The organism is Candidatus Polarisedimenticolia bacterium (assembly GCA_036004685.1).
Lineage (GTDB): Bacteria > Acidobacteriota > Polarisedimenticolia > Gp22-AA2 > AA152 > DASYRE01.
Genome location: DASYRE010000019.1, coordinates 1 through 56861, shown reverse-complemented (window position 1 = coordinate 56861; position 56861 = coordinate 1). Strand labels below are relative to the sequence as shown.

General features: G+C 66.6%; 54 protein-coding genes (1 of these 54 running past the window's edge). 33 read left to right on the top strand and 21 right to left on the bottom strand.

The genetic code is table 11. The annotated features are described in order from the left end of the window. The 7 genes from VGR67_04695 to VGR67_04665 form a co-directional block, all read right to left on the bottom strand. A protein-coding gene (locus VGR67_04695; GenBank protein HEV8335697.1) for a TolC family protein crosses the window boundary here: on the bottom strand, positions 1–241 show its 5' end (the start). The gene continues 890 nt to the left of window position 1, outside the view; 241 of the gene's 1131 nt are visible here — the first part of the coding sequence; it begins with the start codon at positions 239–241; the stop codon falls past the left edge of the window. Between the two features lie 694 nt (positions 242–935). Continuing rightward, positions 936–2039 (bottom strand): ATP-binding cassette domain-containing protein, encoded by a 1104-nt coding sequence (locus VGR67_04690; GenBank protein HEV8335696.1) that lies wholly within the window; start codon positions 2037–2039, stop codon positions 936–938. A 1-nt stretch (position 2040) separates the two neighbouring features. Next, positions 2041–3258, bottom strand: a complete 1218-nt coding sequence (locus VGR67_04685) for an ABC transporter permease (GenBank protein HEV8335695.1) — start codon at positions 3256–3258, stop codon at positions 2041–2043. A 123-nt stretch (positions 3259–3381) separates the two neighbouring features. Then, complete coding sequence (locus VGR67_04680; protein HEV8335694.1) at positions 3382–4686, bottom strand: FtsX-like permease family protein; 1305 nt, start codon at positions 4684–4686, stop codon at positions 3382–3384. A gap of 14 nt (positions 4687–4700) precedes the next feature. Then, positions 4701–5999, bottom strand: a complete 1299-nt coding sequence (locus VGR67_04675; protein ID HEV8335693.1) for a Fe-S-containing protein — start codon at positions 5997–5999, stop codon at positions 4701–4703. Between the two features lie 12 nt (positions 6000–6011). Beyond that, entirely contained in the window at positions 6012–6470 is a 459-nt protein-coding gene (locus tag VGR67_04670) for a transcriptional repressor (GenBank protein ID HEV8335692.1), read from the bottom strand. Positions 6471–6542: 72 nt separating this feature from the next. Then, positions 6543–6830 (bottom strand): lipid-A-disaccharide synthase N-terminal domain-containing protein, encoded by a 288-nt coding sequence (locus VGR67_04665; protein HEV8335691.1) that lies wholly within the window; start codon positions 6828–6830, stop codon positions 6543–6545. Positions 6831–6979: 149 nt separating this feature from the next. Between VGR67_04665 and VGR67_04660 the strand changes: the two genes are divergently transcribed. The 5 genes from VGR67_04660 (at position 6980) to VGR67_04640 (ending at position 11337) form a co-directional block, all read left to right on the top strand. Further along, a complete protein-coding gene (locus tag VGR67_04660; protein HEV8335690.1) occupies positions 6980–8221 on the top strand; it encodes a TonB family protein in 1242 nt (413 codons plus the stop codon). Positions 8222–8449: 228 nt separating this feature from the next. After that, positions 8450–9187 (top strand): class I SAM-dependent methyltransferase, encoded by a 738-nt coding sequence (locus VGR67_04655; protein HEV8335689.1) that lies wholly within the window; start codon positions 8450–8452, stop codon positions 9185–9187. Next, positions 9184–9990: a carbon-nitrogen hydrolase family protein gene (locus VGR67_04650; GenBank protein HEV8335688.1), complete on the top strand. Its 807-nt coding sequence runs from the start codon at positions 9184–9186 to the stop codon at positions 9988–9990. The genes VGR67_04655 and VGR67_04650 overlap by 4 nt, the downstream gene beginning before the upstream one ends. A 78-nt stretch (positions 9991–10068) precedes the next feature. Beyond that, positions 10069–10563, top strand: a complete 495-nt coding sequence (locus tag VGR67_04645) for a DinB family protein (GenBank protein HEV8335687.1) — start codon at positions 10069–10071, stop codon at positions 10561–10563. A gap of 33 nt (positions 10564–10596) precedes the next feature. Continuing rightward, positions 10597–11337, top strand: coding sequence for a hypothetical protein (locus VGR67_04640; protein ID HEV8335686.1), 741 nt, complete (start codon positions 10597–10599; stop codon positions 11335–11337). A gap of 261 nt (positions 11338–11598) precedes the next feature. On the opposite strand, the gene VGR67_04635 is transcribed toward VGR67_04640, so the two are convergent. Both VGR67_04635 and VGR67_04630 read right to left on the bottom strand, forming a co-directional pair. Beyond that, positions 11599–12876, bottom strand: coding sequence for a hypothetical protein (locus tag VGR67_04635; GenBank protein HEV8335685.1), 1278 nt, complete (start codon positions 12874–12876; stop codon positions 11599–11601). Beyond that, a complete protein-coding gene (locus tag VGR67_04630) occupies positions 12873–14525 on the bottom strand; it encodes a SpoIIE family protein phosphatase (GenBank protein ID HEV8335684.1) in 1653 nt (550 codons plus the stop codon). Before VGR67_04630 ends, VGR67_04635 begins: the two co-directional genes overlap by 4 nt. 171 nt (positions 14526–14696) lie before the next feature. Here VGR67_04630 and VGR67_04625 point away from each other — a divergent pair, with 171 nt between their 5' ends. Beyond that, on the top strand, positions 14697–15296 hold the full coding sequence (locus VGR67_04625) for a hypothetical protein (protein ID HEV8335683.1): 600 nt from the start codon (positions 14697–14699) through the stop codon (positions 15294–15296). Beyond that, positions 15293–17845 carry a carboxypeptidase regulatory-like domain-containing protein gene (locus VGR67_04620; protein HEV8335682.1) on the top strand — a complete coding sequence of 851 codons (2553 nt, stop codon included), beginning with the start codon at positions 15293–15295 and terminating at the stop codon, positions 17843–17845. Before VGR67_04625 ends, VGR67_04620 begins: the two co-directional genes overlap by 4 nt. A gap of 84 nt (positions 17846–17929) precedes the next feature. Here VGR67_04620 and VGR67_04615 read toward each other — a convergent pair whose 3' ends face one another. The 9 genes from VGR67_04615 to VGR67_04575 form a co-directional block, all read right to left on the bottom strand. Continuing rightward, a complete protein-coding gene (locus tag VGR67_04615; protein HEV8335681.1) occupies positions 17930–18706 on the bottom strand; it encodes a TatD family hydrolase in 777 nt (258 codons plus the stop codon). A 7-nt stretch (positions 18707–18713) separates the two neighbouring features. Next, the gene (metG, locus tag VGR67_04610; GenBank protein HEV8335680.1) at positions 18714–20675 is read right to left on the bottom strand and encodes a methionine--tRNA ligase; all 1962 of its coding nucleotides are present in this window, start codon (positions 20673–20675) and stop codon (positions 18714–18716) included. Continuing rightward, positions 20672–21988 (bottom strand): nickel pincer cofactor biosynthesis protein LarC, encoded by a 1317-nt coding sequence (gene larC, locus VGR67_04605; protein ID HEV8335679.1) that lies wholly within the window; start codon positions 21986–21988, stop codon positions 20672–20674. The genes metG and larC overlap by 4 nt, the downstream gene beginning before the upstream one ends. A 106-nt stretch (positions 21989–22094) precedes the next feature. Further along, positions 22095–23051, bottom strand: coding sequence for a phosphatase PAP2 family protein (locus VGR67_04600; GenBank protein ID HEV8335678.1), 957 nt, complete (start codon positions 23049–23051; stop codon positions 22095–22097). Positions 23052–23061: 10 nt separating this feature from the next. Next, positions 23062–23376, bottom strand: coding sequence for an antibiotic biosynthesis monooxygenase (locus VGR67_04595; protein ID HEV8335677.1), 315 nt, complete (start codon positions 23374–23376; stop codon positions 23062–23064). 27 nt (positions 23377–23403) lie between these two features. Then, positions 23404–23913, bottom strand: a complete 510-nt coding sequence (locus VGR67_04590) for a tetratricopeptide repeat protein (protein ID HEV8335676.1) — start codon at positions 23911–23913, stop codon at positions 23404–23406. 28 nt (positions 23914–23941) lie between these two features. Next, positions 23942–24148 carry a hypothetical protein gene (locus VGR67_04585; protein HEV8335675.1) on the bottom strand — a complete coding sequence of 69 codons (207 nt, stop codon included), beginning with the start codon at positions 24146–24148 and terminating at the stop codon, positions 23942–23944. A gap of 165 nt (positions 24149–24313) precedes the next feature. Next, positions 24314–26059: an amino acid permease gene (locus VGR67_04580; GenBank protein ID HEV8335674.1), complete on the bottom strand. Its 1746-nt coding sequence runs from the start codon at positions 26057–26059 to the stop codon at positions 24314–24316. Between the two features lie 94 nt (positions 26060–26153). Beyond that, on the bottom strand, positions 26154–27464 hold the full coding sequence (locus tag VGR67_04575) for an MFS transporter (GenBank protein HEV8335673.1): 1311 nt from the start codon (positions 27462–27464) through the stop codon (positions 26154–26156). 114 nt (positions 27465–27578) lie between these two features. Here VGR67_04575 and VGR67_04570 point away from each other — a divergent pair, with 114 nt between their 5' ends. The 8 genes from VGR67_04570 (at position 27579) to VGR67_04535 (ending at position 34498) form a co-directional block, all read left to right on the top strand. Further along, a complete protein-coding gene (locus VGR67_04570) occupies positions 27579–28610 on the top strand; it encodes an asparaginase (protein HEV8335672.1) in 1032 nt (343 codons plus the stop codon). A 317-nt stretch (positions 28611–28927) separates the two neighbouring features. Beyond that, positions 28928–29254, top strand: coding sequence for a thioredoxin (gene trxA / locus VGR67_04565; protein HEV8335671.1), 327 nt, complete (start codon positions 28928–28930; stop codon positions 29252–29254). A 12-nt stretch (positions 29255–29266) separates the two neighbouring features. Then, entirely contained in the window at positions 29267–30001 is a 735-nt protein-coding gene (locus tag VGR67_04560) for a cytochrome c biogenesis protein CcdA (protein HEV8335670.1), read from the top strand. Next, the gene (locus tag VGR67_04555) at positions 29998–30522 is read left to right on the top strand and encodes a TlpA disulfide reductase family protein (GenBank protein ID HEV8335669.1); all 525 of its coding nucleotides are present in this window, start codon (positions 29998–30000) and stop codon (positions 30520–30522) included. Before VGR67_04560 ends, VGR67_04555 begins: the two co-directional genes overlap by 4 nt. Beyond that, on the top strand, positions 30509–31918 hold the full coding sequence (gene hflX / locus VGR67_04550; protein HEV8335668.1) for a GTPase HflX: 1410 nt from the start codon (positions 30509–30511) through the stop codon (positions 31916–31918). Before VGR67_04555 ends, hflX begins: the two co-directional genes overlap by 14 nt. Then, positions 31918–33045 (top strand): D-alanine--D-alanine ligase family protein, encoded by a 1128-nt coding sequence (locus VGR67_04545; protein HEV8335667.1) that lies wholly within the window; start codon positions 31918–31920, stop codon positions 33043–33045. Before hflX ends, VGR67_04545 begins: the two co-directional genes overlap by 1 nt. Before the next feature lie 63 nt (positions 33046–33108). Next, entirely contained in the window at positions 33109–33696 is a 588-nt protein-coding gene (locus VGR67_04540) for an HNH endonuclease (protein HEV8335666.1), read from the top strand. Between the two features lie 73 nt (positions 33697–33769). Further along, on the top strand, positions 33770–34498 hold the full coding sequence (locus VGR67_04535) for a rhomboid family intramembrane serine protease (GenBank protein ID HEV8335665.1): 729 nt from the start codon (positions 33770–33772) through the stop codon (positions 34496–34498). Between the two features lie 40 nt (positions 34499–34538). Here VGR67_04535 and VGR67_04530 read toward each other — a convergent pair whose 3' ends face one another. Genes VGR67_04530 through VGR67_04520 form a run of 3 tightly spaced genes read right to left on the bottom strand, consistent with a single transcriptional unit; the run spans position 34539 to position 36753 of the window. Further along, positions 34539–35420 carry a hypothetical protein gene (locus VGR67_04530; protein HEV8335664.1) on the bottom strand — a complete coding sequence of 294 codons (882 nt, stop codon included), beginning with the start codon at positions 35418–35420 and terminating at the stop codon, positions 34539–34541. Between the two features lie 9 nt (positions 35421–35429). Further along, positions 35430–36338 carry a tetratricopeptide repeat protein gene (locus VGR67_04525; protein ID HEV8335663.1) on the bottom strand — a complete coding sequence of 303 codons (909 nt, stop codon included), beginning with the start codon at positions 36336–36338 and terminating at the stop codon, positions 35430–35432. A 7-nt stretch (positions 36339–36345) separates the two neighbouring features. Beyond that, positions 36346–36753, bottom strand: coding sequence for a helix-turn-helix transcriptional regulator (locus VGR67_04520; GenBank protein ID HEV8335662.1), 408 nt, complete (start codon positions 36751–36753; stop codon positions 36346–36348). 462 nt (positions 36754–37215) lie between these two features. On the opposite strand from VGR67_04520, the gene VGR67_04515 reads away from it, so the two are divergent. From VGR67_04515 to VGR67_04430, 18 genes are all read left to right on the top strand, one after another. Next, the gene (locus VGR67_04515; GenBank protein HEV8335661.1) at positions 37216–38127 is read left to right on the top strand and encodes an RNA polymerase sigma factor RpoD/SigA; all 912 of its coding nucleotides are present in this window, start codon (positions 37216–37218) and stop codon (positions 38125–38127) included. Between the two features lie 148 nt (positions 38128–38275). Next, entirely contained in the window at positions 38276–38554 is a 279-nt protein-coding gene (locus tag VGR67_04510) for a DUF507 family protein (GenBank protein HEV8335660.1), read from the top strand. Positions 38555–38562: 8 nt separating this feature from the next. Continuing rightward, a complete protein-coding gene (locus VGR67_04505) occupies positions 38563–38847 on the top strand; it encodes a DUF507 family protein (protein HEV8335659.1) in 285 nt (94 codons plus the stop codon). 7 nt (positions 38848–38854) lie between these two features. Then, positions 38855–40777, top strand: a complete 1923-nt coding sequence (selB, locus tag VGR67_04500) for a selenocysteine-specific translation elongation factor (protein ID HEV8335658.1) — start codon at positions 38855–38857, stop codon at positions 40775–40777. A gap of 269 nt (positions 40778–41046) precedes the next feature. Continuing rightward, positions 41047–41217 carry a twin-arginine translocase TatA/TatE family subunit gene (locus tag VGR67_04495; GenBank protein ID HEV8335657.1) on the top strand — a complete coding sequence of 57 codons (171 nt, stop codon included), beginning with the start codon at positions 41047–41049 and terminating at the stop codon, positions 41215–41217. A gap of 29 nt (positions 41218–41246) precedes the next feature. Next, entirely contained in the window at positions 41247–42902 is a 1656-nt protein-coding gene (locus tag VGR67_04490) for a ChaN family lipoprotein (GenBank protein HEV8335656.1), read from the top strand. Positions 42903–43023: 121 nt separating this feature from the next. Further along, positions 43024–43254: an Lrp/AsnC ligand binding domain-containing protein gene (locus VGR67_04485; GenBank protein HEV8335655.1), complete on the top strand. Its 231-nt coding sequence runs from the start codon at positions 43024–43026 to the stop codon at positions 43252–43254. A 48-nt stretch (positions 43255–43302) separates the two neighbouring features. Then, complete coding sequence (locus VGR67_04480; GenBank protein ID HEV8335654.1) at positions 43303–43602, top strand: hypothetical protein; 300 nt, start codon at positions 43303–43305, stop codon at positions 43600–43602. Positions 43603–43740: 138 nt separating this feature from the next. Next, positions 43741–47346: a S8 family serine peptidase gene (locus VGR67_04475; GenBank protein HEV8335653.1), complete on the top strand. Its 3606-nt coding sequence runs from the start codon at positions 43741–43743 to the stop codon at positions 47344–47346. A 191-nt stretch (positions 47347–47537) separates the two neighbouring features. Then, complete coding sequence (locus tag VGR67_04470; protein HEV8335652.1) at positions 47538–48302, top strand: VOC family protein; 765 nt, start codon at positions 47538–47540, stop codon at positions 48300–48302. Positions 48303–48424: 122 nt separating this feature from the next. Beyond that, positions 48425–48910, top strand: a complete 486-nt coding sequence (locus VGR67_04465; GenBank protein ID HEV8335651.1) for a hypothetical protein — start codon at positions 48425–48427, stop codon at positions 48908–48910. Further along, on the top strand, positions 48907–49524 hold the full coding sequence (locus tag VGR67_04460; protein HEV8335650.1) for a carboxypeptidase-like regulatory domain-containing protein: 618 nt from the start codon (positions 48907–48909) through the stop codon (positions 49522–49524). Before VGR67_04465 ends, VGR67_04460 begins: the two co-directional genes overlap by 4 nt. A 9-nt stretch (positions 49525–49533) precedes the next feature. Then, positions 49534–50496: a DUF5996 family protein gene (locus VGR67_04455; GenBank protein ID HEV8335649.1), complete on the top strand. Its 963-nt coding sequence runs from the start codon at positions 49534–49536 to the stop codon at positions 50494–50496. Next, entirely contained in the window at positions 50493–51338 is an 846-nt protein-coding gene (locus tag VGR67_04450; GenBank protein HEV8335648.1) for an isocitrate lyase/phosphoenolpyruvate mutase family protein, read from the top strand. Before VGR67_04455 ends, VGR67_04450 begins: the two co-directional genes overlap by 4 nt. Before the next feature lie 207 nt (positions 51339–51545). Beyond that, on the top strand, positions 51546–51962 hold the full coding sequence (locus VGR67_04445; protein ID HEV8335647.1) for a DUF1801 domain-containing protein: 417 nt from the start codon (positions 51546–51548) through the stop codon (positions 51960–51962). Between the two features lie 97 nt (positions 51963–52059). Continuing rightward, entirely contained in the window at positions 52060–52407 is a 348-nt protein-coding gene (locus VGR67_04440) for a hypothetical protein (protein ID HEV8335646.1), read from the top strand. A 30-nt stretch (positions 52408–52437) separates the two neighbouring features. Beyond that, positions 52438–53277, top strand: coding sequence for an SRPBCC domain-containing protein (locus tag VGR67_04435; protein HEV8335645.1), 840 nt, complete (start codon positions 52438–52440; stop codon positions 53275–53277). 222 nt (positions 53278–53499) lie between these two features. Then, positions 53500–56724, top strand: a complete 3225-nt coding sequence (locus VGR67_04430) for a DUF3857 domain-containing protein (protein HEV8335644.1) — start codon at positions 53500–53502, stop codon at positions 56722–56724. Positions 56725–56861: the final 137 nt, after the last annotated feature.

Below are 56861 nucleotides of genomic sequence, written 5' to 3'. Positions count from 1 at the left end.
CCGTCGCCTTGAGGGCGCTTCTGGCCGCGGACCTTTCCAGGGAGAGTCTTCCAGTCAACGGGAGCGGCAGCGCCAGTGTTGCAAATCGATCTACGGTCCCAAGAGCTTCCTCGCGCGAAACGAAAACCTCGGGGTTCGGCCATAACCCGCTGGCGCGAACCTCGGCCTGGGCACGGTCGACCTCCAGACCGAGCGAGGCCGCCACGGGGGACTTGTCCGAGAGCCGAAGCGCCTCTTCCAACGTGATCGGCCGAGGCTCCGATGCATGAAAGGTAGCTGGGAAACCAAGCAACAGGACCATCAGTGTTGTTTTCTTCAAGATCGTCCTCTGGTTGTCGGAGTTGCCCGGCAAAAATGCGGCTGGGCGAATTGCACTCTAGGCATTGACCACACCGGGGATGGAGTGTGAATCGAATCGGACTCCATTCCATTCGGGAGCGGCAGTCGCTAGGTAAGGAAGAGAATCGCTAGAGCGCGGCGATCGGTATGTGATCGAGGGTGGGGGAGATGCCGGTCGCTAGGTAATACACGGGAGGAACAGGTGCCTCGGCGATGCTCTCGGTCGTCACAAAGGAGAAAACCAGAAGGGCTGGTCCGAGGGTAGAACAGCAGAAGCAGTCAGGAACACAGACGGTTCCACAGGGATCCGCTGCGCCGGCCTGTGACGAGGAGGTAATGAGGCTCCCAGTCGAGAATTCGGAGGGGTCGCACGAGGCATGCGCCAGGTCCGCGACGATCATGACCAGCAATAGGGTTGCGGCGCTCTTGATGAGCATTCGCCAGATGTCGCTTGGCAGCGTGCGAGAGGCTGAACGCATCGAAGTCTCCAGACAGCAATATTAGGCGGAGGACGCCCTCTGGTCAATCCCAGGACGATTTGTCGCAATTCCGTGAGCCGAACCTCTCGAAGGCGGCTCCGCGAGCCGCCGCGCTTCCTACTCCGAGGCGGGATGGCGGGCGGCCTGCTCGCGCCGGGCGGCGGCGCAGCAGGCCCCCCGGGGAATCGGCCTGCCGTGCGGGCAGGTTGCGGGATGACCGAGGAAGGAGCAGATCGAATCGGTCATCACGGGCGACAGGACGTGCTCGAAGTAGCAGGCCTCCTTCTCGACCACCTCCTCGCGCATCTGGAACGTCTGGGAGAACAGGATCTCGGCCAGGCGCTGCCGCCGGATGAGGTTCTCGGCGCGGCGATAGCCGGCCGGGGAGAAGACGTCTCCCGGTCCCGGCTCCAGGATCCCCATGGCGCGCATCCGGTCGAGCAGCTCCGGCTGGGCGAGGTGGAATCCCTTTCCGCACACCACGTGCGCCGACTCGTGCCCCTCGTGTTTCATCCACAGGTATTCCAGGACGTGCTCGATCGTCTCCTCACCCGGATGGTGGGTCAGCGACTCTCCCGCCAGGCGGCCGTGCGCCAGCTGGATCTGCCGGTCCGCGAGCTGTCCGACGAGGATGTCGTGGGTCACCATCACGATCGTCTGCCCGTCGCCGTGCATCTTCCGGAAGAGATCCATCACGCCCCGCTGGTTCTCTTCGTCCAGCGACCCGGTCGGCTCGTCGGCCAGGACGAGCTTCGGGCGGTTCGTCAGGGCGCGCGCGATGCACACCCGCTGCTTCTCGCCTCCCGAGAGCGCCGAGGGGAGGTGGTGCAGCCGGCCGCCCAGGCCGACCGCCTCCAGCGCCTTGGCCGCCTCGCTCTCGTCCGCCAGGCTGTGCAGGTATTGGGCGAGCATCACGTTCTCCACCGCGGTGAGGTAGGGAATGAGGTGGTACTGCTGGAAGATCAGGCCGACGCATTCCCTCCGGTAGCGGATCAGCTCGGGACCCGTGAGCCGGGTGAGATCCAGCCCGTCGACGATCACCCGGCCCTCATTCGGCACGTCCAGGCCGCCGAGCATGTTGAGCAAGGTGGTCTTGCCGGATCCCGACGGTCCCATCACGGCGATCCATTCCCCGGCGCGGATCTCCAGACTCACCCGATCCAGGGCGATGACCTCGTGGTTGTAGTGGCGGGTGACGTCTTCGATCCGGACGAAGGACATCTCACTCCCCCCGCAACGCCGCGGCCGGCTGGATGGCGAGGGCGCGGCGCAGCGGCACGATGACCGCGCTCCAGCACAGGAGCAGAGAGACGGCCAGGACGAGGGGGATGACGACGGCCCGCGGCTCGATGGCCGCCCCGAAGAGACGGTATCCCACCAGCCGGGCGGCGCCCGCTCCGAGCGCCAGGCCCGCGGCGGACCCGAGAATCGCCAGAAGGCTGACCTCCGCCAGGAACATCGTCAGGATCTCTCCATCTCCCGCGCCGAGCGAGCGCATCAGCCCGATTTCCTCCTGGCGCTCCAGGACGATGGACAGGAGCGTCGTCATCACCGACAGGCCGCAAAGAACCAGGACGACGACGGTGAGGAAGAGCATCAGCGTGTCGAGCGTCCCGAGCAAGGCCCCCTGCGGCGCGGCGACCTGCCAGAGCGGCCGGGCGGAGACGCCGGGAATCGCGTCCTGGATCCGGGTCGCCGCGCGGGCGACCGAAGCCGCCCCGCCATCCACCGAAAGGACCGCGACCGAGACGCGTCCCGGGAGCCCGAGCCGCTCCTGGAGCAGCGGCAGGGGGACGAGGATCTCGTCGTCTTCCGATTCGCCCGTGGAGAGGATTCCCGCGACCCGCAGGTGCTCACGCGCCGCGCCGATCGTGACGATCGCGTCGTCGCCCGCGTGGAGCGCGAGGACCTGCGCGAGCGACGAGCCGACCAGGCAGGCGTCCTCGGAGGATCGAGGCCAGGATCCCTCGAGCCGCCACGACGGATTCAAGCGGGCGAGGGTCTCGAAGTCGACGCCCGCCACCCCCGTCTCGGCCGCGGCAGCCCGCGCCGATCCGGCTGCCATGCCGCCCGAGAGCAGGATAGGGGAGACGATCACGTCCGGCACTTGCGAGGCAAGAAGGGCCGGTATGCGCCGGGCCTTCCCCTCGTCCAGAGTGCGGGAGTCGGAGCCGGGCGAAGCCGTCACCAGGAGATTCGGGCCGTAGCGCCGCAGCTCGCGCGACATCTTCTCACGGAGATCGGCCTTGAGGTCGAGCATCGTGGCGCTCACCGTCGCCCCCACGGTCACGGCGAGCAGCGCCAGGAGGAACGAGGAGCTTCTCAGACGCAGCGAGCGCAGGAGCAGCCGCGACGACATCGCCACGTGGCCGGGCCTTCCGAAGCGCCACCGGCGAGTGCCGCGTCTCGGGAATCCCGTCACCTGCGCCCCTCGATCCATCCCGCCTCGCTGTGTCGCGCCCCGCTTGCGTACCGCCACGGCTGGGCGGCCCCTCGTCGCGCCTTGCGATCCGGGCGCCTCGAAGGCCTCGACGTCGACGTCACTTCAAGGACGCAACAGGTGTTAAAGGCCACGGAGCAGCTCGAAGGGGCGAAGTCGCATGATCCGGCGGGCCGGCAGGACGCAGCCGGAGAAGGTGATGACCAGGGCGGCCGCGATGGCGAGCGGGATGGAAAGGGGCCGGATGCCGACCGGAATCCCGAAGACCGAAAGCGACAGCCAACGCGCCAGGAGCGCCCCGCCGCCCGCGCCGATCAACCCGCCGACCAATCCCAGTAGGCCCGCTTCCGCCAGGAGAAGGCCGACCACCCTGGCGTTCCCGGCGCCCATCGCCTTCAGGAGCCCGAGCTCCGATCGCCGCTCCAACACGCTCGTCGTCAGCGCGCTCGTGACCGTGAGCGCGGCCCCCAGCGCCGCGAGCAGCGTGACCAGGATCATCAGCCCCGAGATCCGCTCCAGGATCCTCCCTTCCGACTCGGCCACCCGGCGAATCACCCGCGCGTCGGAGCCTGGAAGCGCGCGCTCGATCTCATAGGCGATCGACGACACGAACGGGGTGCAGGACCACTTCTCGAACTCGGCGGGAGGCAGGTCTTTCGGGTTCTTCCCCATTCTCTCGTAAACGGCGTTCTCGGGGGTGGTCAGGGCGCTGACCAGGATGCGGGAGACGCGGCCGGCGTCCCCCGTCATGCGCCACACTGCTTCCAGGGGGGCGAGCAGGGCTTCGTCCTCCTGGTCGCTGCCGGTGAGGATTCCTGCGATGCGGAATGTCGTCCGGCCGCTTTCCGTCTCCACGTCCAGCCGATCCCCCGGCCGCAGCGAGAGCGTCTCGGCGAGCCGCGATCCGGCCAGAGCCTGGGCAGGCGCGGCATTCCGGCCCTCGTCCGTCCCGTCGTCCGGCCAATCCCCCTGCACTCTCCAGTAGGGATTCAGGGTCCGGATCCCGGTGAGGAACTCCCCGCTGCCCTTCCGGTCCAGCGCGATCCGCCTCTCGAACCAGGTTCCCCGGATGGTGATCGCTCTGCCCGCCGCCCGGGCGCGGACGTCGAGAACCGGGGTGATGGCCAGGATGTTGTTCTTCCAGAAATTGTCCTTCGCCTTGAGCACCTGATCCGCCGCGAAATAGGACGGGACGCGCAGCGCGGAGACGTCCTCGCCGCCGATGCGGACCGGGCGGACCGTTTCTTTCGGCACCACGGAGAGATTGGCCCCGAACGCTTTCAGCTCCCGGCTCATCTTGTCTCCCACGTCCAGCGCCATGTTCCCCAGCGCCGCGGCGGCCGCGGTGCCGAGGGCCACCGAGAAGAGGATCACGGCCTTGCGGCGCTTCTGCCGGAAGAGGGAATCGCGAAGGATCTGAAGGAACAAGGAGATGTCCGCCTTCAGTAGGTGGGGGGGGCGGCCTCGGTTTTCTCCGCCGCCCGGAACGATGGGATTTCTTTGGCCAGCGCGTCGATCGGGATCACGATCGCGTCGTCTTCCTCGCGGTACGCGAGCGGCAGCGGGTTGCACCCTCCGCCCGCGCCGAGGGTGCCCACGTTGATGTCGGCGGCACACGCCAGGCAGACGAGCCGTCCGCGGATCTCCACGTAGCCGTACGCCCCGCAGACCTCGCAGGCGTCGAACGAGGCCACCAGCTTGGCTCCCGACTTCATCACGAAGAACCGGACGACCGTCCCCTCGAGGCGGACGCCGAAGCGGTGGAGATGGCCGTCGTCGAGCCCCGCCTTCGGCACGCGCACTTCGCCGCCCGAGCCGGCCGTCAGCAGCGCCGGAGGATCGATGCCGCGCGGCAGCCGCGAGAAGGCGTACGAGACGGCGAGCGAGGCGATCACCAGCGTCCCGGCGGTCGCCAGCAGGCGCCGCCAGAGGGTCTCCCGGCGGATCCGGGCCAGGGCGAGCCGGCGCTCGGGCCCCTCAAGGGAGCCGGCGCTCTGGGCCCGCGCCCGGTCGCCGCGCCCCGGAACCAGAAGAATGATCAAGGGAAGGGCCAGCAAGGACACCGTGACCAGGACCTCGTTCTTCACGATCGGCCCGATCAGGCGCATCTCCCGTTCGCCGACCGGAATCGTCCCCTTCTCCCCCAGCTCGTGCAGGCCGCCGATGAGGAGCTGCGCGGCCAGGAGGGCCAGGACGATCTCGGTCACCTTGAAGAAACGCCCGAGATCGACGCGCACCGTTCCCCGGACGAAGGCGATTCCGAAGAGCGTCGCCAGAGAGAGCCCGACCGCGGCGCCGAAGAAGGAAAGCAGCGCGTCGCTCGTGAGATTGGCGGCTCCGAGAAAGAGGATCGTCTCCACTCCCTCCCTCAGGACCAACAGGAACGTGAGGAGGAACAGCCCCGCGGCGACCGCGCCGCCGCTGCGGTGGGAGATCCTATCCACCCTCGTCTCGATCTCCTTCTTGAGCCCCTTGGCGGTCTTCCACATCCAGATGACCATCGTGATCACGAAGAACGATCCGGCGATCATCAGGTAGCCTTCGTAGGCCTCCTCGGAGACTTTCAGGGCGGAAAAGAGGGCGGCGCAGACGACGCTCGCGATCAGCCCCGTCGTCAGGCCGAGAAAGACCGATCGGCCGAGCGATTCCCGCCCCGACTTGCGCAAGGAGCCGAGGATGATGCCCACCACCAGAGCGGCCTCGATCCCCTCGCGCAGCGTGATGACCAGCGACTCGAACATGGCGCTCCCGCCTCAGCCCTGCGTCTCGGGCGGGCGCGACCGGTCGCCGCGCGCGCAATCGCGGCAATGGCCCCGGAGCTGGTGCGTGCGCTCCAGGAGCCTGAATTTCTTGCGCCGGCAGACCTCGTCCTGGATGCGCTCGATCTTGCGGCTCTGAAACTCGATGATCTTGCCGCAGGCGACACAGAACATGTGGTCGTGATGCGAGCGGCCCAGCATCGGCTCGTACCGCGCCTGCCCGCGGTTCATGGGGATCCGGTGGACGAGCCCCGCCTCGACGAGGCGGGCCAGCGTGCGGTAGAGCGTCGCCGGGGCGACGAGCCTTCCCTTGCTCCGGAAATGCGCCAGCATGTCGTCGGCCGTGAAGTGGCCCGGCATGGAGAGGACTTCCTCGAGGATCGCGCGGCGGGCGCGGGTCATCTTCAGATCGTGCAGGGCGAGGTAGCGCGCGAAGCGGCCCGCGGCGTCCATGAGGACCTCCTTATGAATTGCGAATCATTCTCAAATTATGGGCGGGCGGCGGGAAGTCTGTCAAACGCCGGCTCAGGGGCCGAGCCGGCCGGGATCCCGGAGCGTCTTCTCCCGGCGCAGGAGGGTGAGATTGCGCACGTAGATCGCCAGTCCCAGGGCCTGGCCGAGGATGAAGACCTGATCCTTCCGCAGCACGGCATAGAGGAGCATCAGGATCCCGCCGGCGACGCTGAAGAGCCAGAAAGCCGCCGGGACGACGCTTCGCCCCGAGCGCTCCGACACCACCCACTGCAGGGCGAACCGCCCGCCGAACAACGCCTGCGCGGTGTAACCGAGGACCAGCATCAGCGGCTCGCTCATCGCTCCTCCTTCAACGCCCTCCACCGGGGATCGTCATCCCGAACGCCGCCCGATTATCGCGGTGGGCAGGTTTCTTGACAAGGGAACGACCAGGTTTCTAGAATGCCTTCGACATCATTCACGGAACCGCTGAGGCGAGCTACAACATCATGTCCCGATTTTTCGCACGCCTCCTGTTCGCTGCGGGAATCCTGCTTCTCGCTTCAGTCTCCGCAGCTCCCGCGACGCGCAAGCCCATGCGGGGGCGGGAGGAGATCGCGGTGATCACGACCCCCCTGGGCACGATCGCCCTCCGCTTCTTTCCCGAGGAGGCCCCCTCCCACGTCTCCTACGTCAAGGAGCTGATCCGAAAGCACTTCTACGACGGGACGACGTTCCACCGGGTGATTCCTCACTTCGTGATCCAGGGGGGGGATCCGAACTCCAAGGACGCGGACCGGAGCAACGACGGGGACGGCGAGGGCGACCACCGGCTCCAGGCGGAATTCAGCACCCACCTCCATTACAAGCCCGGGACGGTCGGGATGGCCCGGGACGACGATCCAAATTCCGGGTCGTGCCAGTTCTTCATCGCGATCGAGAACCTGCCCCGCCTCGACGGGAGGTACACGATTTTCGGCGAGGTCACCGAAGGCCTCGACGTCGCCCGGAGAATCGCCGACCTGCCGCGGGACTTGAAGGACAACCCCCTCCACAAGGTCCCGATCCGCGTCCTGCTGAAACAGATGCGCATCACGAAGCCGATCTACTCCTACGCGTTCATGCAGGAGCCGAGCGGGGAAGTCCTCTCCGGGCCGGACAAGCCGAAGGCATGGGATCCGGGGAGCACGCGCTGGACGGCGCCGGCGCTCGTCCGAGGCGCGAGAAAGCCGCTGGGCACCGAAGCGTGGCCCCGGACTCCTCTTGACATCTCGTTAGGCGAGGACGGCTCCGTCCTGGACGTCCGGTTCGCGGACCTGCAAGTGAAACACGCCCCAGAGATTGCCGCGGCCGTGAAGAAGTGGAGGTTCACCCCGGCCCAGCGCGACGGCAAGGCCATCAAAGCGCGCTTCGCAATCGGCAGCCGCGGCGGACCTCCGGAGCCCACCTCGGCCCCGGGAACGCCCAGGCAGATCACCGAGGAGATCACGCCTCCCGCGGCGGCCATCCCGATCCCGCTGCCGCCCGGCACGAAGCCGCCCGAGATCGAGCCGCTCCTGCGCCTGTCGATCGACGAGAACGGCCTGGTGACCGACGTGAGCCTCGAAGTCTCGACCGGAAGTCCTCTCGCCGACCAGGCGGCCCTGGACGCGGCCCGGAGGATGGTCTTCGCCCCCGCCGTCATGGGCAAGGCCCCCGTCAGCGTCTACGTCAACCTCCCGGGCCGGTTCGTCGAAGCATCCTTGCCTTAGAGGCAGCCGCCGTCCGCCGACCGTCCGCATCGCGGCCGGCAAAGTCGTCGGCCCGTCCGAGCGTCCGCGGCCGGTGCCGCCCCGTCCCAGGCCGGCTGCCGCGCCAGACTCGCAAAGCAATCGCCTTGGTGAGGTTTTCATGTCCGTGCGGGGGCCCGCGTCGCGACCGAGGCGGCGGATCTCGGCGCCGGGGCTTGAGCTCGGCACTCTGGGCGGCAGGCGAGAGCCATGAGCGTTCGCCGCATCGGCACGTGGAAGGATTCTCTTCGCCGCGGGCGCGATGCCGCCATCGCCTGCCTGCTGCCCGGAGGGCTACCCATCGCCCCGATTCTGGCGCTGGTGGACGGCTACCTCTTCCCTCACGAGGGAGTCTTCCTCTACTGGCTGGCGCGCTCGGGACCCGGTTCGGGGTGTGTCGTCGAAATCGGCTCCTTCCGCGGACGATCGACCTTGTGCATGGCGGCCGGCGCCAGCGCCGGCCGCAAGACCCGCGTGTTCGCGGTGGATCCGCACGTCTACCAGACGGCCCAGGAGCTGGGCGAGAACCTCCGCCACTTCGGCCTGGAGGCCTTCGTGGATGCCGTGGTCCTGCCCTCCGTCGAAGTCGCCCGGCAGTGGAGCGAGCCGGTGCGGCTCCTGTTCGTCGATGGCAACCATGGGAAGGAGAGCGTGGAAGCCGACGTGAAGACCTGGCTGCCGCACCTCCAGCCCGGAGGCTTTCTGCTGCTGCATGACTCGACGAGCCTCAGCGGTTTTCCGGGACCGATCGAGGTGGCGAAAACGACACTGCGACCCGGACCGATCTTCGACGCCGTGGGCGAGCTGGGGAGCATCACATGGGGCCGGCGCTCCGGCGCGACCGCTCCGTGGTTGCCTCCGGCCTACGGGAAGGCGTTCCTCGACGCGACCCTTCGCGCCCTCCAAAGTCTGCGGGGAGCGGGAAGCAATCCGGGGAGGGCGTCTTGATCGTCGCCCTGGCTTCGCCGCGCGTCGCCCGGAGCCTCGACGAGGGGCTCGAGAAGATCAAACGCCTCTTGTCGGAGGCCTCGGTGCAAGGCGCGGAAATCGCCTGTTTTCCCGAAGCCTATCTTCCCGGCTTGCGCGGGCAGGACTTCGAAGTGTTCCCCTTCGATCGGGCGCAGCAGGAGCGGGCTCTCCGGAGCGTGGCGCAGTGGGCGCGAGAGTTTTCGGTGGCCGCCATCCTCGGGATGGAGAGGCTCACGGACGGGGGACGGCAGATCGCCGCCTTCGTCATCGACGCCCGCGGGGAGGTTCAGGGATTCCAGACGAAGAACCAGCTCGACCCTTCCGAAGAGGCGTTCTACGTCCCCGGCCGTACGCGCCGCCTCTTCGAGGTCAACGGCGTCAAGCTCGGCGTGGCCATCTGCCATGAAGGCTGGCGCTACCCCGAGACGGTGCGATGGGCCGCCGTCCGCGGCGCCGCGATCGTCTTTCATCCTCAGCACACCGGGAGCGAGCGCGCCGGCATCCGCCTCACCGAGTGGGGCTCGGCCCAGGCCCCCTATTACGAGAAGGCGATGAGCCTGCGCAGCCTTGAGAACACCGTCTATTTCGCCAGCGTCAACTACGCGCTGCGCTTCCCGGAATCGGCCACGAGTCTCATCGCCCCGTCGGGCCGGTGCCAGGCTTACCTGCCTTACGGGCAGGAGGGGGTCCTCGTTCAGGCCATCAAGCCCGAGGAAGCGACCGGCCTGCTGGCCCGCCGGTACGCGCCGGAGCGCTATCAGGAGGAAGGGGAGGGACGATGACGCCGGAGGAGGCGAAAACCAGGGCCGCCCCACCTACAACGCCGCGTAGCGAGGTGGACTCTTTCTATTGGAGGGACCATGCAGTACATGAAACTCGATCCGGATCAACGCGAGGAGTTCCTGATCTCACTGGCGAGCATGCCGGCCTATCTCGACGAGGTCTTCTCGCGTCTGAGCCCGGAGCAGACGCGGACCGTCGCCGCCGACGGCACTCTGTCGCCCGTCGAGCAGGTCTGGCATCTTGCGGACCTCGAGCGCGAAGGATTCGGAGAGCGGATTCGGCGCCTGTTGACCGAAAAGGAGCCCTACCTGCCTGATTTCGACGGCGCCAAGCTGGCGGCCGAGCGCGACTACCGCCGGTTGACGCTCGAGGACGGCCTGGCGGCTTTCGCGGAGGCGCGCCGGCGAAACCTCGCGGCGCTGCGGTCGATCGACGGGCAGGCCTGGTTCCTGAGCGGCACGCAGGATGGTGTCGGGAAGGTGTCGCTCTGCGACATCCCCGGGTTCATGTCCCAGCACGACGGATCCCACAAAGCCGAGATCGAAGCGTGGATGAAATCGGCGGGGCAATGACCTCCGCTTCTTAGGCATTTCAAGGGATAAGACATGGAACAGGGGAAGATCGTCGCATCCTTGCTCCTCGTTGCCGGTGCCCTCTCCCTTTCCCGAGTCTCGTCGGGAAGCCCGATCACCGAAAGTGGAGAGGTTCGGCAGCCACGGAACATTTACGAGTTGGTTTATTCATTCGATCACACGTTCAAGAAGATTCTCCAGGGCGACGACTTGAGGCTCTATCAAACCCGGAGCTTTCGGCAGATCGAACGAGCCAATCCTGAGCTCTACACGAGGATTAGTCAGGACGTGAAGCGATGGACCGATGAGTGGATTCAATACGCCAGAAGCTCGGGCGTCCCCATCCCCGAAAGCCGTCTGAACAACGCGAAGCTCACCGCGGAAAAGGTTGATGCCACCCTCAGGAGCTATTTCGAGGAAAAGCATTGGTCGTACCGGCCCATGCGCGTCGAGTTCCTTCCGCCCCGATTGTTCATCGACGAGCGGAACCGTCAGATGATCACGTACGGCATGTTCATTCCCTACTACCCGGACGCCTTCTTCGCCACGATCGATTGGCCGATCCCGATGGAGCTGCTCCTGGTGCATGAAAGTCTCCACTTCAACGCGGCCGATTCCTTCGGGCACGCGATGGCGGAAGGGATCACCGAAACCGCTGCCCGGTATCTGGTTCGGAAGTACGATCTCCTCACGAGCAGCGCGGTCGGCCGGTCGAAGGCCTATCCGACCGAGAGAAAAGCCGTGGAGTTCGTAATCGAAAGAATCATGGAGTGAACTTTTCGGAATCGCGAAGAGGCTCTCGAGCTGTTCCTCGCAGCCTACTTGACGGGCCGCGAGGAAGAGATGGCGAGAATCTTCGGAGCGCAGCCCTGGCAGCGTCTGCTTCTCCTGTCGGGCTCGTCCGAAGACTGGCAAGCTCACAAGGTCGCCCGAGTCTTGGAGGAGTAGGACCCAGGAGGACAGCGATGGATCCCCCGGAGTCCTCCCCCCTGCATGTTCGTTCGACCTCGGGGCGTCTCGAGGGGGGGGGCTCGCTCAGGGCTTGCGGCGGCGGCGGAGGAGCATCGCGGCGAGCAGGAAGCCTCCGCCCACGATCAGGAGCGCGCTGCTGATCTCCGGGGAGGCGGCGGCGTTCGCGGGGCGGAGGAACCATAGGCCGGTTCCCATCAGGACCGTCACGATCCCGATGCTGCCGAGACGCTGGGACCAGACGCGCCGCATGTGGCGGCGGTGCTCCCCTTCCAGGAAGCCGGGAGTCATCAGAAGCTCGCGGTGGTATCGATAGGTCTCGCCCAGCTTGCCGAGAAGATGGGGGTGGCGGGCGCGATCGAGGCCCTTGCGCCACTGATCGAGCGCCGTCATCTCGAGTCCTTCGCGCTGCACGTAGAGACAGCCCAGCAGGAAGTGAGCGAGCCCGGAGGTCTGATCCTGCTCCGCGGCCTGCAACAGCCTCTCCGCCGCCTTCTTCTCCTCTCCTTCCGCGTGGTGCACTTCCGCCATCTCGACGAGGTCGAGGGGAGCCTGCCGGCTCTTCAGGAGACGCTCCAACGCCGGTTTCGCCTTCTCGAGGTTCCCCAGGCGCTTCATGATGACGAAATACTGATCGAGGACCTGGAGGTCCTCCTCCTGCTTCGCCAGCGCCAGATCCATCAGGCGTTCCGCCCGGGAGAAGTTGCCCCACAGCAGGCAGGTGCGGGCCGTTTCGGCGATGAATTCAGAGGGACACGACGGATCGAAGACAACGGTCCGGAGCATCCGTCCCAGTGCCTGCCGGGGAGGGATCCGCCCTTCCCAGTCGCGGGACGGAAGATGGATGAAATAGGGATGGACGCAACGCCTCAGGATGGTGAGGACCGGCGCGAGGGAGGGGTGCCCGAAGGGGATCCGGACCACTCTCCCGGGAGAACCGGCGATGAGCCAGCCGCGTGGGACCGAGCGGCGGAAGGGGGACTGGAACCGGCAGATCCTCAGCTCCACCGCGTCGACCGAGGACCAGGTAAGGCGGAAAGTTCGCCCGGCCCGGAGGGCGCGCGATCGGAAGAACTTCCCGAGGAGAAGCGCGGCGAGGGAGTTTGCGCCGATCCCCTCCGCGCCGATCTCGACCAGCTGGATCCCGTCGAGGGCCACGAGCGTCGCGAGGAGCGCCAGCGGAAGCAGCCCGGCCAGCCGGCCCCAATGGGCTGCGGCGCCCGCCGGGGAGAGACCCTCCGCGAGAAGCAGGCCGACCAGGAGCGCCAGCGAAAGCATGCCGCCGAGAAGCGTGGAGGACGAGATGAGCCGAAACGAGACCTTGGCCGGCGCGGCGGCGCTCATGGCCCGATCCGGCGCATCAACAGGAGCGTGATGTCGTCGTAACGCGGGGCCAATCCGCAGAATCCCAGGATGCTTCCCTCGAGCTTCGCCAACCCGGCCTCGCTGCCGGTGAGAGTCACCTGTTTCAGGCAGGAGATGAGCCGGTCCTCGCCGAATTCCTCCTCGGCGGGATTCTGGCTCTCGGTGGCTCCATCGCTGTAGAGAAGCAAGGTGTCCCCCACGTCCATCCGCGTCTCGTGGGCCGGGTAGGGGACTCCGGGCACGACGCCCAGGACGGGGCCGCTGCCGTGAAAGCGATCCACCTCCCCTGAGGCCCGCACCATGAAGGGAGGGTTGTGCCCCGCGTTCACGTACCTCAGGATCCCCTCCTCCGGCTCGAGCTCGACGACGCAGAAGGAGATGAACTGGTTGACCGAGAGCGTCCGTGAGAGATTGTCGTTGAGGCGGCCCACCAGCTGGGACAGCGGGCGATCCGCCTCGGCGAGCCCGCGCAGCATCGCCTGGAAGTGGGACATGATCATCGCCGCGGGAAGGCCCTTCCCGGCCACGTCGCCGATCGCCACCCACAGCAGGCTGCCGGCGCGCGGCAGGAAGTCGAAAGTGTCGCCCCCCACCGTGCGGCAGGGGAGGTTGGTCCCCGCGATATCGAACCCCTTCACGGGCGGGCAGGCGCGCGGCATCAGGTTGCGCTGGATCGCCGCGGCCAGCTCCAGGTCGCGCTCCAGCGCCCGGACCTGCAAGGTCCTCTCGAAGAGCCGGTTGTTCTCGATCTTCACAGCCGCCACGTTGGCGAGGTTCGACAAGATGCGCAGGTCGGCCGCCGTGAAGGAGTTGCTGCGGATCCGGCTGTCGACATAGACGAGGCCCATCACTTCCCGGCTGTTCCAGAGCGGCACGCACATCGCGGAGCGGATCCCCTGCGCCATGATGCTCTCGCCCTGCTCGAAGCGCGGATCGTGCATGGCGTCCGAGGTCAGGACCGACTGTTTCCCGTGCACCACCATGTCGGCGATGTGGCGGCTCAGGGCGATTTCGCCGCCGGCGCTGCGCTTCTCGTCCCGGATCACCTTCGGCTCCAGGGCCCCGGTAGTGGGATTCAGCAGCATCAGGAAGCCGCGCTCCGGTCGGACCGCTTCGAACATCAGATCCATGATCGACCCCAGAAGCTCGTCGAGCGGCGCCAGCGCAATCAGCTGGTCGCCCGCCTTCTGGAGGATCTCGAGGGGCCGGGACGCCGAGCGATCGCCCGGTGAGGTCGTGCTTCCGAGCGTGGAGGGATCGGAGAGGAGCTGCTCGACGGGGACGACGGTGGTCCCCGCGACCGGAGTCGGATTGTCGGTGATCTCCACCCGGCTCTGGGGCTCCGAGTTGAACCAGACCGCCGCGGTCCCGAGGCCGATCTTGTCCCCCTTCCGGAGCAGCGTCGGGGAGATGACGGGCCGGTCGTTGAGGAACGTGCCGTTCTTGCTGCCGGCGTCCTTGATCAGGTAGTTCTCGCCGTCACGGTACAGCTCGGCGTGGACCCGCGACAGGGACAGGTCGGGGACGACCAGATCGCTCCGGGATGACCGCCCGATCACGATCTTGGGAAGGTTCAGCTCACGGCGGAAGGTCTTTCCATCGGCCGTCTTGACGACGACGAAATCCATGCGATGCATCTCCGGAGAGCGCCGGAACTTGTTGGGCAGTATAGGCGGCGCCCCGGGGAGGGTCAACCTGCGTTCCCGGGCGATTCCCCTTGAAAGTCCCCCCCCTCTCCAGTAAATTTACAGGGATCCGAGACAATTGAGGACGTGAACCGGGACGATCGGGAGGGGGTCTTGAGAAGTCCGTACCGCACCGTGCTTTGGATCGTGCCGCTCCTGCTCCTCGTCGGTTCGAGTCCTGCCGTGCAGGCCACGACCGTCCAGGCCCAGACCCTTCCCGAGCTCGTCCAGCGATCCACCACCATCGTCCATGGAACCGTCCAGGAGACCCACGTCGCCTGGGAGGGCGGCCGAGCGCGGCTTTACACTTACGTCACGGTGATGCCGCGGGAGGTCCTAAAGGGCCGCGCGGCGACCGGCGGCGCCATCACCTTCCGGCAGCTTGGCGGGCGTGACGGCGATCAAGTCATCTACGTTCCGGGCACTCCGCGATTCTCCGCCAAGCAGGAGATCCTGGTCTTCCTGACCGGGGAGGACTCGGGCGGCTACCCGCAAGTGATGGGCATCTTCCAGGGAGCCTTCCGCCCGACCCTCGGGCCGGGGGGGATCCGGCGCGTGGAAGGCCTCAGCCCGGCGACCGCGGGCTCTCTCGTTCCCGACAAGCCGGGAGCCGCCGGCCGGGCCGGGCCCGCGCTGGGGGGATCGTTCACCGATTTCATGGAGAGGGTCCGGAGTCTCGTCGAGCAGCAGCAGGGTCACGGGGCGCCTCGATGAGACCGTCCGGAGCCGCGGTGGGGCGCCGGCGCCCCGCACGGATAATCTTCTTCGGCGCCGCTCTGGTTCTCGCCACCGCCACGCTCGGACGGGGATTCACTCTAATCCGCGTTCTGAATCTGGTCGCTCCCCCCGCGCATTGGCCCGTGGGCTCCCTGCCGCTGCCGATGCTCATCAGCTCCGCCGGCTCGGACAACGTCCCCAATCCCAACACCAGCGACAACGACGCCATCATCGCCGGGCAAAAGGCCTGGAATCAGATCAGCACCGACTACTTCGTCTTCGCCACCCCGACGATTGGCACGGGAACCGCCTTCAACCAGAGCGACGGCAAGAATTCGATCTTTTTCGACGAGACGGGGGCCGTCTTCGGGGCGGGAAGCTCTGCCATCGCCGCCACGTTCCTGAACATCGACGGTCCGACGGGGATCATCAGCGACGCCGATCTGATCTTCAATGGCACCTTGCCGTTCTCCACCGCCACCCCGACTCCCGCGGGATCCTTCGACATCCAGGGGATCGCGACCCATGAGCTGGGGCACGTCACCGGCTTGGATCATGCCGGGATCGTCTCGGCGGTCATGTTCCCCGTCGGCGCCGACGGCGAGCAGTTCCAGCGCAGTCTCGCGCCGGACGATCGGCTGGGCGATTCGTTCGTCTATCCGGAGACGGCCGCCGGAGCGGGAATCGCCGGACTGCAGGCGGGAGACGGAGATCTGAGCCTGGTCACCGGAAGCATCACCGGGGCGGTCCGGACTTCCGGGGGCCTCGCCGTGCCCGGCGCGCACGTGGTGGCCCTCGATCCGACCGGCGCCGCCGTCGTCAGCGACGTCTCCGGGCTGGACGGCTCCTACACGCTTCCCGTCCTGGCGCCGGGAAGCTACAACGTCTATGCCGAGCCCCTGGACGGCGTTACGGTCGAGCAGGACCTGAGCCAGAGCGACTCGATGAACGCCTTCACGGCGTTCGTGACGACGTTCGTCGGCGGCAATGCGTCGCCGTCACTCATTCCCGTAGTGGCGGGAGCGAACTCGCCGGGCAACGACGTCAACTTGGGGAATCTCTACGGGGCCGAGACCGAGGCGAACAACACTTCGGGCGCGGCGAACCCGGTGGCCCTGGAGGCGCTCACCTCGGGGATCAGCAATCCGGCGGGCGATCTCGACTTCTTCAGCTTCCCGGGCGTGACGGGCGACATCATCAGCATCGACTGCGACGGCAGTGGCGACGGCTTCCCGCTCGATCCGGTCATCACGCTGATTTCCACCGACGGGACGACGACCATCGTGCAGAACGACGACTTCCTCGGGAAACAGCCCGATTCGCGCATCGTCCGGCGCCTGGCGGCGACCGGCACTTTCTTCGTCCGGGTCGAGGATTTCAGCAATCTCGCAGGTGGGGACCCGCCGATCGGCGGTCCCGGCTTCTTCTACACCCTGCACGTCAACAAGGCGATCCCGGAGGTCGACATCGTCGGCACCAACGACAACAACAGCATCGCCGCGGCCGATGCGGCCGCGATCGGCCAGCATCGGGGCGGCATCATCATCACCTCGGGGGACGTCGATTTTTATAGCTTCAGCGCCGGCTTCGGGGATCGGATCATCGCGGAGGTCTCGGCCAACCGCGCCGGATCGACCTTGAACCCGACGCTGACCCTGTTCCGCTCCGACGGCGTGCAGCTGGCGGTGAACACCGACATCGGCGGCTCTCCGACCAATCTTGACAGCCTGATCGATTTCACCTTCGCCGGCATGGCAGTGGGGCCGCTTCCGGCGACCTTTTATCTTAGAGTCTCGGCAGCCTCGGGAGCCGGCGCCAGCGCTTTCTACGACCTGCACATCGGCACCGATTCGATGAACGCGATCTACAGCGGCACAGCCGCCCTCGGGCAGGGCTTCGACGATCCCCTCTGGACGGCCGACATCTTTCCGAAGTTCTTCACTCAGGGCACCACTTTCGATCTCCTCGTGGGAGGGCCCGGCATTCCGAACGATCCGACGCTTTCGATGAACGTGTCGGGCGCGGGCGTGACGCTCGTGAATTCCCCCGGCTCCGATTTCGCGACGACCGTGGACGGGATCGATCTCTTCGCCATGTCCACCGCGATCAACGCGTCGGCGGCGCCCGGCCCCCGGAGCATCTTCATCCAGACCTCCACCCGGAAGGCCGCGCTCAGCGGGGCCTTCGTCATCGTCCCCACGGCGGCGCCCCCCGAGCAAGCGCCCGGCTCGTCGCTGGCTTGGGCCGGCCCCCAATTGATATGGTCCGCCGATCCGGCCTCCTCCACCTACAACCTGTATCGTGGCGGTCTGCCCCTCACCGATTCCAACCTCGACGGGCTGGCGGACAGCTACGGCTCACCGCTCGCCTGCGGCCTGACCGCGCCCCTGGCGGCGGATCCGGCCGTTCCAGCCCTAGGTTCGGGGTTCTACTACCTCGTCACGGGACGTAATGCGGTCGGCGAAGGGAGCCTCGGGTTCGCCCGCACCGCCGCCGGCGGCTCGACGGAGCGCCCCAAGTCCTCCCTCACCGCCACCTGCCCTTAGTAGTGTCGCGTCCCAGAAATCCCGTTACATCCGGACGCCGATGCATCCCCGAGGAATCTCCTGGGAGTCCGAGAAGAGCCTTGCTCAGGATGCTTGGAGTCGCGGGAAGGCCTGTTCGAAGTTCCGGGTGGTGAGGTCGCCCATCGTTTGCGGGCTCATGGCGTGGAGCTCGGCGAGCTTCGTCACCACTTCGAGGACGCGGGCGGGCTCGTTTCTCTTGCCGCGGTGGGGGTGGGGGGAGAGGAAGGGTGCATCGGTCTCGGTGAGGAGCCGCTCGGGCGGGACGCTGCGGGCGACTTCGCGCAGCTCCTCGGCGTTCTTGAAGGTGAGGCTTCCGGAGAACGAGATGCGGAAACCGTGATCGACGGCGAAGCGGGCCATCTCGGCGTTGCCTGAGAAACAGTGGAAGACCCCTCCGACTTCTTCCGCCTTTTCGACGTCAAGGATGCGCAGCGTGTCGTCGTGTGCCTCGCGCGTGTGGATCACGATCGGCAGGCGCAGGCGACGCGCGAGGCGGATCTGCTCGGCGAACACCTCGCGCTGCCGGTCGCGCGGGGAATGATCGTAATGGTAGTCGAGGCCGATCTCGCCGATGGCGAGCAGGCGCGGGTGGCGGGCGAGCGACTCCAGACGGGCCGCGGAGTCGGGCTCCCAGAGCTTGGCGTCGTGCGGGTGCAGTCCCGCAGTCCAGTAGAGGAAGTCGTGGCGCTCGGAGAGATCGCGCGCCGCCTCGGCGTCGCGGGCCAGCGAGCCGATGGTGCAGACGTAGCGCAGCGCCTCGCGGGCGCGGGCGATCACGGCGTCGCGATCGGCGTCGAACGCATCGAGAGTCAGGTGGGTGTGGGAATCGGTGAAGGCCATTCCGGCTTCAGCGGACCGTCGCCCCCGTCGTGACCGGCTCGTCGAAGGTGACGATCGTGGCCTGTCCGGAGGCGTCCTCCGCGGCGAGGAGCATCCCTCGCGACTCCACGCCCCGGATGGTGGCGGGCTTGAGATTGGCCACCAGGACGATCTGCTTCCCGACGAGGCTCTCCGGGGCGTATTTGTCGGCGATGCCGGAGATGATCTGGCGGACTTCGCTTCCGAGGTCGACCTGCAGGCGGAGGAGCTTCTTCGCCCCCTCCACCTTCTCCGCGGCGATCACCCGGCCGACCTTCAGGTGGATCTTGCGGAATTCTTCAATGGTCAGCCCGTCCTCGGGGGACGGCGGCTGCTGCGTCTCCATCTTCTTCTCCTTCCAAGGTGAGATACGCTCCGGGCGCCCGGGAGCCGGAGGTTCCTCGGCCGCCCGGGCCATGTAGGCCTTCTTGTCGATGCGGGGAAAAAGGGCGGCTCCGCGCGCCGTCGGCTGTCCGGGGCTCAAGGCTCCCCAGCGGAAGGGATCGATGGCTCCTCGGGCCGGGTCCTCCGCGATTCCCAGCTGCTTCCACAAATCACCCGCCGCTTTCGGCATCACGGGAGCGATCAGCAGTCCGACGATGCGCAACGACTCGGCGGAGGAGTAGAGGACTTCGGCGAGAGTGTCCCGCGCCGCCGGACCGTGCAGCTTCCAGGGCTCGTTCTCCACCAGGTAACGGTTGACTGCGGAGACCAGATCCCACACGCGCGCCAGGGCCCCGCTGAAATCGAAGTCGCGAAAGCGCGCCACGAACCCTTGGTGCGCGGCGCGCGCCGGGGACGTGAGGGGCGACTCCCGCCGCGTCCGTTCGCCGGGATCGGGGATCTTTCCCTCGCATGAGTTCTCGATGAGCTTGAGCGTCCGGCTCACCAGGTTCCCCAGATCGTTCGCCAGATCGGAATTGTTCCGGTCGATCAGCGCCTCGTCGGAGTAGCTGGCGTCCTGGCCGAACGCCATCTCCCGCATCAGGAAGTAACGGACGGCGTCCACCCCGAACTCGTCCAGCAGCGCGTTGGGCTCGATGACGTTGCCGCGCGACTTCGACATCTTGGCCGCGTCCCGGAGCCACCAGCCGTGGGCCACGATGCTCCTGGGAAGCGGGATGCCCGCGGCCATGAGGAAGGCGGGCCAGTAGACGGCGTGGAAGCGGAGGATGTCCTTGCCCACCAGGTGCACGTCGGCGGGCCAGAATCGCCGGTACAGCCCCTCGGAGCCGGCATACTCGAGGGCCGTCACGTAATTCGACAGCGCGTCGAACCAGACGTAGAAGATGTGCTTCGGATCGGAGGGGAAGGGGATGCCCCACCGGAAGGAGGTGCGGCTGATGCTCAGGTCCCTCAGCCCCGCTGAGACGAACGAGACGATCTCGTTGCGCCGCGTCTCGGGCAGGATGAATCCCGGGTTCTTCTCGTAATGCTCCAGGAGCGGCTTCTGATACTTCGAGAGCCGGAAGAAGTAGCTCTCCTCGGTGAGGCGCTCGACCGGGTGGCCCTGATCGGGGCAGCGCCCCTCGACGATTTGCGAATCGGGGTAGAAGGCCTCGCATCCCTTGCAGTACCATCCTTCGTACCGCCCCTTGTAGATGTCGCTTCCCGCGGCGGCGATCTTCTCGTAGATCTTCAGGACGCCGCGCTGGTGCCGCTCCTCGGTCGTGCGGATGAAATCGTCGTGGGTGATCATCAGGCGCTTCCAGAGCGCGTGGTAGCGCTCGACCACCTGATCGGCCAGCGCCAGGGCGGTCAGCCCCCGCGCCGAGGCGGAGTCCTCGATCTTCTGGCCGTGCTCGTCGGTCCCCGTGAGGAAGTAGACCTCCTCGCCGCCCATGCGGTGAAAGCGGGCCAGGACGTCGGCCACGACGGTGGTGTAGGCGTGGCCGATGTGCGGCGAATCGTTGACGTAGTAGATCGGGGTGGTGACGTAGAACTTGCTCATGATCGGTGGTAGGCCTCCGAGGCCAGCCGCTGCACCTCGCGGATCGGGACCCGCGACTTCAGCGCGGCCGTCCGGCAGTCCTCGTACTCCGGAGTGGCTTGCACGACCTTGCCGCGGAAGAGCGACACCTTCACGCCGATCGTCCCGTAAGGAGTCTTCACGCGGCGGATCTCGCGGCCCAGCTCGATCCGGTCCATCCTCTGGTACCGGAACCCGATCGTGGTGGTCTCGCGGAAGACCACCTCGCCGACCGGCTCGAACCGATCGTTCGGGACGATCACCGTCACGAGCGTCCCGGGCCGGTTCTTCTTCATCTGGATCGGCGTGAAGAAGACCTCCAGCGCCCCGGCGGCGAACAGCCGCTCCATCAGATAGCCGTAGATCTGAGGGTTCAGGTCGTCGATCGTCGTCTCGATCACCGTGACCTTCTCCAGCAGCGCCGCCGGCTCGTCCAACTCCCCGAGAAACCCGCGCAGCAGGTTGGGATGATCCTCGGGATCCCGGCTGCCGGCGCCGTGGCCCACGCGGGAAAGACGCAGGGGGGGCATCGGGCCGAACTCGTCGGCGAGCGTCGCCGCCAGCGCCGCTCCGGTCGGAGTGACCAGCTCGCCTAAGGCGCCGTTCCCGTAGACCGGCTTTCCTTTCAGGATCTCGACGGTGGCGGGGGCGGGGACCGGAAACACTCCATGCTCGCAGCGGATCGTGCCGGAGCCGGTCGGCAGCGGCGAGGCGATGACCCGATCGACCTTCAAGGCCTCCAGGCAGATGCAGGCCCCGACGATGTCGACGATCGCGTCCACGGCTCCCACTTCGTGAAGGTGCACTCTGGACGAAGGAACGCGATGGACGCGCGCTTCCGCCTCGACCAGGGTGTCGAAGACGCGCAGGGCCCGTGACTTGACCCGCTCGCCGAGACTGCTTCGCCGGAGCAGGCCGCGGATCTCGCGAATGCCGCGAGGATGCCGTCCGGCATGCCGGTGCCCCGCGGGCTTTCCCGCCGCATGGACGTGGAACCCTCCGCCGTGGTCGTGTCCGTGGGATCCGTCGTGCGGGTCGCCGTCAATCCGGACGAGGACGCGGGTTCCCCACAATTCACCCCGCTTCACCGGCCGGGAGGAGAGGGCGTACCCCTTCAGCGGCAGGCGGGAGAGCTCTCTCTTCAAATGGGCGAGAGGAACGCCGAGATCGACCGACATTCCCAGGAACATGTCGCCGCTGATTCCCGAAAAGCAGTCGAGATAGAGAACCCGCTTCGCGGCCCCGCCCAAGGGGTCGGGCTCGGCTCGCCGCTGCCTGGTCTTTTTCCCCGCCATCGGATCTCCGGGTTTCCTGAAGGACGCGGCCGGCCGGCGCCGCGTCGGAGGCGCATCGCGGATCGTACCGGAAATTCTTCGATTTCCAGACGTTAGGTGCGGAATGCTACCGGGGCGTCCCGGCAGTGTCAAGAGCCGGCGCGCCCTGTCCTCCGGAGAAGGAGAGGCTCAGCCCGATCCCGCCGGGAACGGGGCCGAGCGTCAGGCGCGACCGCGGCCCTGCGTCGCGGCTGCGGTCGTGCGAGTCGCAGAGAAGCTGCCCCACGGTGAATCCGGAGACGAGACCGAGGAAGACGTCCGGTGCGTAATGCTTGTCGTTGTTGATGCGCTGATATCCGGTCAGGAAGGCGCCGGCATAGAGAATCCCGGCCGCCGCCCGCTTCCAGAAGCGCATGCCGCCGCCGTCGTCCGGGTCGATCCGGAGGTATTGGTTTCGCAGGATGGGGACGACCGACGCGGCGAGCGCCGCGTCCCCCGAGACGCCGTGCCCGTTGCCGCGGAAGAAATGGACGTCGTTTCCCACCTCGGGCCTGTCGGTGGCCAGCACGAAGCGCCCGATCCCGGCCACGAGGCCCGTGAAGGCCATCGACTCCAGCAGGAGCACGGCAGTCTCTTTCTCGCGATCGTCCTGGGTCACGAAGGAGGAGGTGTAGGCGATCAGCGCGGCCGAGGGGGCGAACGCCCCTTTCCCCATGACGCGGGGCTTCTGAAGGAACCGGTCCCAGGACTCGCGGCGATGGTCTTGCGACCAGTCCCGGATCTCGCCGCGGCCGGCGTAGAGCGCGCCGAGGGTCGCGAGGGTGGCCGCGACCTTGGTCCAGCCGCTGCGATCGAGGTGGAAGGGCCGGGTCGCGAGATATCGGGCGTCGAGCCCGATCTGCGCGAAGCCGTGAGGATGGAGCGAGCCGGGGGATGGGCTGGGGCTGGGTCCGGGACTCGCGCCTGCCGACGATGCTCCGGAGGAATCCTCCGCGGCACGTGGCGTCGAGAGCCCCGGCGCGAGGAGGACGGTCGCGATCAGCGCGACGGACAGCACCCTGGAAGGCGGGGTGGCGGCTTTCATGGCTTCCGCGTCAGGTCTTGACGGGGTCGGCCACCTCGAAGGAGCCGAGGCGGCTCTCCTGCTCGGTCAGCTCCTCGCAGATCCGGTCGAGGGCCTCGTACCGGGGCAGCGCGGCGCGGCGGAACTCCTCGTAGGCCCGTCGCGAAGACCATCGATCGAGCGTGAGGTAGCGCCCTGGCTCGGCGGCGTCGGAGCCCAGCTCGGTGCCCAGATATCCCCCCGCCGACTCGAAAAGCTCCGTCCAGCCGCCGCCGGCGCCGTAGATCTTCTCGAACTCCCGCTCCCGTCCCTTCTTCACGCGGAATTCCCAGACGATCAGATACACGGGCCGCTCCACAGCGACGAGTCGGGTTCAGTGGAGCGTGGCGTCGGAATCGCCCTCGGCCGCCTCGGAGTCCTCGGCCACGCTCTTGAAGAACTCGGCCTGCTCGAACTCCCGGGCCGCCTCGGCGACCCGGCCCATCTTCAGATAGATGCGGCCCAGGTTGAGGTAGGGGAAATGGCGCGGCTCGTAGCGCGGCGCCTTCTTGGCCTTCTCCAGCCAGGGGATCGCCTCCTCCGGCTTGTCGAGGTGGACCAGGTAGGAGCCGATGTCGTTGTAGGGGTTTCCGAAGTCGGGATCGACCTCGATCGCCCTCTTGCACTCCTCGATCGCCTCATCGAAGCGTCCCAGGAAGGAATAGGTCCAGGCGAGAAAGGTGTGCGCCTCCGCCGTCGGGTGCTCGGCGATCGACGCCTTGTAGAGCTGGATCGCCGTCTGGAGGTCCCCCTCCATCTGCTTCTCGTAGGCGATTCGCAGGAAGTGCAGCGCGCGATCGACTCGCGTGGTCGCCGGGTCCATGTTCTCCCCCGCCTGTTTCATGTTCCTTCCAATCCCGCCGGTCGCCCTTTTATTCCCGTCCCGCCGGCCGCCGGCGCCTGGATGCCATCCGGCGGATCCCTTCAAGAAGAATCACCGCCACCCAGGGAACCGCCGAGGCCCCTCCGAGCGCCAATCCGAGCGGCGCCTCGGGCGCGGGCAGATCCCGCAAGTAGGCGACGAAGCCTCCCAACGCGCCGAGGACCGCGATCATCCGGAACGGGACGAGCGAGGGCATGGGATCGCGCCCGCGCCAGGCCGCCGCCGCCCGCCACGCCAGGACGGCGAGCCCTCCGAGGAGAACGACGAGACTGAGGAGGACCGAGCCGTTCCGGAGCGCATCGGTCCCCGGTTGAAGGAAGACCGCGACAAGCTCGGAGAGGTTGATGGAAGACTCAACGGATCAGGCCGCGGCGGCGGCGCGGCCGCCCCGTGACAGGATCCAGCCGAAAAGTCCCGAGAGCAGGCCCGCGCCGATCAGCCCGAGGCCGATCACCGTCCGCCGGCCCCCTTCCGCCACGCCGGTCGTCAAGGCCGCGGCGAGCTCCCCCAGGCTGGCGGTGTGCGGAATCGTCAACAGCCCGATCGCCGTCAGGAAAGAGCCGAAGGCCATCAGCGAAAGCCACGCGGGCGTTCGGGCGGGCCGCCCGCACCGCCGCCCCAGCTCGCTGCGGGCGTAGCCGTACGACAGGTAGACCGACAGGCCGAGCATCAGCCAGGCGACGAAGCGCCACCAGGAGGTCGGCGGAAGATAGTACATCAGGAAAAGACACGACGCGGCGCCCATCATGGGCAGCAGCCACGGTCCGAACGGCACCCGGAACGGGCGCGGCCGGAACGGGTCTTTGGCGCGCAGAATCGTGATCCCGACGCAGACGAGCACGAAGGCGAACAGCGTCCCGATGTTCGTCAGGTCGACCATTTCATCGATGCTCATGACGGCGGCGAAGCCGCCGACCAGGACGCCCGTCAGGATCGTCGTAACGTGCGGCGTCTTGAACCTCGGGTGCACCTTCGCGAAGACGGGCGGGAGCAGTCCGTCGCGGGCGATCGAGAAGAAGATCCGCGGCTGCCCGAGCTGAAAGACGAGCAGCACCGCCGTGTGGGCGATGACCGACCCGAAGGCGACGATGGCGCTCGCCCAGCGGGCGTTCGGCGCGACGTGGTTCAGGGCCATCGTCAGCGGCTCGGCCTGCTCCGTGGCGAGCCGGCGGGCCAGCTCGTGGTAGGGGATCAGCCCCGTGAAGACCGCCGCCACGACGACGTAGAGGATGGTGCAGATGATCAGCGAGGCGATGATGCCGATCGGCAGGTCGCGCGCCGGGTTCCGCGTCTCCTCGGCCACCGTGGAGACGGCGTCGAACCCGATGTAGGCGAAGAAGACCACCGCCGCCCCGGCGAGCGTGCCGCCCCATCCCGTGGGCTGGAACGGCCGCCAGTTGGCGGCCATGCCCGACGGAGAGACGAAATAGACGGCGATCGTGATGAAGAAGAGCAGGACGAGGATCTTGACTCCGACCATCACCGCGTTGAATTGCGACGACTCCTTGATGCCCCAGACGAGGACCATAGTGATCAACGCGACGATCCCGAGCGCCAGGAGGTTGAAGACGACCGGGACGCCGAACAGGTGGGGCGCGCTTTCGATGAGCCCCGGGATCTTCCGGGCGGTGCGAAAGTCGGTCGAGAGCCACTGAGGGATGTCGATCCCGAGGGCGTCATGGACGAAGGTGCGGAAGTAGTTGGCCCAGCTGATCGCCACGGCCACGTTCCCGATCGCGTACTCGAGAATCAGGTCCCAGCCGATGATCCAGGCGACCAGCTCGCCCATCGTCGCGTACGAATAGGTATAGGCCGATCCGGAGATTGGCACCATCGCCGCCATCTCCGCGTAGCACAGCGCGGTGAAGGCGCAGACCAGCGCCGTGATGGCGAAGGAGAGCATCAGGGAAGGGCCGGCGCCGGGCCGGAAGGCGTCACCGGCGGCGGCGGTGCCGATGGTGGCGAAGATCCCGGCGCCGATAATGGCGCCGATGCCGATCATCGTCACCTCGAAAGCGCCGAGGCTTCTCTTGAGGGAGCGCTTCTCGTCGCTCAGCGGCGCGAGGATCTCGTCCAGGTTCTTGGTGCGAAAGAGCCCTCGAAGCAACGGGTGGCCTCCGCCGGCGCGTCGAAAGGGCGCGGACCGGGGCGGAGTTTGGCATGAAACGCGGAAAAAGGACAAGCGAAAACTGGGAGCCCGCTCAGGCCTGGTTGACGGGCCGCGTGCGCACTTCCGGAGGGGGCTCGATCGCCGCCGCGACGGGAGGGAGGGGGAAGAGCCGGGCGGCGACCCAGGGAATCAGGGCGAGGTAGGTCAACGCGGCGGCGTAGAAGGGGGCTTTCATGCTCCATCCCACCAGCACGCCGCTGACGATCGGCCCGACCGCGCCTCCCAGGAGGGTGGCGCTGCTCAGGATCCCGTAGTAGGAGGCCCGGCGAGCGGCCGGGATGAAGGCCCCGCCCACGGAATAGCCCAGCGTGATGCCGCCCCCGGTGAGGAACCCGGCGAGGATCCGCAGCGCCAGGAATTCCCGGGGCGTTCGGCAGAAGGTCATCAGGATCGTGACGAGCGCGGCTCCCGAGAGGATCCCGGCGATCAGCGGCCCCGGCCGGGCCCGCGCCACCAGCCGTCCGAGGAGGTAGGCGGACAGCGCCGCCGCCAGCGCATGCGAGGTGACGATGACTCCCGACGTCGTCGCCACCTCCTGGGGGAAGTCGCCGATCATGTTCTGGACCAGCAGCGGGATGAAGGTGGGGAAGGATCGATCCACCAGGTTCATCAAGAAGAGGAACGGAATGATCGGCAGGAACCCGGGCAGGCTTCGCATTGCCGGCCAGTCGAAGCGCCAGCCGATCCCTCCGCGGCCCGTCCGGGCTTCGCGGCGGCCGGGCGGCTCCTCCGCGTCGCGGTAGAGGATGAGAATGAGGGCCAGCGCGACGACGCAGCATCCCGAGGTCACCAGGAAAGCGTTGCGGATTCCCACGAGCGCGTAGAGCAAGCCGCCGGCGAAGGGGCCGATCGCCGTGCTGAGAATCTGGGTCGCCTGGAGCGTTCCGATGGCCCGGCCGATCCGATCCTTCGGGCAGGAATGCGTCACCAGCGCCGCGGACATGGCGGAGAACCCCGAGAAGATCCCCAGGATGATGCGCAGCGCGAGCACCTGGTAGACGTTGGCCGCGAAGTACATCAACGCCCAGATGACCGTCATCGTGACGAGCACCCGCCCCACCATCAGTCGCATTCCGTAGCGATCGCCGATCCGCCCCCAGAAGGGGCCGAGCAGGGCCGCGAGCAGGGGAGGCGCGCTGAGGAGAATCCCCGACCAGAACGCGATCCGCCCCACGCCGCGGACCCCGAGCTCCGCGACGTAGAGCGGGAGGAACGGCATGACCAGCGTGAAGCCGAAGAACACCAACCCCGCGGCGATGTTGACCGCGAGCTGGTTGCGCCGCCAGGTTTCGCGCGGAAGACTGGACGCGGCGAGGCGGGCCAATCCGATTTTCGAGCTCAAGAGGCTCCTTCGCCCGTCGAGAGTGGGTGGCGACATTATAAAAGGGGGACGCCGGGCGCGCTTGTGTCGCGACGGCGCGGGGCTTAGAATGCCCGCCCGAATGGGAGCACGACGATGACTGCCATCGAGTTCGGCCACGTTCCGATGGTCAAGGTGACGCGGGGGGACGTGGTGGAGTCGGTGCACCACGGCGCCGCCGTGGTCGTCGATTCCCGCGGCGAGGTCCTGGCGTCGGCCGGCAGCCCGGAAGCCTGCACCTTCCTGCGATCGGCAGCCAAGCCGTTTCAGGCGCTCCCGCTGCTCGCCTCCGGCGCGGCCGACCACTTCGGCATCAACCGCAAGGAGCTGGCGGTCATCGTCTCCTCGCACAGCGGCGAGAGGATGCACCTCGATCAGGTCCGGTCGATCCTCCGGAAGAGCGGCTGCAAGCCGTCGGATCTGCAGTGCGGCGCCCATGCCCCGTTCCTGCGCTCGGCCGCCGCCGCGCTGGCGCGATCGGGAAAGCGCCCGACGCCGCTTCACAACAACTGCTCCGGAAAGCACGCCGGGATGCTGGCGCTGTCGCGCTTCCTCCGGAAGCCGATCAAGAGCTATCTCTCTCCCGAGCACCCGGTCCAGCAGGCGATCCTGAGGTCGGTCGCCCGCTACGCGGCGGTGCCCGAAACGGCGATCCTCCAGGGAATCGACGGGTGCTCCGCGCCGACCTTCGCGCTCTCCCTGCGCCAGGCGGCCGGCGGCTTCGCCCGCCTCCTCGACCCGCGCCACATGGCGCCGGAGGAGCGGGAGGCGGCGCAGAGGACGATCGCGGCGATGCGCGCCCACCCCGAGATGGTGGCCGGTACCGGTCGCCTCTGCACCCTGCTCATGCGGGAGGTCGGGCAGTCCTTCATCGCGAAGATCGGGGCCGAGGGATTCTACGGGATGGCCTACCGGGACGGGTCCCGCTGCGTCGGGATCGCGCTGAAGATCTCCGACGGCAACGGCGATCGGGCGCGGACCACGGCCGCCGTGGAGATTCTGATCGGATTGGATCTTCTCTCCCGCGAGAAAGCCGACCGGATCCTCGCGAGCCAGGGCCTCCCCGAGGTGAGGAACGTCCGCGGCAGGATCGTGGGACGCGTCGCCCCTTTGTTCACCCTCGCCTGACTCCGGCTCCCGCCCGCAAGCGTGCTATAATTGCGCCGACTTAACCCGAGTTATTCATGAAGGTCCGTAGCGAGAACGTGGAGATGGCTGCCATCACGGGAGCCCGCAGGGGCGAGGACCCGAGGCGTACTGACGGTACGTCGCCAGGTCCGCGGCCCGAGGACGCCCGTCAGGGCGGCCAGATCCGCGTTCGCAGCAGGAGCTTGGTGGATAATTCGGGTTAGAGACCCTCATGGCATTTCCAACGCCGCGTGGTCCGAGAGCCTCCCGTGAGATGAAACGAAACGGGCGTCCCGCCTTCCTCCGCGAGGTGACACATGGGCAGCAAGGTGATGAGCGTGAAGGACGGCAATCTCGACGAGGAAGTCCTGCGTTCGTCGGTGCCGGTCGTCCTCGATTTCTCCGCGGAATGGTGCGGACCCTGCCGCAAACTGGCTCCCATCATGGAGGAGATCGCGTCGGAGTTCGAAGGGAAGGCGAAGGTGGGCACCGTGGACATGGGACTCTCCCAGGAGACGGCGCTGCGATTCTCGATCCTCTCGGTTCCCACCGTCCTGTTCATCAAGGACGGCAAGGTGCGGGACCAAGTGGTCGGGCTCGCCCAGAAGACCGCCCTCGTCGCCCGCCTGCAGCGCCTCCTCTGAGGTCCGTCCGGCATGGATTCGCTCGACCAAATCCTGACCCGCTGGAGCAATGAGCTCCGGCTGCTTCTCGAGCCGCGCCTTCAGTCCTTTTCGATCAGCGCCTATCTCATCGTGTTCGCCGCGGGCGTCCTGACGTCGTTCACTCCCTGCGTCTATCCGATGATCCCCGTCACCGTCACGTACATCGGCGGCGCCTCGGCGGGATCCAAGCGCCGCGCCGCCCTCCGAACGCTCGTCTACGTCCTCGGGATCGCCATCGTCTACTCGGCGCTGGGGGCTTTCGCCGCGCTGACCCGGCGCTTCTTCGGTCAGATCGCCTCCAGCCCGTGGGCCCTGTTCGCCGTCGGGAACGTGATCCTCCTGTTCGGCCTTTCGATGCTCGACGCCGTCGTGATTCCCATTCCGGGAATCCTCATGCGCGGCTCCCGAGGGGGGGAGAACTACCTCGGCGCGATGGTCATGGGGATGGCCTCGGGATTGGTGGCGGCTCCCTGCACGGCGCCGGTCCTGGGAACGCTCTTGATTTACGTCGGCTCCCGGGGCAACATCGCCTACGGCGCCTCGCTCCTCTTCGTGTTCGCGCTGGGGCTCGGCTTCCTGCTCATGCTCCTCGGGACGTTCACCGGGGCGCTGACCTCCCTGCCCAGGGCGGGCGCCTGGATGGTGACGATCAAGAAAGTGTTCGGCTTCGGCATGATCCTCGTGGCAGAGTATTTCCTCATCGAGACCGGAAAGCGGCTGCTGTGAAGACCCGCAGGCTCCGGCTCCCGCTCGCCTTGCTCCTGCTCGGAGCGCTCGCCGTCCCGGCGGCGGAGCGCCGGGAGAAGCCGCCGCGGATCGGGGAGATGGCGCCTCCCTTCACCCTTCCCGACCTTGAGGGCCGGAGCGTGTCCCTCGAAGGGTACCGGGGCAGGGAAGTGGTCCAGATCGTCGGGTGGGCCACCTGGTGCCACGGATGCCGGGAGGAGCTTCCGCGGCTGCTGAGCGCCTACGAAAAGCTCCACCGGAAGGGCTTCGAGATCCTGGCCATCACCGGTCCGGTGGGCCAGGACCTCGAAGACGTGAAAGCCTTCGCCCGGGAGAAGTCGATCCCTTATCCCATCCTGTACGACGAGAGCCGATCGGTCCTCCAGCGCTACGGGATGTTCTACGTCCCCTACAATTGTCTTTTGGACCGGAGCGGCAGAGTCGTCTACGAAGGCGGCGATCTTCCGGAGGACTACGAGAAGCGCATTGAGCAGCTCCTGGCCCGGAATGGAACGTCCTAGACTGCTCGCTTCGGCGCGCGGACCGCGCCCGGCGCGCCGGACGGTCTCCGACGCCCCGCGGGCCGCTCGACACGCCCCCGGCGAGGGTGCCCCAAGGGACGGCCGGCGCTCGGCCGGATCGCTTTCCCCGGGAGCGCGGCCCGGCCGTTCCGAGCGCGCCATCCTCGTCGGCATCCGGGGGCCCCGGCAACGCCTCTCCGAGGTGGAAGAGCATCTGGAGGAGCTGGCCAGGCTGGCCGAGACGGCCGGCGCGTCGGTGGTCGGGACGTTCCTCCAGGAGAAGCCCCGCCGCGACCCGGCGACCGCGGTCGGACGCGGCAAGGTTGCGGAGATCCTCGAGGGGAAGCTCGCGCTGAAAGCCGGGCTGGTGATCTTCGACGACGAGCTGACTCCCGCGCAGGTCCGCAATCTCGAAGGAGCGCTCGAAGTCACGGTGGTGGACCGCCCGGGGCTCATCCTGGACATTTTCGCGCGCGGCGCCCGGTCGCGTGAGGCCAAGGTGCAGGTGGAGCTGGCCCAGCTGCGCTACCTCTTGCCGCGGCTGGCGAGGCGCTGGAGCCACCTGGAGCGCCAGGCGGGCGGCATCGGCGTGAGGGGAGTCGGAGAGACGCAGCTCGAGACCGATCGCCGCTTGATCCAGCAGCGCATCGCCCGCCTGGCCGGCGATCTGAAGCAGATCGAGAAGGACCGCGGCGAGCGGCGCAAGCGCCGCCGGGAAGCGATGAAGGTCGCCCTGGTCGGCTATACCAACGCCGGGAAGTCGACGTTGCTGAACCGGCTCACCGGTGCTGGGGCGGCGGCCGAGGATCGGCTGTTCGCCACGCTCGATCCCCTGGTCCGCCAGGGTCGCGGCGAGTGGGAGCGCTTCCTCTTCATCGACACCGTCGGCTTCATCCGCAAGCTTCCCCCCCAGCTCGTCGCCTCGTTCCGCAGCACGCTGGAGGAGGCCCGAGCGGCGGACCTTCTGCTCCACGTGGTCGACCTCTCCCATCCGCGGTTCGAGGAGCAGATGGCCACGACGCGGCGGGTGCTGGAAGACCTGCAGCTCGACGATCGCCCCATCCTGGTGGCGTTCAACAAGGTCGATCAAGTCGATCTCCAGACCCGCCGGCGGGCCGAAGCCGCGAATTCCGGCGCCCTCTTCGTCTCGGCCTCCACCGGCGAGGGCGCGGGCGACCTGCTTCGCGCCCTTCAGGAGGAGGCCGACGGCGCGATGGTCCTCGGGGAGGCCGCGCTGCCGCCGACGGCGGGGGCGGCGATCGCCCGGATCCATGCTCTCGCCCGGGTCCTCGAGAGCCGGATGGTGGATGGCCGCCTGGAAATCCGCTATCGCGCGCGGCGCGAAGACGCGGGCATGCTGGCCAGGATGATTCGCGAAGCGGGAGGCAGACCCTGATGGCGAAGCGCATACGCGTGGGCGTGATCTTCGGCGGCCGCTCGGTGGAGCACGACGTGTCGCTCGTTTCGGCCCGGTCGGTCCTGCGCCATCTCGACCCCGGCCGCTACGAGGTGATCGCGATCGGCATCACGCGCGCCGGGAAGTGGGTCACCGCCGCGGACCCCGGGCAGCTGATCGACCGGGGGCTGGATTGGGAGGGGGCCGAGGAATGCGTCCTGCCGGCCGACCCCGCCGCCGGCGGCTTCATCCGCCATCCGCGCGCCGGCGCCGCCCCTCTGGCCGAGCCGCTCGACGTCGTCTTCCCCGTCCTGCACGGCGGGCAGGGGGAGGACGGAACGCTCCAGGGGCTTTTGGAGCTCGCGGATCTTCCCTACGTCGGCGCGGGAGTGATGGCCTCCTCCGTGGGGATGGACAAGGACATGATGAAGCGGGTCTTCCGGGAGGCGGGGCTGCCGGTCGTGGCGAGCCGCACGCTGCTGCGGAGCCGGTGGCCGGAGGCGCGGGAGGGCCTTATGAAGGAGCTCCCCGCCGAGCTGGGCTTTCCGTGCTTCGTGAAACCGGCCAACACCGGCTCGAGTGTCGGGATTTCGAAAGCCCGCGACGCGCGGCAGCTCGCGGACGGCATCGTCCTGGCGTTCCGCTACGACCGCAAGGCGGTTGTGGAAGCGGCGGTGGACGCCAGGGAGATCGAGTGCAGCGTGCTGGGGAACGACGATCCGATCGCTTCGGTGCCGGGGGAGATCGTCCCGTGCAACGAGTTCTATGACTACGAGGCGAAATACCTGGACGAGGGATCCCGGTTGATCATCCCGGCCGAGCTGCCGGCGGACCGCGCGGAGGAGGTGCGTCGCGTCGCCGTCGAGGCGTTTCGGGCGGTGGACGGCGCCGGCATGGCGCGGGTCGACTTCTTCCTCGATCGGAAGAGCGGCCGCCTGGTCCTGAACGAGCTCAACACCATCCCCGGGTTCACTCCCATCAGCATGTACCCCAAGCTCTGGGAGGCTGCCGGCATCCCCTACTCCGAGCTCCTGGATCGGCTCATCCTGCTGGCGCTGGAGCGCCATCGGGAGAAGCGCAGCAGCGTCACCGACTTTCAGCCTTCTCCGGGCGGCCGGAATCCTTGACAATGCCCGGTGCCGATATTATCGTAACCGGGAGTATCCAAGGGGAGCTCTCAGCGTAAGGTCATGGTCGACAGCGGTGTCCTCGTCCTCAACCGGCTCTTCCAGGCCATCCAGATCACTTCCGTCCGAAGAGCCTTCTGCCTGCTCTACAAGGGAGAGGTTCGCGCCGTAGCGCCCGACTACACCACCTACGATTGGGAAGATTGGAAAGACGTTCCGGCGCAGCCGAACGACGAATTCCTGGCCACTCCCTCCTTCCGGATCCGCATCCCCCGGGTCGTGCTCCTGCTGCATTTCGATCGCTTGCCGCGGCATGAGATCCGGTTCACCCGCAAGAACATCTTCTTTCGGGACAAGAACCGCTGCCAGTATTGCGGCGGCCGGTTCACCACCAGCGACCTCAACCTCGATCACGTGGTGCCTCTCTCCCGGGGCGGGAAGTCGACCTGGGAGAACGTCGTCTGCTGCTGCGTGCGCTGCAATTCCCGAAAAGGCGGCATGCTTCCCTTCGAGGCGGGCATGCAGCTGATCAAGGCTCCCCTCCGTCCCCGCTGGCACCCTTTCGTCAAGCTCTCCCTCAGCCACTCCCGCTACGAGTCCTGGAAGAACTTTCTGGACGTCGCCTACTGGAACACCGAGCTGATCGACTGACTTTTGGTAGCTCGTCACGCTCCGCCCCCCCCGGCTGGCGGGTGGGCGGGGACTGTGATATTTTCGGTTCCACATGAACCGCCCCTATCGGTACGAGCGCGCCGGGAATTCCATGGGAATCGGCGGGACGATGACGCCGGCGGTGCGCGCGCTGATCATCGTGAACACCGCCATCTTCGTGTTCGAAGGCCTGATGCGTCTCGCCAACTTCGGCGGGCTGGACGAGATCTTTCGATCGTTCTTTGCGCTCCAGCCGAGCCTCGTCTACGGGCGCGGTTATCTCTGGCAGCTCGTCACCTACCTCTTTCTCCACGGCGATCTCTCCCACATCCTGATCAACATGTTCATGCTCTGGATGTTCGGCGTGGAGATGGAGAGGATGTGGGGAGCCCCCCGGTTCCTGAGGTATTACTTCCTCACCGGAGTCGGAGCGGGGGTCGTCACCTGCTTCTTCTCGCCGGAGAGCCGGACGATCGGCGCCTCCGGGGCGATCTTCGGCGTGATGCTCGCCTATGGCATGACCTTCCCGGATCGTCAGATTCTCTTCTGGTTTTTCTTTCCGATGAAGGCCAAGCACTTCGTGCTGCTGCTCGCCGGGATCGAGCTCTGGGTCTCCTCGAGCTTCGTCTCGGACGGCATCGGGCACTTCGCGCATCTCGGAGGGATGCTCTTCGGCTACCTCTACCTGAAGCGCGCCTGGAGGCTGAAGGATTGGATCTCGGAGCTGCGCTGGAAAGCGCGGCGGCGGAGGTTCAAGGTCTTCGAGAGCCGGGAAGACAAAGACCGCTACCCCTATCACTAGGGCGTAGCGGTCCTCGACTCGGCGGTTTTCCCGTCCGCGGCTACTGCTGGCAGTGGTAGTCCAGCAGGCTCTGCAGCAGTTGCGTCACGTAGTCGTCCGGCGCCCCGACCGGAATCACCGAACGGTAGTGCTTCTCGATCGCCCCATTGTCCAGGATCCCGATCGCCAGCGAGCGGTTGACGACGGCCGCCACGACCGCCTTCGTGCAGGCAGGACCGATCCTGGTCGCCCCGCCGAGCGCATCCTTCTTGCAGTTGGCGGTCTGCGTGGACGAGCAGGGAGGGATCGCGGGCGTGTCGTTGCCTCCGTCCGGCAGGATCTGCGGCGCCGGCGCCGAATGTCGAACCGGCCCGGGGGACGGAGCGAGTGCCGGACTCAGCCATTCCGGAGGCGAGAACCTCGCCAGCTCGCGGACCAGATCCCGCGGGCTCAAAGCCAGGCTTCCGGTCAGCGGATCGAACGTGGCGAACATGATCGTTCCCGTCTCCGCGGATTCCACCCACACCAGGTAAGCGGTGCCGTGCGCGTCGGTCCCCGTTTGGGGCCGGACATGGTCTCGGGGGCCGGAGGTCAGGTACTCCGGCTGCGCCCACGCCTGGTTCACGAACCGGGAATAGGCGATCTGATCGAAGGCCCCGTCGTGGCGGGTCCAGACCAGGAACGGCCCGGACGCGCCGGGCGCGAGGACGAGGACGGGGTCGCGATCGCCGCCGCCGGTTCCGGACGGGGCAATCGTCCCGGTTTGCAGGGTTCCGTCGGGGTGGAGCACGGAATACGCGAGAGCCGCCGGGCCGGAAGAGCCGGAGACTTGGATCGAGTACACGGTTCCGTCGATGCCGACTACTTGAGCGTCTGCCCAGATGCAGGGGACGAGGAAAAAGGCCGCCGCAACGGGCAGGATCCATCGGGCCATTCTCATCATCGTCCGCTCCTAACTGGGATTCTTGAAGTTCAGGATCTTGCTGACGTCGAACGTCTTCAGGAAGTCCTTCAGGAAATCGAGATCGGGATAGAACTCCTGGAGCTTGCCGAAGAAGAAGTCGGATTCCTTCTCGTTGCCCTGGAGGTAATGAATCTCGCCGAGGAGGTAGTAGCAGGTCTTCACGATGTCCACGTACTGCTTCCTCAGCGCCAGGGCGAGGGCCCGCCGGCCGTACAGCTCCGCTTTCCGGAGAGATCGGAGCTGCATGTAGGCGAAGCTCAAATCCTGGAAGCACTCGGTGACGCACCGCTGATTGCGATGGTGCCGCGCCAGGCCGAGCGCCTCGTGGATATGCAGGATCCCTTCGCGGTACTCCTGCACCAGCACGAGGCAGTAGCCGAGATTGTCCAGGTAGTGCTCCGTCGGCCAGCGGTCGGCGATGCCCGCCTGGCGGACGATCTCCAGCGCCGTGCGATATTCGGCGATGGCCTCCTGGAAATAGCTTTGCATCAGGTAGATGTTGGCGAGCCGGTTGCGGGAGATGGCTTTCCAATGGGGATCGAGGAAGGCGCTCTCCGCGAGAGCCTTCTTGGAGTAGAAGAGCGCGCGATGGGTCCTCCCTTGCTTGGCCAGGCTGCTTGCCAGATTGGCGGAGGCGATGAAGAGGATTTGGTGGTCGGAGCAGCGCAGGAGGATTTCCCGCAGGCCCTGCTCGGCGGCGTGGAAGTTGCCCAGCGAGAGCTGGACGTTGCTGATGTTACAAACCGCGCGGTCGATCTCGAGCTGATCGGCCGCCGCACCCGCCAATTTCCCCGCCGAGACGAAGAGATCCTGGGCGGTCTTGAAGTTGCCTCTCCGGATTTCCTCGTAGGCCTCCTTGGTCAGCTGTTCGTAGCTTTCCTTCCAGGCTTTTTCCATGGCGGACCTACTCTTTCTGTTCGCGATCGCGGTGACCCGGGCCGGCGGACTGACTCTCGCTCTCGTCGGCGTCTCCGTCGAGGCGCTTGAAACGGACGAAGTCCCAGACCTCCCGCTGGGCTTTGAGATCGAGCTTTTGGAACTCGCGGAGGAAGTCGACGTCCTTTTCGGAGATGCTCGGAGGGGCCTCCTCATGGAAGAACTCGGCGATGTTGATCTGGAAAATGGACAGTATCTTGAAGAGCGTCTCGAGGCTGACCTTGTACTCCCCGTTCTCCATGCGACAAAGGTCCGACTGCTGTATCCCGATACTGGTCGCAAGCTCCGCCTGCGTCAGGTTGCGGTCCTTGCGCAAAGTCCGGATGCGGTCGCCCACGAGAAGAGGCTGTTTGATCTTCGACCTTCCCAGGTTCAAGCCAGATGCCTCCTTTTCGAGGCCGTCCCCTTAAGATCCTTTTCCAGCGTGGCTTTCCAGGAATGCTGGTATCGCAAAAAACCCTTGACACCCTTGGGAGCGAAACATATAATCAACTGCGTCAGCTCACACAACAGCTCGTCCAAATGCCAAATTCTTGATGCACGAGCCGCCAAACGTATTGACGCGTAGACAGGGAGTCGTTGACCTGAACGCCAAGGGATTTGCGCCGCTCTCCTTGCAGCACCCCAGGAGCTTCATGTCAATTTCCTACGCGTTCTTAACGTCGGGTGTCGGCGAAACGTCAGGCGCTGGACAAAACACCAGAAATTTGACGTAAGTTTAGGACCACATTGGGTCCTTGTCAAGAAAGAAATATCTCAAGGCCGTCAGCCTGAGTCAGCCGGTTCCACATCCGGCGCGCGCGAGCGCCGGGTGAATCATCCAGGTCGAGGTCATCGGATGGAATATCGGCCCCACGAGCGCAGCAGTGCCGTTTCCAAGTACCTCTCGGAGATCGGCGAGTTTCCTATCCTCTCCAAAGAGGAAGAGCAGAAGCTGGCGGCTTCCATCAAGAGTAAGAGCAAGGCCCATGCACTCAATGAGTTGGTCGAGTCCAACTTGTCGTTCGTGGTGAAGATCGCCTCCGAATACCGGCACCTGGGGCTCCCTTTCGAGGATCTGCTCAACGAGGGGAACATCGGCCTGATCGAGGCGGCCCACCACTTCGACCACAACCGCGGCACCAAGTTCATCACCTACGCCATCTGGTGGATACGCAAGTCGATCCTGCGCGCCCTGTCGCAGCATTCCAACCTCGTCCGCATCCCCAACTATCAGATGAAGAAGGTCCGGAACGTCCGGGCGACGGAGCGGGCGCTGGCGAAGGAGCTGGGCAGGAAGCCCGATCGGGAGGAGATTTCCAAGGAGCTGCAGAGCACCATCGCCAAGATCGACGAGATTCTGCAGATCAAGCTGAGAGAGCTGTCTTTGGACGACAAGATCGGCAGGGAGAAGGACACCCCCATCTCGGATTACCTGGTGGACCAGGGTTCCGTGAATCCCGAGGAGGAGCTCCTGCGCGAGGAAAGCGAGAGTCTGATTCGCCTCGCCCTGAAAGACCTCAATGACCAGGAGCAGACGGTGATCATCAACCGATTCGGCCTGGAGGGGGGGAAGACCTTCACCCTCAAGGAAATCGGGGAGCGGCTGGGGATCAGCCGCGAGCGCGTCCGGCAGATTGAGTTCCAGGCCAAGAACCGCCTCCGCAAGCTGATCTCCCGCAACCGGGCGGTCGCCTCTCCCTCGAAGAAGATCCGGGAAGGGGTGTCGGTCATGAGGCTCAGCATCGTGAGGTCGAAGCTCTCCCACTGATGCTCCCAAGGTCCGGGCACCCCCCGGCCGCCGAAAACCGCAAGCTCAGAGGGCGCCCCGGCGCCCTCTTCCTTTTTGCACCGAACGTGTTATCCTTTCGACCTCGCCCGGGAAGCGGTTTTCCGGGCGTACCCGCAGGGCATCTTCCGTGAGGCTGACGCGCGATCAGGTGGAAGCGATCACCCAAAACCTGGTGCACGCCCTAATTCGCGAAGGCACGATCTCCACCGACGAGCCGGGCGCCGTCATCGACCGGCTGGCGGCGGTGTTCCGCGACGACCTGGCGGTCGAGGATCGCCTCAACGAGGAGGTCCGGGAGATCCTGGAGAAGCACAACGAGGAGATTTCCCGCGGCGACATCGACTATCAGGAGATGTTCCGCAAGATCAAGACGAAGCTCGCCCGGGAGCGCAAGATCATTCTCTGAAGGGCCCCATGCGTCTCAGCCACGAAAAGATCGTCCACCTCTCCCACCTGCTGCTCGACGAGCTGCTCGACGACGATCGGGTCGACTACCACGGCGAGGAGAGCGAGGTCCGCCAGCGCATCGTCGCCCTGCTGAAGGCGGAGCTCGAGAAGGATGACGCCGTGCAAGAGGCGATCCGCCGGAAGATCGGGTCCCAGAAGCGCAACGTTCCCGAGGGAAGTCCCGAATGGGAGCTGCTCTACCGGAAGTACTACGAGGAGGAGCTCGCCAAGGTGAAACGGCTCCGGGAGTGAGCGCGCCGTGTCCATCCCACGCCGTGTCGTCGTCGGGACCGCCGGCCACATCGACCACGGCAAGTCCCTGCTCGTCAAGACCCTCACCGGCACCGACCCCGATCGCCTGAAAGAGGAGAAAGAGCGCGGCATCACGATCGACCTGGGCTTCGCGAACCTGTCGCTTCCCGAGGGAATCCTGGCGGGGTTCGTGGACGTTCCGGGGCACGAGCGCTTTGTCCGGAACATGCTGGCGGGGGTCGGGGGAATCGACCTCGTCCTTCTGGTGATCGCGGCCGACGAGTCGATCAAGCCCCAGACCCGCGAGCATTTCGAGATTTGCCGCCTTCTCCGCATTCCGGCCGGCATCGTCGTCCTTTCCAAGGCGGACCTGGTGGAGCCGGAGATCCTGGATCTCGTGCGCCTGGAGGTCCGCGAGTTCCTGGAGGGGTCGTTCCTGGCGAGCGCTCCCATCCTTCCCGTCTCCTCGAAGACCGGAGTGGGGATAGAGGAGCTGAAGCGGGCGATTGGCGAAGCCGCCTCGCGGGTCCCGCCGCGCTCCGCCGGAATGGTCTTCCGCCTGCCCGTGGACCGCTCCTTCTCCATACGCGGTTTCGGCACGGTCGTCACCGGCACCATGATCTCCGGGAAGGTCGCGGTGGGAGACGAGGTGGAGATCCTGCCTGACGGCGGGGTGGCCCGCGTGCGCGGCCTCGAAGTTTTCGGCGCCTCCTGCAAAGAGGCGGCCGCGGGGCAGCGCACCGCCGTCAACCTTCAGGGGGTCGAAACCTCGGCGGTGGTGCGCGGCAACCTCCTGGCCTCTCCCGGCGCCTTCGCTCCGACGCGCTTGCTGGACGTGTGGCTGGAGGCTCTTCCGGGGGAGGGCATCGAGGATCAGAGCTCGGTCCGGTTCCACCTGCTTTCGGCCGAAGTCATGGGCAGGATCCGCCTGGCCGGAATCGAGCGCCTGGAGCCGGGCGAATCGGCCCCGGCTCAGATGCGGCTCTCGAAGCCGGTCGCCGCGCTGCCGGGCGATCGCTTCATCCTGAGGCGTCCTTCTCCGGCCGCCACCGTCGGCGGGGGGATGGTCCTCGACAACGCCCCGAGGAAGCTGCGCGCGGCGGAAATCGCCGCGGCGCGGGAGCGCTGGGAGCGCCTGAAGGACCCCGATCCTGCCGTCCGCCTGCGCGAATTGATCCGCGGCGCCGGCCGGGCGGGACTGGACCTCGGCGCGCTGCGCGCCCGGACCGGCCTTTCGCCTGCCGCCCTCCTCGACAGCCTGGCCTCCGATCTCGGCGCCGGGCGAATCCTGAAAGTTCCGGCGGATCCTCCCCGGTTCCTCGCCGGCGAGGGCTTCGCCGTTCTCCAGGACGAGGTGATCCGGGCGGTCGGGGCCTTCCACCGCGCCAATCCGCTCCATCTCGGACTGCCGAAAGAGGAGGTCCGGTCGCGGTTCTTCCGCCGCGAGCCGCCCGAAGTGTTCAAGTTCTTCCTCGAAGAGGTCGTGCGCCGGAGCCGTCTCAAGGTGGAACGGGAGATCGTCGCGCTTCACGGGCATCAGGTTTCTCTTCAGGGCGCGGAGGCGGGCGCCGCTCGGAGGCTGGAGGAGAGATTTCGATCCGCCGGGCTGAACCCCCCGGAGCTCGAGGAGGTCGCCTCCCAGCTCGATCTTCCCCGCAAGAAGATCGAGGAGCTCTTCTTCCTTCTCCTGAAGCAAGGCTCCCTGGTCCGGATCAAGGAGGGCGTCGTCTTCCATCGGGAGGCGCTGGATTCCTTGAAGCGCCGGATCTGGGAGTATCGGGCGACTTCCGAGACGATCGACATCGCCCGCTTCAAGGACCTTTCCGGCACGACCCGCAAGAACGCCATCCCGCTTCTGGAGCATCTGGACGCCATCCGCGTCACCCGCCGCGACGGCAATCTCCGCCGCATCCTGCCTCCTCCCGCCTGAGGCTTTCCCGCGCGCCGCCCGGGAAATGAGGCCCCGCGGCGGAGACGCAGCGATAGTGTTGCGTTTCAGAAATCTCGTTAACATCGAGGCCGACGAGACGCCCGGATGGCAAGGCGCGCCGAAGTGCCGCGTACCCAACGCGGTACGCAAGCGAGGCGCAACGCAGCTAGCCGGGATGGATCGACGGCCTCGATGTTAACGAGATTTCGGGAACGCAACACAGGTTTGACAAGGTGGGGAAGCCTCCCTAGACTGGCCCGGGAGGTTCGATGGGCTCGTTCGGCATCGGCGAAATCCTGCTGATCCTTTTGATCTTCCTGCTCCTGTTCGGGGCCGGCCGCCTCCCGGCGCTGGCGAACAGCCTCGGAGTCGCCATTCGAAGATTCCGGGGCGAGATCCGGGAAGGGAAAGAACCGAGCGAGCCGGAGGAGGACCGCTGAGTCCGGAATCGGCGCCTCTTCGGGAGGAGATGGTCTTTCAGCGGGAGGCCGTCGAGCGCCTGAAGAAGGAGATCTTCGGCGTCGATCCCAACTCCTCGCGCAAATACATCCGGGAATTCCATCGCGATTTCAGCCGGTTCGAGGCGGTCAGCTCGCTGGACGATCTGATCGTCACCTGCGTCAAATCCGACATCATCTACATCGGCGACTATCACGCGCTCGCCTCCGCCCAGGCCTTCGAAGCCCGCCTGCTCGCGGAGATCGCCTCCCGGAGCGACGGCGCGGCCCTGTGCGTGGAGATGGTCTTCGGGCGCCAGCAGCGGATTCTGGATCGCTACATGAAGGAGGAGATTTCCGAGGAGGAGTTCCTCCGGCGCATCCGCTACGACCTGGAATGGGGATACGACTGGGAGGCGTTCCGCCCCATCTTCGAGGCGGCGAAGGAGTACGGGCTTCCGGTGTTCGGCATCGATTGCGAGCCGCGGAACGGCTTCCGGTACATTCGGAAGCGGGACGCCTACGCCGCGGCGCGGATCGCCGACATCGCCCTGAAGAACCCCGGCGCGAAGCTCGTCGTGATCGTCGGCGAGTCCCATCTCGCCCGCGAGCACCTGCCCGCGAAAGTCCGGCACGCCCTGAGGCGGAAAGGGCTCGAGCGCCGCTCCACGATCGTGCTGCAGAATCTCGAGCAGGTCTACTGGCAGATGGTGGAGCGGGGGCTGCAGCAGGAGGACGTCGCGCGGCTCGCGCCCGACGCCTTCTGCGTCTTCAACGCGAGCCCGATCGGCAAGTACGAGGCCTACCGGCAGGTCCTCGACCGCTGGAAGGGGGAGAACGAGGACGACGGAGCGGCCGACCTGACGCCCACCGTCTACAACATCATCGACACGATCCTCGATTTTCTCAAGGTGAACAAGTACACCCATTGCCTCAAGAAGGAAGGCCACTGCGTCGAATTCCTCGTCGACGCCTTCCCGGAAGTCTACGGGTCCGCCGACGCGGAGCTGTTCCGCAGGATCCTCCGGACGAACCGCTTCACCCCCGAGGAGGCGGAGGGGATCCTGGCGCACGTGGAGAAGAAGGGCTCCTGCTTCGTGCCTCGCCTGAACGCCATCTTCCTGGGCCGGTTCGATCTGGCCCACGGCGGCGAGGAGGCGGCGCACTTCGTGAACCTCTGTCTCAAGAGGGAGCTGAACGAGGAGGCCCCGGTGGACCTCCCGCTGCACGACCTCTTCTACGGGCAGGTGATGGAAGAGGCGCTCGCCTTCTTCGGCTCCAAGCTCATCGTTCCCAGCCGCAACCATTTCTTCGAGACGGAGTTCTACCAGTACTACCGCAAGGATCGCCGGGTCATCGAAGCGAGCACCCCCTATTCCTACGAGGAGTTCCAGGAGATCATCAGCTTCATCCTGAGCCACAAGAAATTCGAGACGCGCTACGAGGAGTACGACGAGGTTCCCCAGGAGATCCTCGCCGGCATCCGCAGCGAGCCGAAGCGCGCGAACATCCTCGTTCACGAGCTCGGGTATTTCCTGGGACAGCAGATCTACGACGGCTATCACGCGGGGGCCATCACGCGGCGCGAGATCGCCGATCTCTTCCGGAAGAAATTCGTGGAGACGGGAAGCGCCCTGCGCACCTACCTCGATCTGGCGGAGAAGCTCGCCGGAGTGACCGGCTCCTGATTCCCCCTTGCTCCTCCCCGGCCGGAGGGGCTAGACTGTGCGCCACGAGGCCCTTTCCAGGCCGGCTCGCGGGAAAGGGCGGCCGCCGGCGCCCAAGGACGGACACCCACGGGAGGCGAAGATGGCGGAGCAGGCTTTCGTCCTGGTGAAGGTCAAATCGGGCAGCTCGGAACAGGTGGAGGATGCTCTCGCCGACCTGCCGGGCGTGAAGCTGTCGCATTCCGTCATGGGCCCTTATGACGTCGTCGTCTTCGTGGAAGGGCCGAACATCAACAGCCTGCGCGACATGATCATGAAGAAAATCCAATCCATCCCAGGGGTTAGGCATACCACGACGCTGCTGGTGATCTGAATGATGGGAGTCGGGCTTGCCCCCAAGCCCGACGGCGGAGGTTCCGACATGAAACCGAACAGCCCCGGCGATCCCCCCATGGCGCCCAGCCTGGTGCAGCTGGACGACCGCACCCTGGTCTCCGTGCGCCTGGCCCGGACCGCCCAGCCCCCGAATCAATTCCGCGCGGTGGCCCTTTCCGCCCTCCGGTCGAACCATCGCGTCCCCCTTTCCAGCGCCCGGACGGTGGGGTACGGCCCCAACCCGGAAGCTGCCCTGGAGGCCTGTCTCGGAAGGGTCCGGGAAACGCTGACGGCCCGTTCCGGCCGCTCCCGGCTGCACCAGCGGCGGCCCGCGCCGAATCTCTGAAGGGATGGGGCTCGGGGCTCGCAGTGTCCGGCTGACATTTTTTGCAGATTGCTCCCGCCCCGGAAGGCTGTTTCGCGCGCCCGGCCGGCACCGGCTTTTCCCTTGAAAAACCGCGGCTTAGAGGTATATTGAGGGCCCATGCCAAATTCGCGTCCGGGCTGGGCTCGGCTTGCGGCCATCCTCTGCCTCGGCTTGGCCGGGGCGGCGCTGGCTCTCGTCATCCAGGCGCCGGCGGGCTATTCCTTGCCGTCCGGGAGCCCTCAAGATTCCGGGCTCCGCCTCGCCCTAGTCGATCGCGAGCCGCTTCCCGGCAGCGCGCGAATCCCGCTCGATCAGGCCGTCGCCGAAGTGCGGCACGATTACGGCCGCTCGCTGCTGGTCCGGCTGAGCCGGCAGCAGGAAGAAGCGCTGCGCGCCGTGGGCTACGCCGTCAGGACTTTCGAGGATCCGGAGCGGGTCGGTCTGGGCTACTACAGCTTTCGCGTCCCTCCCGGCCCGCTCGGGCTTCCCGCGGATTTGACGGCCGACGAGTCGCGCCTCGCCGTCGGCACCTATCTCGTCAAGCTCGCCGGCCCGGCGCGCGACGAATGGCTCGCCGAGATTCGCGCCCTGGGCGGTGAGATCCTGACTCCGATTCCCGAATTCACCTACCTGGTCCGGCTCTCTCCGCGGCAGCGGCCGCGTCTGGCGGCGAAGCCGTTCGTCGAATGGGCCGGCCCCTACCAGCCGGCGTTCAAGCTGAGCCGCGAGCTCGCCCAGAAACAACGGGAAGGCGCCCTTCCCGAGGGGGCCGTGAAGCTCAGCGTCCTCGTCTACCGCTCCGCGGACGTCGAGGCGGCGGCGAACAAGATCCAGGCGATGCGGGGAGAGATCCTGAGCCGGATGCCCTCCGACTTCTACGACGTCCTGACGATCCGGATCGCCGGCGGCGCGATCCCCGACCTGGCCCGGCTGGCGGAGGTCTACGCCGTCGAGAGCGCTCCGGAGCCCCGGTTCGAAGACGAGTCGTCGACCCAGATTCTCGCCGGCCAGGTCGCCGGCGGCATCCCCTTCCGGCCGATTCTCGCCGAGCCGACCTACACCGACTGGCTCGCGGCGCGAAACCTGGATGGCTCGAACGTCACCATCGGCTACGTCGACAACGGCGTCCTGAACGTCGACCCGACGGGTCACACGTCGGGCCGGGTCAACGAGAGCGTCTGCGGGACCATCGGATCCGAGGGCCACGGCCAGTTCGGCGCCGCCACCGCGGGCGGCACCTGCACGCACGCCGGCGAGGGGACGACCGGGTTCAAGCTCGGGATCGGCGTGGCCCCGCTGGTCAACTTCATCAACATCCCGGCGCTGAAGAGCAGCGGCGCCTGCTCCGACGACGACGCGACGCGCGCGCGCGACACGGTGGCGTTCAGCGGGCCCAACGGCGTGCCCGGAACGATCCAGAACAACTCCTGGGGCTCGGGAGGTTTCACTTTCGACGGTAACACGGTGGAGGATGTCTCCTATACCAGCTTCGAGCGGACGTTCGACCTCCTCACCCGCGACGCCGATTCGGTGGCCGCCGGGAACCAGCCTTTGATCACCTGCTTCTCGGCCGGCAACGAAGGGAACGTCTCACCCGGCGCGACCGCCGACAGTCCCTCGAGCCTTACGCGGCCGCACGCGGCGAAGAACATCCTCACCACCGGATCCAGCTCGGTCTACCGTCCCAACGCGGGCGGCACCAACATCGACGATCGCAGCTTCTTCAGCAGCCAGGGACCGGCGTTCGACGGCCGGATCAAGCCCGACTTCATGGCTCCGGGGGGCGTGGCCGGCAACTTCGCCGCGATCGCCTCCGCCTCGGTGGCCGGATTCGGCAGCCCGACCGGCGACGGACTCCACAGCCTCTCGGCGGGGACCTCGTTCGCCACCCCGCAGACCGCCGGCGGCGCGGCGCTCCTGGTCCAGTGGTGGAAGCGCTTCGCTCCGGCGTCCCCCTCGCCGGCGATGGTCAAGGCGATCCTGGTGAACAGCGCGCGCGACATGCAGGGAGGCAACACCGCCGATCTCATCCCGAACCGCCACGAAGGCTGGGGGCGGTGGAACCTGGGCAACGTCCTCGAGCCCGGAACGCCCGCCATCGTGCCGGCCCCGCCGCTCTTCTGGAAGACGAGCGGGCTGGGCGCCGTCTACCTCGATCAGGGCGTCGTCCTCGCCAACAATGGCGACCAGTATCAGCTCCGGTTCACCCCGGCGAATCCGGCGCAGCCTCTCCGGGCGACGCTCGTCTGGACCGACGCGCCCGGGGCCGTCGGCTCGTGCCCGTCGCTGGTGAACAATCTCGATCTCGAGGTGGCGCAGAACGGCAACGTCCTCCTGCGCGGCAACGCCATCACCGCCGGCAACGGTGTGGCCGGCGGGCCGCCCGACACGCGCAACAACGTCGAGCAGGTGATCCAGCCCAATCCGTCGGGCTTCTACACCCTGACGGTGAGGGCGGTGACGCTGGCCGGAGACGGGATCCCGGGGAACGGCGACACAACCGATCAGGACTTCGCCCTCGTCGTCACGAACGCGGTCGTCTATACCGGGCCCATCCTCTCCCCCGGCGTTCTGACCCTGGCCGATGTCTGCTCGGGGACCGGCTCGGGAGGCGACACCGTCATCGATCCCGGGGAAAACGCGGTCTTCTCGGTGCCGCTGGCGAACTCCGGGAACGCGGCGGCGACGGGGGTGACGGCCAGCCTCGCTTCTCAAACGGCGGGCGTGACCATCGTCGACGGCAGCACCGCCTACGCCGACATATCCGCGGGGGGCGTCGGCAATCCGAACGCCGGCAACACCCTCACGGTCGCCGTCTCCGACAGCGTCCCCTGCGGCACCGCCGCGGACCTGACCCTGAACGTCACGACGGGACAGGGAAGCTTCGCGGTGCCCGTCCGTCTGGATGTCGGATCGAAGACGGTCACCACGCAGAACCTGACCGGGACGACCGGGGTGGTGAACGACGACGTGGCGAATCCGAGCCAGTTCACCACGCCCTCCGCGGCCGCCGGGACGATCCGCAGCGTCACGATGGACGTGAATATCACCAGCTCCGATTCCTCGTTCCTGTTCGACGACTACACGCTGAACCTGCTCTCTCCGCAGGGCACCGGCGTTCCGGTTCACAACGCCCCGCTGCCCTGCCAGTCGCTGATCACGAACTATCCCAACAACCGGCTCGCCCAGATCGGCAGCATGAATCAGTACGCCGGAGAGGACGCGGGTGGGGTCTGGACGCTCCGGGTCGCCGACAAGAACAATATCCAGTGCACCGGCGGCGGCCCGAAGGGCCCGTGCTCCCAGGCGACGCTGCACTCCTGGGCGCTGCACATCACCCGCGAGAGCGCACCCGCCTGCAACACTTGCATCGGCGCGAACCCCCCGCCCGAGGTCAGCGGCGTCGGGTCCGGCGCGCCCCTGACCCTGACGCGCGACGCCGGCACCGGCGTCGTCACCTTCGCCTGGGAAAGCCTGGGCGTCATGGCCGATTCGTACCGCCTCTACCAGGGCTCCATCGCCGCGCTCGCCGGAGCGGGCGTCACCCCTTCCAACACCGCCCCGATCGTGTGCGGCATCGCCTCGGCCGGCACGAGCCTGACCCCCGCCGGCGGCGACCTCTTCTATCTCGTCGCCGGACAGCGAGGCTCCCTCGTCGGCTCGCTCGGCGAAGCCTCCGACCCGGTGACCTACCCCCGCTCCGCGAACCAGACCTGCCCCTGATCCGCGTTCGGCGGCCCGCATTCTCCGGAAACGCGGAAATCTGCTATAACAGCCCATCGTGAATGGTGCTTGCCTGCAGCCGTTGCCACGACACCTGCAGGGCGCAGCCAGAGAGAACGACGGGACGGGGACGATTTGCCTCCACTCGTCCGAGGCGATGGGGGAGTGCCCTTCTTCGTAGGAGCAGAGCGATGCGATTCTGGCTCGCGGCATTGATCCTCGGCGCTCTCGGCCCGGCCTTCGCGGCGGAGAGCGGGGCGCCTCCTCTCAACCTCAGCCACTGCTGGATCGTCGTCAAGACGGGAGCGCCTGAGCGCGCGGCTCTCGAGAAGGCGGGCTTCCGCGTCGCGCCCACGGTCAACCGTCACGACGGCCAGGGGACCGCGTCGGTCACGGTCGAGCTGCTGAACGGCTTTCTCGAGCTGATCTACCCCGATCCCGGTGTGCCGGTGTCGCCGGCGACGCGCGCCGGCGCGGAAAAGTTCCGCTCGAAGTCGGCGTGGCGCGAGACCGGTTACTCCCCCATCGGGATTGTCTTCGATCGCACCGCGGCGACGCCCGCGAAGTTCCCTTTCGAGACCTGGAGAGTCTCCGCGGACTGGATGGAGAAAGGGGGCTTCATCGAGATTCTGACGCCGAAGGAGACGCCGAAGGCCGTTTCCTTGTCCATCGCTTCCCATCCGAAGACGCCCGAGAGCGACAACGAGGCTCTTCTGCGGGATCCCGTCAAGGGGGCGATCTTCCGCCATCCGAACGGCACGCGCCGTCTCACCGGCCTGCGCGTCGTCGCGCCGAGCGCCGCCGGCCTGCCGCCGGCCGCCTCCTACCTCGCCGGATTGGGACAGGTGAAGTTCGACGTCGGCAACCAATGGCTCCTCGAGGTGACGCTCGACGAAGGGAAGAAGGGCGTCACCAAGAACCTGCGGCCCGATCTTCCGATGGTCGTCCATTACTGAAAGCGCCCCGGGGCGAGTGGCGATCGGACGAAGGAGCCTGGTCGAATCCCCCGGGAGGCCGCGAGCACCGGGAATAGAAAGCGAACCGGCGCGATTCTGGGGCAAGGAACCAAGGAGCAGTCATGCAGGGATTCCTCGGCCGGATTCTGACGATCAATCTCATCGGCACGACCGTGGTCTTCTATGTCGCGGCCCGGATTTACCTGGTCCCGAAACTGCCCGAGCTGAACCCTCGCCGAGCCCTGCTTCCCATCCTCCTGCTGCATTCGCTCCGGCACCTCGGGTTGATGTTCCTGACGACCGGAGCCACCTACTCGGGCATGCCGCATGAATTTTCCTATCCCGCCGCGATCGGGGATCTGGTGACCTCGCTGCTCGCGTTCGCCTGCATCCCGGCCGTCATCTCGGGCTCGAAGTCGGCGCGCGCGATGGTGTGGGCCTTCAACGTTTTTGGAACGCTGGATCTCCTTGTGGCCATCACGCTCGCCACGGTCTATCATGCGCCCGACTACATGGGCGCCGCTTACTGGATCCCGGCGTTCTGGGTTCCGGCGCTGCTGGTGACCCACTATCTCACCTTCCTCATTCTGCGAAGGCCGTGGGAATGAAGCGGAGCAGGGCGGAAAAGCTCCTGGCGCGCATCCGGGGCACGGTCACGGATCGCGGGCGGCCCTGGCCCGGCGTCGAGGTCTCCGTCCGAGGAAGGACCTTCCGGGTCCGGACCGATCAAGGCGGCCGCTACGACCTTCCCTACTTCCCCTACGATTGGGAATCCAACGAGATCGTCGTGAGGTTCTGGGCCCCGTGCAGCTTGCTCAAGACCCGGGAGATCGCCGCCAAGGAGGTCCTGGTCGAGCGGGGCAGGAGCGTGACGGTCGACGTCGACTCGGACGCGTCGTTTTTCGCCGAGCCGCTCTTCATGACGATCGAAGGGGAGTTCCTAGGCAGCTTCTCGTGGGGCTACGAGCGCTGCTGCTTCGAGCCGGACGAGGGAACCGTTCCGCAGCCGCAAGGAAATGTCCCGGAGATCCGCGACCTTTGGGCCGAGCCGGTCCACGGCGCCCTGTTCGGTCGCTTCAAGGCCGACCGGGAATACCGGGTTCGATGGAAGGGCCGGATCGAAGGCCCCGGAAGCTATGGCCACCTGGGATCGAGCTCCTACCTCATGGTGGTCGATCAGGTCCTCGAATCCAGGGTGCAGTTCCCTTGGCGGACGGATTAGGGAGGGATGATGGTGGTCTCTTCAGCCTCGGCCTCGGAAGCCTGGCCGCCCTTGCCTCTCGAGGAGTGGCAGGATACCTGCGCGACCCTGCACCTCTGGACGCAAGTCGTCGGGAAGGTTCGGCTCACCCAGACGCCCTGGACGAACCATTCCTGGCACGTCGCGCTCTACGTCACGGCCCGGGGCCTGACGACCAGGACGATCCCGCACGGCGAGCGCATCTTCCAGATCGATTTCGACTTCGTCGATCACCGGCTGGTCGTGGCCAACAGCGACGGGCGCGCCGGGGGCTTCCCGCTCGAGCCGCAGACGGTCGCGGTCTTCTACGCGCGGCTCATGGCGGAGCTGGACCGGCTCGATCTGCACGTCGGCATCCACCGGAAGCCGAACGAGGTTCCCGAGGCGATCCCTTTCGACAAGGACGAAACTCATCGCGCCTACGACGCGGAGTATGCCAACCGGTTCTGGCGGATCCTCCTGCAGTCCGACCGCATCTTGAAGATCTTCCGGGCGCGCTTCGGAGGAAAATGCAGCCCGATCCACTTCTTCTGGGGCTCGGCCGATCTGGCCGTCACCCGCTTCTCCGGCAGGCCGGCGCCGGAGCATCCCGGCGGCGTCCCGAACCTGCCCGACTGGGTCGCGCGCGACGCCTATTCGGAGGAGGTCAGCAGCTGCGGGTTCTGGGCGGGCGGAGGACCGATCCCGTACGCCGCGTTTTATTCTTATGCCTATCCGGAGCCTCCCGGATTCGCGGCGGCGCCGGTAAGGCCGGCGGGGGCCTTCTACAGCAACGATCTGCGCGAGTTCATTCTTCCTTATGACGTCGTCCGGGAATCGCCGTCTCCCGATCAGGCGCTCCTCGATTTCCTGGAGACCACCTACGAGGCCGCCGCCGGCCTGGGCCAATGGAATCGCGGCTCGCTGGAGCGGCCCCAGGACCCCCGAAGCAGCGTCCACGAGAGCCGCAAATGAAGGAGCCTCGAAAGAAGACGCCCCGGAAGAAACCGGTCGATCGCTGCCGGGAATTGCGGCGCCTCCACGAGTCGGGCTGTTTCGTGATCCCCAACGCGTGGGATCTGGGAAGCGCGCTGCTGCTCGCCAAGCTGGGCTTTCCGGCGATCGCCACGACCAGCTCCGGCTTCGCCTGGTCGCGCGGCCGGCCCGACACTCGGATGACGCTTCAGGAGACGCTGCGCCATCTCCGGAGCATCGCCCGCGGCGTCGCTGTTCCGGTCCACGCCGACTTCGAGGGAGGCTTCGCGACCGCGCCCGAGACGGTCGGCGCCAATGCCGCCGCGGCGGCGGCGACCGGCGTCGCGGGACTCTCCATCGAGGACTCCACGGGCGATCCCGCGGAGCCCCTCTTCGAGTTCGCCCTCGCCGTCGAGCGGGTGCGCTCCGCGCGGCGGGAGATCGACGCCGGCGGGACGGGCGCCCTGCTCACGGCGCGCTCCGAAGGATTCATCGTCGGGCGCCCGGATCTCGCGGCGACGCTCCGGCGGCTTGCGGCCTATGCCGAGGCGGGGGCCGACTGCCTGTACGCGCCCGGGCTCCGCTCCACCGAGGACATCGTAGCGCTGGTGCGGGCGGTCGCTCCCAAGCCGGTGAACGTCTTGGTGGGCAGCGACTTCACGACGGTCTCCGAGATGGCCGCGCTCGGCGTCCGCCGGATCAGCGTCGGGGGCGCCTTGGCGCGCGCGGCGTGGGCGGCCTTCCTCGCCGCCGCGCGGGAGATCGCCGAGAAGGGGACTTTCAAGTCGCTCGCCGGGGCCGTCCCCTTCGACGAGATCAACTCCTCCTTCGATTCCGACTGACTCCAGGACCCGATGAAGGCATCGGCTCTCCGCCTCGCCAGGCTCGCCGCGACCTCGATGGCGTTCCAGCCTGCGGATGCGCCGGAATCCGGCGTCTCGGAAGATCGCCGAAGCGCGGCTTTGACACGCCGGCTGGAGCATGGCGGGCGGTTCGCGTCCCTATGCATCGTGAGATTGCACCATGTTTCAACGCCACGGGAGGGGAAGATGGCGGAGTTGAAGACCAGGCAGAACGATCGCAGCGTGGCGGGTTTCCTGAAGAGCATCCCCGACGCGCGCCAGCGCGAGGACTCGATCGCTCTCGTCAAGCTCCTGCGGGAAGCCACCCGCAAGGAGCCGAAGATGTGGGGCGCCAGCATCGTCGGCTTCGGCAGCTATCCTTATAAGTACGCCAGCGGGCACGAAGGCGACTCCTGCCTCGTCGGGTTCTCGCCGCGTAAGCAGAACCTCACTCTCTACATCATGCCCGGATTCGGCGAGTCGGCCGATCTGCTGAAGAAGCTGGGCAAGCACAAGACGGGCCAGGCGTGCCTCTACATCAAGCGGCTCGAGGACGTCGATCTTCCGACCTTGAAGAAGCTCGTCCAGCAGTCGGTGAAAAGAATGAATCGGGCCGCCTCCTGAGCCCGGGCGGCCGGGAGAATGCGCGCGCGCAGGACGAAATGGTCGGACCGGGATTCTCGAAGGCCGAAAGCGCCGCGATTCGGAGGTGGAAGAGAGCGTGAAGAGGCCCCTCGGGGTAAGCGCGATCGCCCTCCTCGTCGTCGGATTCTCCGCCCTGATGCTCTACCGCGCCGCCTCGCGGCCCCGGTTGCGTCTGGAAGACAAGTTCCTGCTGGCCTCCGCCGCCCTTTGCTTCCTGGGCCTGATCGCGGCCGAGGCGCTCTGGAGCCTCCGCGGCCGCGCTTTTCTGGCGTTTTCGCTGTGGTCGATGGGCGCCGTGGCATGTATGGTGATGTCACGGATGCCGCTGGCGTCGTCGGGGCACGGCATCCGGTTGATGGGCCCGATCGCCGGCGCGGGCCTCGCGTACGCTCTCGCCGCTCTGTACTTGCGCCGGGCCGTCTGAGGATCCCGTCCGGCGCGGAAAGGAAGGAACATGCCGAAACTATTCGTCGACAAGAAGATCACGATCAACGCTCCGGCTCCCAAGGTGTGGAACGCGCTGACCAAGCGCGAGAACACCGATGCATGGGCCCGCGAGTTCTCCAGCGGCGGCCCGCAATTCCATATCGAATCGGCCTGGGAGCTGGGCGCTCCCGTCCTCTGGAAGGGCGAGGACGGCAACACCGTCGTCAAGGGAAGCGTCACGGCCCTCGAGCCGAACAAGCTGCTGCGCTTCACCGTCTTCGACGTGCGCAAAGGGGACGCGCCGCAGCTCACCGAAGACGACGGCATCACCTGCGAGCTGAAGAAGGCGAAGGGCAAGACGACCCTGCACGTCCTGCAGGGCGATTTCTCGGCCATAGAAGAGGGGGAGAAATACCGCAATCTGAGCGCCGAGATCTGGGACCGCGTGCTGCCGAAGATCAAGGAGATCGCGGAAGCCCCCGCCGAGGAGAAGGAGAGGACCTGTGGGAAGGGCCTCGCCGAGAGCGCCGCCTTGCCGGCCAAGCTCGGAGAGGTGATCGCCTCCGTGGCCGAGAACCTGGAGATTCACTTGGATGCGCTCGACAGGAACGACGAGCGATCGAAGCACGAGTACGACGCCTACGAAAAGCTCGCCCGCGAGCACCGGGAGATCGCGCTGCAGCTGACGGCGGTCGCCGACGCCATGGTCGGCTATTGGGACCTGCCGATGGGGCACCACGATCCCGAGGCGATGGCCGATCCCAAGGTGATGCAGGCCTTCGAGAAGCTCATCCACCTCGAGCGGGACCTCGCGAGCCTGCTCCAGCGGCGCGCCGAAGACCACAAGGCGCTGCTGGCGGGAAAGTAGCCTCGCGGATCGGGAAGCCGACAGTGTTGAACTTTTTGGGCCGGGCCGGGCGGCGCAGTGCTAGAATGGCCGCTCATTCAGAGTCAGAGCGTAGGCCACGACGCCCGGGATCCTGACGGATTTCCGAGAAGCTCCAGCTTCTGTCCGTGCGTATCGTCCCTACCCCTGCATGCTGCCAGGGATTCTCTTGAGTCCGGCTCCGGACGGCCGAGGCGGGTCTTCATGATGTCCGATCGATACCGAGATTCGGCTCCGGATCCGACTTGCAGTATCGCCATGGGACTCAAGGCAGGAATCGTTCTCGTTCTTGCTTGGCTGATGGCGCCTTTCGCCATGGCGCAAACCGCGCCGGCCAAGCCCTCCCCCACGGACTTCTCCCGCGAGCCAATCATCATCGAGACGCAGAAGACTTCGGTCCGCTTCGAAGCGGACGGAACCGGCTCGAAGACCGTCCAAATGCGCATCCTCGTCCAGACGGAAGGGGGGGTTCGGCAATTCGGACAGGTGGTCCTTTCTTATAACTCCGATTTCGAGCGGCTCGCCATCAAAGGCCGCGTCGTCAAGCCGGACGGGACCCGGGTCGAGATTCCGGCAGGCGCCGTCCAGGACATGTCCTCGCCGATCTCTCAGTTCGCGCCGATGTACAGCGATATCCGACAAAAACACATCGTCGTCCCATCGCTCCGCCCGGGAGACATTCTGGAATATGAGCTTCAGTTCGATCAGCTTGCGCCCCTGGAGCCGAATCATTTCTGGTGGGCCTACGACTTCAATCGCTCCGTCATCGTCAGGAACGAAGAGCTCCGAGTCGACTTGCCCACCGCCAAGTATGTGAACGTCAAAACCCGCCCCGAATTCAAGCCACAGGTGAGCGAGGCCGACGGACGGCGAGTTTATCAATGGAAGACCGCGCACCTGGAGGCGGGGGACGACGCGCCGACGAGCGGCAAGAAACGAAAGCCGAAGAAGGAGCCGGAGAGCCCCGCGGTGCAGGTCAGCACGTTCAAGAACTGGGGAGAGGTCGGGGACTGGTACGCGAAGCTCGAGCGCGACCGCCGTCTTCCCAGCGAGGCCATCGCGGCAAAGGTCAGGGAGATCACGCAAGGGGCCGCCGGAGACTTGGAGAAGCTCCGCGCGATCTACCAGTACGTCGCGCAGAATTACCGGTACGTCAGTCTTTCCTTCGGGCTCGGGCGATATCAGCCCCATGCCGCCGCCGAAGTCTTCGGAAACCAGTACGGCGACTGCAAGGACAAGCACACCCTGCTGGCGGCCATGGGGGAGGCCGCCGGACTCCACCTGCGTGCCGCGTTGACGTCCGCCACCCACAAGGTGGACGCCGACTTTCCCTCCCCGCAGCAATTCGATCACGTCATCAGCTTCGTGCGGCTAGGGGATGAGGAGATCTGGCTGGATACGACCACCGAGCTGGCTCCTTTCCGGATGCTGCTGCCTCCGGTGCGAAAGAAGGAGTCCCTGGTGGTGGCCGGAGAGGGCAAGTCGGAGCTGCGGCGAACTCCCGCCGATCCCGCCATCCCGAACACCATGGCGACGACGATCGAAGGGACTTTGAACGATCTGGGGACGCTGGAGGCCGACGTTCGGCTCACGTTCCGCGGTGACCTCGAAGTCCTGGGCCGCCTGGGCGCGCGCGCGATCCCGCAATCCAAGTGGAAGGAGATGCTCGAATACATGGCCTCTTCCGCCGGGATCGAAGGGGAGATCTCCGAGCCGGAATTCTCCTCCCTCACCGATACGTCCAAGCCTCTGGAGTACCGATTCCATATCACCAAGCTGAACTACTTCAATACCTTCGGCAAGGACGCGGCGTTCCCGCTTCCATTCAGCCAGTTGCAGCTCATCGATCCCGATGATATCGCTGAGGGTGAGCCCATCACTCTGGGGTCCGTTCATCTCGAATACCACCTGAAGCTGCAGGTCCCTCGACAGTTCGAGATGCACTTGCCCCTGGCGGTCGACCTGAAGCGCGATTACGGGCAGTACGCCTCGAAGTACCAGATCGACGGATCGACGGTGACCGGCGAGCGCATCCTCGGTGTGCAAGTGGAGGAATTGCCCGGGGCGCGACGGAGCGATTTCCAGGCATTTCGCCGCGCGGTGATCGCGGACACCGAGCAGAAGGTCGCGGTCAAAGTCAAGGAGGGCGCCGGATCCGGCGACCTGAAAGGAGGCAAGTCCGACGAGCTCCTGGAGGCGGCAGACGCCGCCTATCAGAACCGCGAGTATCAAACCTCCGTCAACCTGCTCGAGCGACTGATCAAAGCGGAGCCGGCCCACAAGTCGGCGTACAACGATCTCGGCCGCTCCTACCTCAAGCTCCTGGAGCTCGACAAGGCCGAAGCGGCACTGAAGAAAGCGGTGGAGCTCGATCCCTACAGCCCCGAGGCCTATAACAATCTGGGTCAAGTCTATAGCGGCCGGCGACGCTATGACGAGGCCGAGCGGGCATATCGGAAGCAGATCGAAATCGTCCCGCTCGACGAGTACGCGCATCGGAATCTGGGGATGCTGCTGCTGGACCAGGAGAAGTTCGCAGAGGCGGAGCCGGAACTCGAAAAAGGCGCCTCCATCACGCCCGAAGACGCGCTGCTCCAGATGGAGCTCGGCTCCGTGCAGATGAGGCTGAACAAGCCGGAGAAGGCACAGGAATCCTTCGGCCGCGCGGTCGAGCTCGAGCCGTCCCCCATCGTATTGAACCATGTCGCCGCCGAGCTGGCGGAGAAGAAGATCCACCTCGACCAAGCCAAGGAATACGCGGAATCGGCGGTGGCTTCCGTGACGTCCGTGCTGCGCAAGGCGCGCCTCGAGGGTCTGGGACGGGAGTACCTGGCCATGGTGGAGCTTCTCGCGGTGTGCTGGGACACCCTGGGATGGGTCCATTTCCAGGCCGGCGACACAACCTCGGCGTTGCGCTACCTCACCGCGGCATGGGAATTGTCCCAGAAAGGCCTGACGGCCGATCGCCTGGGACAGGCGTACCAGCGAACGGGGAAGAGGGAGCTGGCGCTGCAGTATTACGCGTTCGCGGCAGAAGCCTTCTCGCCCCATCCGGAGGGCAGGAAGCACCTGGTCGCTCTGGTAGGAGAGAGCAAGGTGCAGACGAATCTCAACGGGATTCAGGAACGACTGAGCAATCTTCGTTCCTATTCGGTTCCCGGGGCGCAAGGCGAAGGCGACGCCGACTTCTTCGTGGCCCTGGTGCCGGGACCCAAGGTCGCGGAAGTCCGGTTCATCCGCGGCGACGAGACACTCAAGCCTCTGGGAGAGTCGCTGAAGAAAGTCGCTTTCAAGATGGAGTTTCCCGAGCCGGGCGACGCGCGCATCATCCGCCGCGGGATCCTGGCGTGTCGAAAGGTGCAAAAACCGACCGAGTCGTCTTGCACCTTCGTCCTCTTACGGACAAGCGACGTTGGCTCGGTCAACTAGTGTCGCGTCTCAAAAATCATGTTACATTCGGCCCCCGATCCATCCCGGCTCGCCGCGTTGCGCCTCGCTTGCGTACCGCCTTGGGTACGCGACGCTCTGGCGCGCCTTGCGATCCGGGCGCCTCGGCGACCTCAGCG

Coding starts and splice junctions, on each gene's coding strand:
- VGR67_04690 (HEV8335696.1), bottom strand. CDS start 2,039: ATGTCCTTCGTCCGGATCGAAGACGTCACCCGCCACTACAACCACGAG.
- VGR67_04685 (HEV8335695.1), bottom strand. CDS start 3,258: ATGGATCGAGGGGCGCAGGTGACGGGATTCCCGAGACGCGGCACTCGC.
- VGR67_04675 (HEV8335693.1), bottom strand. CDS start 5,999: ATGTTCGAGTCGCTGGTCATCACGCTGCGCGAGGGGATCGAGGCCGCT.
- VGR67_04670 (HEV8335692.1), bottom strand. CDS start 6,470: ATGGACGCCGCGGGCCGCTTCGCGCGCTACCTCGCCCTGCACGATCTG.
- VGR67_04665 (HEV8335691.1), bottom strand. CDS start 6,830: ATGAGCGAGCCGCTGATGCTGGTCCTCGGTTACACCGCGCAGGCGTTG.
- VGR67_04660 (HEV8335690.1), top strand. CDS start 6,980: ATGTCCCGATTTTTCGCACGCCTCCTGTTCGCTGCGGGAATCCTGCTT.
- VGR67_04655 (HEV8335689.1), top strand. CDS start 8,450: ATGAGCGTTCGCCGCATCGGCACGTGGAAGGATTCTCTTCGCCGCGGG.
- VGR67_04645 (HEV8335687.1), top strand. CDS start 10,069: ATGCAGTACATGAAACTCGATCCGGATCAACGCGAGGAGTTCCTGATC.
- VGR67_04640 (HEV8335686.1), top strand. CDS start 10,597: ATGGAACAGGGGAAGATCGTCGCATCCTTGCTCCTCGTTGCCGGTGCC.
- VGR67_04635 (HEV8335685.1), bottom strand. CDS start 12,876: ATGAGCGCCGCCGCGCCGGCCAAGGTCTCGTTTCGGCTCATCTCGTCC.
- VGR67_04630 (HEV8335684.1), bottom strand. CDS start 14,525: ATGGATTTCGTCGTCGTCAAGACGGCCGATGGAAAGACCTTCCGCCGT.
- VGR67_04620 (HEV8335682.1), top strand. CDS start 15,293: ATGAGACCGTCCGGAGCCGCGGTGGGGCGCCGGCGCCCCGCACGGATA.
- VGR67_04615 (HEV8335681.1), bottom strand. CDS start 18,706: ATGGCCTTCACCGATTCCCACACCCACCTGACTCTCGATGCGTTCGAC.
- metG (HEV8335680.1), bottom strand. CDS start 20,675: ATGAGCAAGTTCTACGTCACCACCCCGATCTACTACGTCAACGATTCG.
- larC (HEV8335679.1), bottom strand. CDS start 21,988: ATGGCGGGGAAAAAGACCAGGCAGCGGCGAGCCGAGCCCGACCCCTTG.
- VGR67_04600 (HEV8335678.1), bottom strand. CDS start 23,051: ATGAAAGCCGCCACCCCGCCTTCCAGGGTGCTGTCCGTCGCGCTGATC.
- VGR67_04590 (HEV8335676.1), bottom strand. CDS start 23,913: ATGAAACAGGCGGGGGAGAACATGGACCCGGCGACCACGCGAGTCGAT.
- VGR67_04585 (HEV8335675.1), bottom strand. CDS start 24,148: ATGCCCTCGCTCGTCCCGTTCCGGATGATCGCGGTCCTCGGCGCGTTG.
- VGR67_04570 (HEV8335672.1), top strand. CDS start 27,579: ATGACTGCCATCGAGTTCGGCCACGTTCCGATGGTCAAGGTGACGCGG.
- trxA (HEV8335671.1), top strand. CDS start 28,928: ATGGGCAGCAAGGTGATGAGCGTGAAGGACGGCAATCTCGACGAGGAA.
- VGR67_04560 (HEV8335670.1), top strand. CDS start 29,267: ATGGATTCGCTCGACCAAATCCTGACCCGCTGGAGCAATGAGCTCCGG.
- hflX (HEV8335668.1), top strand. CDS start 30,509: ATGGAACGTCCTAGACTGCTCGCTTCGGCGCGCGGACCGCGCCCGGCG.
- VGR67_04545 (HEV8335667.1), top strand. CDS start 31,918: ATGGCGAAGCGCATACGCGTGGGCGTGATCTTCGGCGGCCGCTCGGTG.
- VGR67_04540 (HEV8335666.1), top strand. CDS start 33,109: ATGGTCGACAGCGGTGTCCTCGTCCTCAACCGGCTCTTCCAGGCCATC.
- VGR67_04535 (HEV8335665.1), top strand. CDS start 33,770: ATGAACCGCCCCTATCGGTACGAGCGCGCCGGGAATTCCATGGGAATC.
- VGR67_04530 (HEV8335664.1), bottom strand. CDS start 35,420: ATGATGAGAATGGCCCGATGGATCCTGCCCGTTGCGGCGGCCTTTTTC.
- VGR67_04525 (HEV8335663.1), bottom strand. CDS start 36,338: ATGGAAAAAGCCTGGAAGGAAAGCTACGAACAGCTGACCAAGGAGGCC.
- VGR67_04515 (HEV8335661.1), top strand. CDS start 37,216: ATGGAATATCGGCCCCACGAGCGCAGCAGTGCCGTTTCCAAGTACCTC.
- VGR67_04505 (HEV8335659.1), top strand. CDS start 38,563: ATGCGTCTCAGCCACGAAAAGATCGTCCACCTCTCCCACCTGCTGCTC.
- VGR67_04495 (HEV8335657.1), top strand. CDS start 41,047: ATGGGCTCGTTCGGCATCGGCGAAATCCTGCTGATCCTTTTGATCTTC.
- VGR67_04490 (HEV8335656.1), top strand. CDS start 41,247: ATGGTCTTTCAGCGGGAGGCCGTCGAGCGCCTGAAGAAGGAGATCTTC.
- VGR67_04485 (HEV8335655.1), top strand. CDS start 43,024: ATGGCGGAGCAGGCTTTCGTCCTGGTGAAGGTCAAATCGGGCAGCTCG.
- VGR67_04480 (HEV8335654.1), top strand. CDS start 43,303: ATGAAACCGAACAGCCCCGGCGATCCCCCCATGGCGCCCAGCCTGGTG.
- VGR67_04475 (HEV8335653.1), top strand. CDS start 43,741: ATGCCAAATTCGCGTCCGGGCTGGGCTCGGCTTGCGGCCATCCTCTGC.
- VGR67_04470 (HEV8335652.1), top strand. CDS start 47,538: ATGCGATTCTGGCTCGCGGCATTGATCCTCGGCGCTCTCGGCCCGGCC.
- VGR67_04465 (HEV8335651.1), top strand. CDS start 48,425: ATGCAGGGATTCCTCGGCCGGATTCTGACGATCAATCTCATCGGCACG.
- VGR67_04460 (HEV8335650.1), top strand. CDS start 48,907: ATGAAGCGGAGCAGGGCGGAAAAGCTCCTGGCGCGCATCCGGGGCACG.
- VGR67_04455 (HEV8335649.1), top strand. CDS start 49,534: ATGGTGGTCTCTTCAGCCTCGGCCTCGGAAGCCTGGCCGCCCTTGCCT.
- VGR67_04450 (HEV8335648.1), top strand. CDS start 50,493: ATGAAGGAGCCTCGAAAGAAGACGCCCCGGAAGAAACCGGTCGATCGC.
- VGR67_04445 (HEV8335647.1), top strand. CDS start 51,546: ATGGCGGAGTTGAAGACCAGGCAGAACGATCGCAGCGTGGCGGGTTTC.
- VGR67_04435 (HEV8335645.1), top strand. CDS start 52,438: ATGCCGAAACTATTCGTCGACAAGAAGATCACGATCAACGCTCCGGCT.
- VGR67_04430 (HEV8335644.1), top strand. CDS start 53,500: ATGATGTCCGATCGATACCGAGATTCGGCTCCGGATCCGACTTGCAGT.